The organism is Wenzhouxiangella psychrophila, assembly GCF_042310375.1.
GTDB lineage: Bacteria > Pseudomonadota > Gammaproteobacteria > Xanthomonadales > Wenzhouxiangellaceae > Wenzhouxiangella.
In genome coordinates this window covers 53,081-110,147 of the sequence record NZ_JBHJMQ010000006.1, presented here as the reverse complement: position 1 = coordinate 110,147, position 57,067 = coordinate 53,081, and the positions used below count along the sequence as shown (strand labels likewise).

Below are 57,067 nucleotides of genomic sequence, written 5' to 3'. Positions count from 1 at the left end.
CGCTTCCAGAGCGCTTGTACTGGTCGACCGCGTCGGCCAGCTCGGCGTCATCCTTGGCCCGAATCGACAGGGTCAGGTTGCGAGTCTTGCGATCCAGGGCGACGAACTTGGCTTCGATCTTGTCTCCTTCAGAGACCATCTTGGTCGCGTCGTCGACGCGTTCTTCGGACAGGTCGGAGGCCCTGATGTAGCCGTCCACGCCGTCGGCCAGCTCAACCACAGCGCCCTTCGGATCAACCGACTTGACCGTACCGTTGACGACGGAACCACGCGGATGCTCGGCCATGTAGGTGGCAAACGGATCCTGCTCGAGCTGCTTGATACCCAGCGAGATGCGCTCGCGCTCCGGATCGACGGCCAGCACGGTCGCTTCGACTTCCTCACCTTTCCGGAAGTTGCGGATGGCGTCCTCGCCCGGGGTCATCCAGGAGATGTCGGACAAGTGAACCAGGCCGTCGATACCGCCTTCCAGGCCAATGAAGATACCGAAGTCGGTAATCGACTTGATCGCCCCGGAGACCTTGTCGCCCTTGTTGTGGGTCGCGGCGAAGGCTTCCCAGGGGTTCGGAGTGCACTGCTTCATGCCAAGCGAGATACGGCGACGCTCTTCGTCGACATCCAGCACCATGACCTCGACTTCCTGGCCGACGTGAACCATCTTGGCCGGGTTGACGTTCTTGTTGGTCCAGTCCATTTCGGAGACGTGAACCAGGCCTTCGACACCGTCCTCGATCTCGACGAAGCAGCCGTAGTCGGTGATATTGGTGACCTTGCCGAACAGGCGGGTCGTCGGCGGATAGCGGCGATCGATATTTTCCCAGGGATCGTCACCCAGCTGCTTGAGACCGAGCGAGACGCGCATGCGCTCGCGATCGAAACGCAGCACGCGCACTTCCAGCTCATCGCCGACTTCCACAACCTCGGACGGATGGCGCACGCGCTTCCAGGCCATGTCGGTGATGTGCAACAAGCCGTCGATACCACCCAGATCCAGGAAGGCACCGTAGTCGGTGAGGTTCTTGACCACACCCTTGACCACTGCGCCTTCGGTCAGGCGTTCGATCAGGTCTTCGCGCTCGGCGGCGTATTCGTGTTCCACCACCGCGCGGCGGCTGACAACGAGGTTGTTGCGGCGACGATCAAGCTTGATGATCTTGAACTCGAGATCCTTGCCCTCGAGATAAGCGGGGTCGCGAACAGGACGAACGTCGACCAGCGAACCGGGCAGGAATGCGCGGATTCCGTCGATGTTGACCGTAAAGCCACCCTTGACCTTGCCGGAGATCTGACCGATCACGTTGTCTTCGTTCTCGTGGGCCTGATCCAGTTTGGTCCAGACCCGGGCCCGCTTGGCCTTCTCGCGCGAGAGGCGGGTTTCGCCGAAACCGTCCTCGACGGTATCCAGCGCCACTTCCACTTCGTCGCCCACTTCCACTTCCAGTTCGCCGTCCGGCTTGCGGAACTGGTGGATGGGAACGATACCCTCGGACTTCAGCCCGGCATTGACGATGACGACGTCGTCGCGGATATCGACAATTCTGCCCATGACGATCGCACCGGGGCGAAGGTCCTTCTCGGCAATACTCTGTTCAAATAGTTCGGCAAATGATTCGGTCATTACGCTTGGTTCTTCCTGCAAGATCTGCGCTGCGTTGGCATTCAAGGTGCGCTTTTCTCTCTGGTTTCCGCGTCCAGTCGACAGACGCTCGTGAAAAAATCCGACCTCCGCGAACCGCGGGGCCGGGACTTCGCTTCAGATTTTCCTTTCACCATCCAGTCGCTCGGCGACCAGATCGAGGAGCCGTTCGACCACCTGTTCCAGCGCCAGTTCGGTCGAATCGATGACCGTCGCGTCCGGTGCCGGAACCGTCGGCGAGACGGCTCGTTCACGATCCCTGCGGTCGCGCTCGGCAAGGTCATGAAAAAGACGGGAGAATTTAACACTTTCTCCTTTTTCTTTCAACTGTTTATGCCGGCGGCGTGCGCGTTCGTCCACGCTGGCGTCCAGGAAGACCTTCACCGGCGCGTTGGAGAACACCACCGTTCCCATGTCCCGGCCGTCGGCCACCAGGCCCGGTGACCGGCGGAATTCACGCTGCAAGCCCAGCAGTGCGCGGCGCACGGCTGGCTTGGAGGCCACCCTCGACGCCATGATCGATACCGCCTCGCTTCGCAGCCGCTCGTCGACGGCGCGGCCGTCGAGCAGAACGACAATGCCGTCCTCGCCCGCGCGAAACTCTAGATCCAGCGTCTCGCACACTGCCACCAGGGCCGCTTCATCCTCCGGATCTACGCCGCGATCGATCGCGGCCAGCGCCACCGCGCGATAAACCGCGCCGGAATCGAGCAGGTGCCAGCCCAGGCGCTCGGCCACGATCGCCGAAACCGCCCCCTTGCCGGCGCCGGAGGGGCCGTCGATGGTGAGCACCGGCGGCTCGCCGGTTGTTGGCTGGTTGGCTGGTTGGCTGGTTGGCTTGTTCACGTCAATTGCTTGGCTTATTGGCTTGTTGGCACGGCATTATAGGTCGACTCCACTACAGGCTACTGCCGAACCAGCGAACGAGCCAACCAGCAAACAAGCGAACCTTTATTTCCACTCCATCTCCGCCCCCAACGCTCTCATGTCATCGACAAACCCCGGATAACTCGTTTCGATCCACTCGGCATTGTCGATAGCGACCGGACCCTCGGCGACGAGGCCCAGCACCGCCAGGCTCATGGCCACGCGGTGGTCGCCGTGGCTGTCCACTTCCCCGCCGCGGATCCGGCCACCAGTGATGATGGCGCCGTCGTCGAGTTCTTCCAGCTCAACGCCCAGCCGGGCCAGTTCACGGCACATCACGGCGATCCGGTCGGATTCCTTGACGCGCAGTTCGCTGGCACCGCGAACCCGGGTCCGGCCGCCGGCCGCGGCGGCAAGCGCCATGATCAGGGGAAACTCGTCGATGGCCAGCGGCACCAGATCGGGCGCGATATCGACGCCGGACAGGGAACTGGCCGAAACGGTCAAACGGCCAAGCGGCTCCCCGCCTTCGGTCTGGTCACCCTCCATTACCAGGCCGGCGCCCATGGCCTGGACGATCTCGATGACGCCGCTGCGGGTCGGGTTGAGACCGACGCCATCCAGCTTGATTTCCGAACCTTCCACCAGCAAGCCTGCCGCCAGGATAAAGGCAGCCGAGGACAGGTCCCCAGGCACGTCGATACGGCATCCCGACAGCGACTGTCCACCATGGATGGCCACGCCCGGATCGCCGTCGTGCAGTGACGCCCCGAATGCCGGCAGCATGCGCTCGGTATGGTCGCGGCTCACCCCCGGCTCGACCACCACGGTTTCTCCCTTGGCAAACAGACCCGCCAGGAGAACGGCCGACTTGACCTGGGCACTGGCGACATTCAGCGCATGCCTTCTCCCAATCAGCGGAACCGGTTTGATGACCAGCGGTGCCCTGCCCTCCCGGCTGTCGATTCGCGCGCCCATCAACGCCAGCGGGTCAATGATGCGACTCATCGGCCGACGCGACAACGATGCATCTCCGATCAATTCGATCCGGGCCTTCTGCAGGCTCGGATGCCCGGCGAGTGCGCCGGCCAGCAGGCGAATGCCTGTTCCTGAATTGCCGAGATCGAGCGGTGCCTCCGGCGCCCGCAGCCCCCCACCATGCATGCGAATAATGCCGTCGGATTCGTCGATCCCGGCGCCCAGCCGCTGCATCGCGCCGAGGGTGGCGCGCGTGTCGGCGCTTTCAAGAAAACCGCGGATTTCGGTTTCGCCGGTGGCCAATCCACCCAGGATGGCGGCACGGTGCGACACCGACTTGTCACCCGGCGGCCGGTATCGACCATTCAGCGCCCGAGCTGCGGGAGCGACGATCAACCTCATCGGCTATAGCACTTCCGACAAGGCTGAAAGCAGCCGTTCATTCTGCTCGGGTGTACCGATGGTGATGCGCAGATAGTTGTCCAGGCCGTAGTTGCCCACCGGTCGTACGATCACGCCGCGCTGGAGCAGTGCCTCATTGAGTTCGGCCCCGGACCGGTCGAAGCCGACCAGCAGGAAATTGGCCGCCGAGGGAATCACCGAAAGCCCGAGCTGATCCAGGCCGGCGGACAGCTGCGCCATACCCTCGGCGTTCATCCTGCGCGTGCGCTCGATGAAATCGTGGTCGTCTAGCGCGGCCCGCGCCGCCGCCAGGGCCGGCGCGTTGACGTTGAAGGCCGGTCGCACGCGGTTGAGCAGGTCGGCGATGCCGGGATTCGACAGCGCATAGCCCACGCGCAGGCCGGCCAGACCATACGCCTTGGAAAAGGTCCGGGTGACGACCAGGTTGGGAAACTCCTCGAGCCAGGTCGAGGCATCGCCCAGCGTGTCGGACTCGGCGTACTCGGTGTAGGCCTCGTCGACCACGCAGATGACGTGTGGCGGCAGCGAGCCGACGAAATCCTTCAAACGCTCGCCGTCCAGCCAGGTGCCGGTCGGATTGTTGGGATTGGCGACGAAGACCAGCCGCGTCTGGTCACCAACTCGCTCGAACAATCCCCGCAGGTCGTGCCCGAGCGGCATGGCCGGATGATCGACCGGCAGCGCCGGGGCAATGTTGGCCTTGGCACCCACCATCTGCGTAGCGATCGGGTAGACGGCGAAGGCGTACTGCGAAAACACCGATTCCAGCCCCGGCTGCAGGAAAGCCTGTGCGAGGAACACGAGTACATCATTGGAGCCATTCCCCAGGGTGATCGTCTCCATTGGTACGCCGTGCTTCTCGGCCAGGGCCTGTTTGAGATGAAAACCGTTGGCGTCAGGGTATAACCAGACATCGTCGAGCTCGGCCCGCGCGGCCTCGAGCGCTTTCGGGCTGGAACCGAGGGGGTTCTCGTTGGAGGCGAGCTTGATCGAGTCGCTCACACCGTACTCGCGTTCGAGCTCGTCGATCGGCTTGCCCGGCGTGTAAGGCGTCAAATCCCGCACACCCGGTGCGGCCAGATCAGAGTAATCGCGTTGCTTCATTCAACTTCCTTCAAAAACATCAAAAACCTTAAATCCTATATGTCCACAGATGAACACAGATAAACACAGATATAAGAAAAAGACTTAAAAAACAAAAAACAATCATTTGAACAGGACAGCCTGTTCCAGCGTGAGCTAGCTCTTGTCACTCGAATTGATTTTGTTTTTATCCGTGTTCATCTGTGTTCATCTGTGGACAATATTTTTTCTTTTTCAAGAATCACCACTTAGGCACCATCCTCGCCCGGCAGGCGGCCGACGACGGCGCGGGGGTAGCAGCCGAGGATGCGGACCTGGGCTGCGCGGGTCTCGATCTCGGCCAGGGCTTCCTTGAGCCCCGGATCGTCGACGTGCCCTTCGACGTCGATGAAGAACGTGTAGTCCCAGCGGCGCTCGCGCGAAGGGCGCGACTCGATTCGCGTCATATTGACGCCGTGTTTCGACAGCGGTTCGATCAGGCCGAAGAGCGCGCCCGGGCCGTCCAGACCGGCGACCATCAGCGTGGTCTTGTCCACGCCCGAGGGCGGCAGTAATTCACGACCCAGCACGAGAAAGCGCGTCGTATTGTCAGCGTGATCCTCGATATTGGCGAACAACACGGGAATGCCGTAGATCTCGGCTGCGTTACGCCCGGCGATCGCCGCCGCATCCGGCGCGTGGCGAACCCGGCGTGCAGCCTCGGCGTTACTGGAAACCGCGATCAACTCGGCGTGCTCCAGGTGCCCGGCCAGCCACATCCGGCACTGCGACAACGACTGCTGATGGGCATAGACTCGTTCGATCTCCCCGAGCGATCGAGCCCGTGTCAGAAGATGCTGGTGAATCCGTAACTCGACTTCGGCGGCGATGCGGACATCCGAATGCATGAACATGTCGAGCGTGTGGGTGACGATGCCCTGCGAGGAGTTTTCGACCGGCACGACACCGAAGTCGACCTCGCCACCCTGCACGCGCCGGAACACTTCGTCGATACCGGTCTCGGAGCTGGCGCTGACCGAGTGCCCGAACTGGGCAAACACCGCCTGCTGGGTAAAGGTGCCTTCCGGACCGAGGTAGGCGACGCGCAGCGGCTCCTGCTGGGCCAGGCAGGCCGACATGATTTCGCGAAACAGTCGCAGCATGACCGAGTCGGCCAGCGGACCTGTATTGCGTTCGATCACGCGGCGAAGCACCTGGGCTTCGCGATCGGGCCGGTAATACTCGGCCGGCGTGGCCGCCTCGCCCTTGGCCGAGCGCACGGTCTGGGCCAGTTTGGCGCGTTCGGCGATCAGACCCTGGATCTGCTCATCGAGCCCGTCGATCTGTCTACGGATCTCGTTGAGGTCGATCTTATCCGTGCCGCCGTTCGAATTCCCGCATGAAGTCAACGAGGGTCTCCACCGCATCAAGGGTCTGGGCATTGTACAGGCTGGCCCGCAGGCCGCCGAGGGCGCGGTGCCCTTTCAGTCCCTGCAGACCGATTTGCTCGGCTTGCTCGACGAACTTCGGCACCAGCGCCTCCTCGGCCGGCCAGAACGGCACATTCATGACCGAACGACAGTGCTCGGCTACCGGATTGGACCAGAAGCCGGATTCGTCGATGGCGTGATAAAGCAGCCCGGCCTTGGCGCGATTGCGATCGGCCACGGCTTCCAGCCCACCACGGCGCTCGATCCAGCGAAGCGTCTCGAGCGCGGCATACCAGGCCAGGCCGGCGGGCGTGTTGTAGAGGCTCAGTTCCTTCGCCCAGCTGCGATAGTCCAGAAAACGCGGCAGATTCTCCGGGACACGTTCCAGGAGATCGCGCCGAATGAGTACCACCGTCAACCCGGCAATCCCCAGGTTCTTCTGCGCCCCCGCATAAGTGACCGCGATATCGCTGTAAGGATAGGGCCGGGACAGGAATTCCGAGGACAGATCGGCGGCCAGAGGCACCGCCACCGTCGGCGGCCGTTCGTACTGGATGCCATGAATGGTTTCATTGCCGGTGTAGTGCAGGTAGGCGCAGTCGGTCGGCAAGTGACCCATTTCGGGTAAATCGGTGAAGTCGACATTCTCGCTGCTGCCAACCACTTCCACGTTCGTAATGCGCTCGGCCTCGGCCAGGGCCTTCTTCCCCCAATGGCCGGATATCAGGTAGGCGGCCGTGCGATCAGCGACCAGGTTCATCGGCAGTTGGGCAAACTGGCAGTTGGCGCCGCCGTGCAGCAGCAGCACGGCGTGCTCCTCGCCAATACCGGTCAGCTCGCGCAGGCGCTGGTGCAACTCCTCGGCCACCGCCATGAAACGCGGACCGCGATGCGAGACCTCGGCAATGGAGGGCGATCCGTCGGCCGACACCGCCAGGGCCTCGCTCAACCGCTCGCGCACTTCCAGCGGCAGCATCGAGGGACCGGCGGAGAAGTTGTGGATCGTCATCTAGGTTTCAGGTTTCAGGGGTTCGGGGTTCGGGGTTCGGGGTTCGGGGTTCGGGGTTCGGGGTTCGGGGTTCGGGGTTCGGGATAGCCCCGGTGTCTTCCATGCGCACGGCGAGTAAGGCACCAAGCTCATCGGCAACCATCCTGCGGCTTCTGCAAGCGATCCTGAACCCTGAACCCTGAACACCTGAGTCATTTATGCCGGAATTTCGAGCCGCTGGAGGCCACCCATATACGATCGCAGCGACTCGGGCACGACGACCGAGCCGTCGCGCTGCTGATAGTTTTCGAGCACGGCGACCAGGGCGCGGCCGACGGCGAGGCCCGAGCCGTTCAGGCTGTGGACCAGTTCGGGTTTGCCGCTGTCCGGATTGCGCCAGCGCGCCTGCATGCGTCGGGCCTGGAAATCCCCGAAGTTGGAGCATGATGAAATCTCGCGGTAGGCCTGCTGGCCGGGCAACCAGACCTCGAGGTCATAGGTCTTGCGCGCCGAAAAACCCATATCGCCGGCACACAGTGTCATGACCCGGTAAGGCAATTCCAGCGCCTGAAGGACCCGCTCCGCGTGGCCGGTCAGCGCTTCCAGCTGATCATCGGAATCCTCGGGACGGACGATCTGTACCAGCTCGACTTTGTCGAACTGGTGCTGACGAATCATGCCGCGCGTGTCTTTGCCGTAGGCGCCGGCCTCGCGCCGGAAGCAAGGGGTATGGGCAACGAACTTGAGCGGCAGCGCATCGGCATCGACAATCTCGTCGGCAACCAGGTTGGTCAACGGCACCTCGGCGGTCGGAATCAGGTAACGCGCCGGATCGTCGTCGATGGTGAAGGCGTCGTCGCCGAACTTGGGCAACTGGCCGGTACCCTGCATGGCCTTGTCCAGCACGAGATAGGGCACGTACATCTCGCGATAACCGTGCTCCTGTGTATGCAGGTCGAGCATCAATTGGGCGAGCGCGCGATGCATCCGGGCCACCTGACCACCCAGCACCGCAAAACGACTGCCCGAAAGTTTGGCGGCTCGTTCAAAGTCCATGCCGGCGAGCAACTCACCGAGCTCGACGTGATCGCGTGGCTCGAATTCCAGTTCGGTCGGCTCGCCGAAGCGGCGCACTTCGGTGTTGTCGGACTCGTCGTCGCCGTCGGGGACAGCATCGTCCGGCAGGTTGGGCATATCGAGCTGAACGCGCTCGAGCTCGTGGCGCACCTGCTCGAGCTCCTCGCTCGCTGCCTTGAGGTCATCACCCAGCTGGCCGACCTTCGCCAGCAAGGGTTCGATGTCCTCGCCAGCGGCCTTGGCCTGGCCAATCGACTTCGAGCGCCGGTTGCGCTCGGCCTGCAGCTCTTCGGTCTTCGTCTGAAGTTCCTTGCGCCGCGCCTCCAGCGAGGCATAGCTCTCGATATCGAGGTGATAACCACGACGCGCCAGCTTGGTGGCGACGCCTTCGAGGTCGTGTCTGAGTAGTTGCGGGTCAAGCATGAGTGCCGTTCTCGAGTCCAGTTACGGAAGTTTCTCGCAATGGCGCAAAGGCGCAAAGGACGAAATGAAATTAAAAATCAATGAATCGCCAACAATTAATGGCGATCCGTGCACTTCACTGTTTTCTTAAATATTAAACAACTTTGCGACCCTTGCGCCTTTGCGCCTTTGCGCCTTTGCGAGAGGCTTTTGATATTCAATCCTTGAATGGGTGCCGCAGGATGACGTTGGCGTCGCGTTCCGGCCCTGTCGAGAGCATGTGGACCGGAGCTTCTATCAACTCCTCGAGGCGATCGAGATAGGCGCGCGCTTCCGGGGGCAGTTTGTCCTGCTCGGTCAGGCCCTGTGTCGATCCGTCCCAGCCCGGCATGTCCTCGTAGACCGGCGTGGCGCGTTCCCATTCCTCGGCGCCCACCGGAAAGCCCTCGACGCCATCGTAATCGACGCAGATTCGAACGCGCTCGAAGGCGTCGAGCACGTCGAGCTTGGTGATGCACAGTCCGGTCACGCCGTTGATACGCACCATGCGCTTCAGTGCCACGGCATCCAGCCAGCCGCAGCGGCGCGGCCTCCCCGTCGTGGCGCCGAACTCGACGCCGCGCTCGGCCATCATCTTGCCATCGTCGTCATGCAATTCCGTCGGGAAGGGGCCGGATCCAACCCGGGTGGTGTAGGCCTTGGTGATGCCAAGCACATAATCGATATCGCCCGGACCGACACCCGTGCCGGTCATGACGCCGCCGACAGTGGTATTCGACGAGGTCACGAAAGGATAAGTGCCGTGATCGATATCGAGCAGGCTGCCCTGGGCACCCTCGAACAGAACGGCACGCCCCTCGCGGCGCAACTCGTGCAGCTCGCCGGTGACATCGGCGAACATCGGCTTGAGTTCTTCGCCCATGGCCGCGGCCTCTTCGGCAATCTGGTGGCCATCGACAGGATCGGCGTCGTAATAGTTGGTCAGCAGGAAGTTGTAGTAGTCGACCAACCCGCCAAGTTTCTCTTCGAGCCGTACGGGATCGGCCAGATCGGCCAGGCGCAGGCCCATTCTTGACGCCTTGTCCTCGTAAGCCGGCCCGATGCCCCGGCCGGTCGTGCCGATGGCTTTCTTGCCGCGCGCAAGTTCCTTGGCCCGATCGAGCGCCTCATGAAAGCCAAGGATAGCCGGACAGGCAGGGGAAATCCCCAGGCGCGAGCGCACGTCGATGCCTTTGTCTTCCAGGCCGTGAATCTCTGACATCAGGGCGTGGGGTGCAACGACCACGCCATTGCCGATCAGGCAGCGCGCGCGGTCGGTCAGCACGCCGGAGGGAATGACATGGAGGACGGTCTTTTTGCCACCGACCACCAGCGTGTGACCGGCGTTGTGGCCGCCCTGGAAACGCACCACCGCATCGGCGTCGTGGGCGAGCAGATCGACGATCTTGCCCTTGCCCTCGTCGCCCCACTGGGTACCGAGAATCACGACGGATCGAGACATTAGTTTTTCCCCGGAGTGAAAGTCAGCCGACAAGGTGAAACATCACCGCGCCGATGAGAATCAGCACTACGCCGCCCGCCCGCAGGTGGCGATCGGGCAGCTCGGAAGCCTGGCTGACCATGTTGCGCCAGCCGCGGGGGCTGATGGCCGGCATCAGCCCCTCGATAATGAGCACCAGGCTGCCCGCCAGCACTAGGTCGCCCCACATGGCGTCGAATCAGTCCTGCTGATTGTCGAGATACCGGAAGAAGTCCGACTCGGCATCCAGCAGCATTACGTCGTTCTCGGTGCCGATACTGGAATTGTAGGCCTCGAGGCTGCGCCAGAACGAGTAGAAATCACGATTCTGGTTGAACGCTTCGGCATAGATGGTGGTTGCCTGGGCGTCACCTTCACCACGCAGGCGCTGCGCGTCACGCTGGGCTTCAGCCAGCAGGATGCGGACCCGGCGATCGGCATCGGCGCGTATCCGCTCGGCTTCCTCGCGACCGAGGGACCGCAGCTCGTTGGCGTACTCGGTCCGCTGCGTTTCCATGCGGTCGAAGACCGATCCGAGCACTTCGTCGGTCAGCTCGATCTTCTTGATCCGCACGTCGACGACGTCGATGCCGAAATCCTCGAACCGGCGGTCGGCACGCACCAGCAGCTCTTCCATCATTTCGCGGCGCTGCTCGGACACGACTTCGCTGAGCGTGCGCTGGGCGAACTCGTCGCGCAGGTCGTTGCGGATCAACTCGGACAAACGCGCGCGGGTGAATACCTGGTCGCCGCGAGTTGCAACGTAGTAATCACGCGGATCAACGATGCGCCACTTGACGTAGTAGTCCACCTCGACGAACTTCTGCTCGGCGGTATTCATCTGTTCCGGGCGCATGTCCATGGTCATGAGCCGGTTGTCGAACTTGCGGATGTTGTTGATGAACGGCACTTTCAGGTGCAGCCCGGGCTCATAGTCCGCATTCACCACTTCACCGAGCCGGAACCGGATCGCGTATTCGGTTTCCTTGACGATGAAAAGGCTGCTGATGCCGACGACCAGCGCCACGATCACGAGAATGGGTAGTAGAAGTCTCATCTCAGCGCCCCTCCCTGCCGGTACGGCTACGCGGGTCGTCCTGGGCCTGGCTGCGGCCCGACCCTCTCTGGTCTTCCTGCGGGATCATCGGCGGCGGGGGAGACGCCCCCGAGGCGCCGCTTCGAAGGCGATCGATCGGCAGGTAGAGCATGTTGTTGCTCGACGACGCATCCATGAGAATCTTGGCCGAACGCCCGAAGACTGCCTCGAGCGTCTCGATATAGAGACGCTCGCGCGTCACTTCCGGTGCCAGCTCGTATTCCGTCAGTAACGCGACGAAACGATCGGCCTCACCGGTCGCCTCGGCGATCTTGGCGTCACGGTAACCTTCCGCCTCCTCGAGTACGCGGGCGGCTCGACCGCGCGCCTCGGGCACTTCCTGGTTGGCATAGGCCTGCGCCTCGTTGGCGAAGCGGATCTGATCCTCGCGCGCCCTTACGACATCGTCGAAGGCCTGGCGGACCTGCGACGGCGGCCGAACTTCCTGCAGGTTGAACGAGGTAATCTCGATACCAACCTCGTAACGGCCGATGATTTCCTCCAGCAGCGCCTGGGTGTCCAGGGCGATCTGGCCGCGGCCGATTTCGAGGATGAAATCCATGTTGTTGGTGCCCACGATTTCGCGAATGGCGCTGTCGGCGGCATGAGACAGCGACACTTCCGGTTGGGAAACATTGAACAGGAAGTCTTCCGGTACCAGTACGCGGTACTGGACGGCATAGGCCAGATCGATGAGATTCTCATCGCCGGTCAGCATTCGGCTGGAATTCTCCAGCGAGCGCACCCGGCTGACATTGACCGTCTGCAACTCTTCTACGGGCCTGGGGAAGGTGAACTTCAGGCCGGGGTTGAGCGTGCGGTTGTATTCGCCGAACCGCAGGACGACGCCGCGCTCGGATTCGTCGACGATATGGATCGAGCTCCAGGCTACCCAGATGACCAGCAGCAGCGCGATCAGCCCGATGATCGGCGCGAATGAACCGCCGCCCGAGCCGCCCTTGCCGCCACCGCCGTCGTCGCCACCGCCCATGATTTTCTTCAGGCGTCGCTGTACATTGGCAAACACTTCGTCCAGGTCGGGCGGCTGTTGACCGTTGCCCCCTTTCCAGGGGTCGCGATCACCGCCGCCGCCACTGCCGCGTCCGGGTTCATTCCAGGGCATTGATCTCTCCGTGATGTCGTCCTGCCAGCGGGCATACGGTGCGCGAAATGTCACCGTGATCCAGTCGTCGAAAATGGCCCGACGACGCCCGAAGCTCGGAAGGGATTAGTTTAACAGGAGTTGCTCGGCCAGTTGACCATCCGCACCTTTCAATCGGGCCAGTTTCCGGGCATCGCGCTGATCGAGATCGACATCCAGGCAACACGAGCCGTCGTCTTCGACTTGTTCGTCCAGTACAACTCCGAGATCGAACAGGCGCGAACGCAGCCGCTGCCCCTCGACCGGGACGTGAATCCGCCGACGGATCCGGCCCTCGGTGAGGCGCTCGGTCAATGCCATGCTCAGTTCATCGAGCCCTTCGCCGGTCTCGGCGGACAACCACACCGCAGTGATCCGGCCGGCCGCGTCGCGCTCGAGACCGGCCGCGCGCTCGGTCAGGTCTACCTTGTTGAACACTTTCAGCATGGGCAGCTCGCCGGCGCCGATATCCTCGAGCACTTCCTCGACGACCGACTGCTGCTGCAGGCGGTCCGGGTCGGCGGCGTCGATCACGTGCACGACAAGGCTGGCCGACAGCGTTTCCTCCAGCGTCGACCGGAATGCAGCGACCAGCTCGTGGGGTAGCTCCCGGATGAAGCCGACCGTATCCGACATCAACACCGACGAGCCGGCCAGACCCTCGATACGGCGAACCGTCGGGTCGAGCGTGGCGAATAGCTGGTTGCGCGCCATCACCTCGCCGGCGGTCAGGCGGTTAAAAAGTGTCGATTTGCCGGCATTGGTATAGCCGACCAGGGCCACCAGCGGCACCTCGCTGCGATTGCGCGCGCGCCGACCCTGATCGCGCCTTTGCTGGACCTTCTCCAGCCGGGCGGTGAGCTGCCGGATGCGGGTTCCGAGCAGGCGCCGGTCGGTTTCGAGCTGGGTCTCGCCCGGACCGCGCATACCGATCCCGCCGCGCTGTCGTTCGAGGTGAGTCCAGCCGCGCACGAGTCGCGTCGACAGGTGGCGAAGCTGGGCCAGTTCGACTTGCAGCTTGCCTTCATGAGAGCGCGCGCGCTGCGCGAAGATGTCGAGAATCAGCGTAGTTCGATCGAGTACGCCGCGCTCGAGGCTTCGGGCGAGGTTTCGCTCCTGAACGGGGCTCAGCCGGGCGTTGACCAGGACCAGTTCAGCTCCGCTGGCTTCAGCGCGTTCACGCACCTCGTCGACCTTTCCGCTGCCGACCAGGTACTTGGGATCGGGCGTGTCGCGCGGCGCGAGCACCTCATCAACCACCTCCAGGCCGGCCGACCGGGCCAATAGGCGAAATTCGGTGCGCGATTCCTCGCCCTGTTCGGGACCCAGAAGCGGATGCAGCAGCAGCGTTCGGGAAGCGCCGGCGGCAACCGATGGCGCGAAATCTTCAATCAGGGTGTTCATCCTCCGCCAGCTCACCCATGTGCACGTTGCGCGCGGGCACGATGGTGGAAATGGCATGCTTGTAGATCATCTGGCTGACCGAATTCTTTAGCAGCACCACGAAGTTGTCGAACGACTCGATCTGCCCCTGCAGCTTTATGCCGTTGACCAGGAAGATCGACACGGGTACACGTTCACGACGCAGCGCATTGAGAAACGGATCCTGCAACGACTGACCCTTTGACATCTTGACTCTCCTTGGAAGTTCTTATTTGGCTTAGTAATTTTTATGGGGTCGACGCCAGGTCGGAACCCGGCCGCGGGCCGGAGCACATTCAATCGGACGATTGCCGAGTCTGCAATTGTGCGAAAAAGCCACCTACCTGCCTGAAAATCAACTCAATTGTACGTTCTTGCAGCGAATCGTGCCACAACGTGCCAGGCAGTCTGCGCAGCGCGGTCAACTGCCGCTTGGCCAGTTGGCGGGTTGCGGCGATCGCCTTGCCTCGGCATTCGGCCGCATCCAGACCGCTGTCGAGCGCCTCCCAGACCTGACGATAGCCGACACTCTTCATCGAAGCGTGATCGCCACTCAGGCCTGGCCTCGCTCGCAAGCGCTCGACTTCGCCAACAAAGCCGAGCCCGAACATCTCGTCGAAACGCCTTTCTATGCGCTCATGAAGAATATGGCGATCACGCGGCGTCAGGACAAGGCGCAGGGCATTCAGCCGGGGAAAGCGATTGTGGCCGTGGTGGGCGCTCGGGCCGCATCCGGTCAGGCGCAGGATTTCGATTGCACGCTGGATGCGCTGGGTATCCCCGGGCCTTATGACGGCCGCAGCGGCCGGATCCTCGCGCGCCAGATCGGCATGCAGGGCCGGCCAGCCTCGTGTTGCCGCCTCGGCGGCGATTTCGCGCCGAAGCGCCGGATCGGCCGGCGGCATCGGATCCAGGCCATAGAGCAATGCGCGGTAATAGAGCATGGTGCCGCCAACCAGAACGGGCCAGCGCCCGGCGGCATGGATACGCCGGATCTCTGTTTCGGCATCGGTGGCGAATTGCGCCGCCGAGTAGGTGTCCTCCGGGTCAAGGATATCGATCAGCGCGTGCGGGTAGCGACCCAGGGTAGCGGCATCGGGTTTGGCCGAACCGATATCCAGCCCGCGATAGACTTGCGCGGAATCGACGCTGATCAGCTCGACGGGAAAACGATCGTGCAGCGCGAAGGCGGCCGCCGTCTTGCCGGCCGCCGTGGGCCCCATCAGGAAAACCGCCGGCGGCAATTCACGCTCGACTGAAATCCTACTGGCCACGCAGGAAGAGGCGATCCAGGGCCTTCATGTCGAGCTGCACCCAGGTGGGTCGGCCGTGGTTGCACTGATCCGAACGCTCGGTGCGTTCCATGTCGCGCAGCAGGGCATTCATCTCGTCGATATTCAGACGTCGATTGGCGCGCACCGACCCGTGGCAGGCGATGGTCGAGAGCAGCTCGTCGAGCACCGTCTCGATGCGACGGCTCTCACCCAGCTCGACCAGATCCGCCAGCACATCGCGCACCAGGCCCTGGCCGTCGGCACGCGCCAGCAACGCCGGAACCGCCCGGATGACGACCGCTTCGGGACCGGCCAGGCCCAGCTCGAAGCCGAGCCGCTGGAGATCGTCGACATGCGCTTCCAGCGCCTGCGCCTCGCGCTCGGAAACGGCGATCTTCTCCGGCACCAGCAGTTGTTGCGAACGCACCCGTTCCTCGCGCCAGGCCTGCTTGAGCTGCTCGTAGACGATGCGCTCGTGGGCGGCATGCATGTCGACGACCACCATACCGTCGGCATTTTCGGCCAGCACGAACACGCCGTGGATCTGGGCCACGGCGAACCCCAGGGGCGGAATGTCTTCCCTGCTCTGATCATTCAACGGCAGCGGCGCCCTTGCCAGCTCGGCGTATCGCGATACCGTCTCGGCCACGCCCAGGCCCAGGCCGGCCTGGTTGGCGCCCTGTTGCTGGCCGAATGCTGCCGAAGCAGCGGCGTGTGCGCGGGAGGCGGCTGCGGTCTGTGCCGCCTCTCCTCCCGGATGCGTGCCGGACAGGGCATGGTGAATGGTTTTGAACAGGAAATCGTGCACCAGCCTGCCGTCGCGGAAGCGGACCTCGTGTTTTTGCGGGTGTACGTTGACGTCAACGCGCTGGGGGTCGAGTTCGAGCACCAGCGCGAAGGCCGGTTGACGGCCGTGGAAGAGTACGTCGCGGTAGGCCTGTCGCACGGCGTGCGCCACCAGGCGGTCGCGCACCAGGCGGCCGTTGACGAAGAAGAACTGCAGGTCGGCCTGGCTGCGCGAAAAGCCGGGGCGCGCGATCCAGCCGGTGAGCCGCAGGCCCGCATGGGCTTCATCGATCATGATGGCCTGCTCCATGAAAGCCTCGCCGCACACGGCCGCCACCCGCCGGTTACGCGACGCTTCGTCAGCAGCCGGCCCGAGGCTGCGCACCACTCGGCCGTCATGCGCCAGATCCAGGGCCACGTCCATGCGGGCCAGAGCCAGCCGCTTGAGCAGGTCGTCGATATGACCGAACTCGGTGCGCTCGGTACGCATGAACTTCCGGCGCGCCGGGGTGTTATAGAACAAGTCGCGAACTTCGATCACGGTGCCTTCGGGCATGCCGGCGGGCCTGACCTCGCTGACCACTCCACCCTCGGCTTCGACCTCATAGCCGCTGTCGGCGCCGGCCACGCGGGAAGCCAGGCGCAAACGGGAAACCGAGGCGATCGACGGCAGGGCCTCGCCCCGGAAGCCCAGGGTGGCCACGCCCTCGAGGTCCTCGAGCGACTCGATCTTGCTGGTGGCGTGGGCGCTCAGCGCCAGCGCCAGTTCGTCGCGACCGATGCCGCAGCCATCGTCGGACACCCGGATACGCCGCGCTCCGCCGCGCTCGGCCTCCACACGAATTCGCCTGCTATTGGCATCCAGGCTGTTCTCGACCAGCTCCTTGACAATCGAGGCGGGCCGCTCGATGACTTCACCGGCGGCAATCTGGTTGACGAGATGAGCGGGGAGCTTGCGGATCGGCATGGGGCACAGTTTACCGACTGCGACCGCTTCAATGGCATTGCTTCGTTCGGAAAACCCAAAAAAAGCGTAACCACGGAAATCACGGAAGTGCACGGAATATACCGACTTGAATTTTCAAGACAGGCCGGCGTGTATGGCAGGAGGCAGGTGCTCCAGCCGCCAGGCTGATTTAACTCCGTGTATTCCGTGCTTTCCGTGGTTCCAGATTTTCTTGGGGCTGACTCAGGAACCGGCGGGGATGACCAGCACCGCGCCCGGATGGATGACGTCGCCGTCGATGTTGTTGGCCTGGCGAATCCGGGTCACGCTGGTGCGGTATTTCTGCGCGATCACGCCCAGGGTGTCGCCACGCTCGACGATATGCCGGTTGCCGTCACGGTTGGCCGCAATCCAGGTTCCCTGCGGTGCGGTTTCGAAAAAGTGCCTGCGCACACCGTTGACGATGGCTTCGGACACTCGACGACGATGCGAGCCGTTGTTGAGGTTGGCCTCGTCGTGCGGATTACTGATGAAACCGACTTCCACCAGCACGCTCGGGACATCGGGCGAGCGCAACACGACGAAATTGGCGCGCTCGACCCGATCTCGATGCTGCTTGCCGACCCGGGCGAGCTGACCGAGGATGGCTTCGGCCGCCTCGGCGCTGTATTCCATGGCCACGTTCTGCGACAGGTCCAGCAGTACCGAACTGAGCACATCGTCACCGCGATCAAGCTTGACCCCGCCGACGAGGTCCGAACGGTTTTCACTCCTGGCGAGCAGGCGCGCCGCTTCGCTGGATGCACCGCGGCGCGAGAGCACGTAAACCGAGCTGCCGCGCACGCGGCGATCCCGGAAGGCGTCGGCGTGGATCGACAGGAACAGGTCCGCTCGCGCCTCACGCGCCCGGGCATAGCGCTCTTCGAGAGGAATGTAGTAGTCGCCGGTGCGGACCAGCACACCGCGCATACCCGGCTCATCATCGATCCGCTGCTTGAGTTCACGCGCCAGGGCCAGGGCGATATTCTTTTCGTGGGTGCCCGACGGGCCGATGGCACCCGGATCCTCGCCGCCGTGACCGGCATCGACGGCCACGATCATGTCGCGCTCGCCGTCCATGGCCGACTGAACGGCCTCGCGAACCCGCTCACCGGATGACTGGCCGTCTTCGGGATACAGGTCGACGACCAGCCGATGACCGTACTCGCCAGCCGGTGCGAGAAGGAAACTCTTCGGGCGCGCTTTGCCCTCCAGGTCGAGCACCACGCGCAGGTCGTTGCCCTCACGCACGCCGTGACGAACGCTCCGGATAACGCCGCTGTGCTCCTCATCGAGATCCAGCGCCCGCTCGAGATCGACGCCGTCGATGTCGATGACCACTCGCGACGGATCTTCAAGGGTAAAAAGCCGATAGTCCACGCGCTGATCCAGATCGAGGACCGCTCGCGTGCTTTCCGGGCCGGCCCAGACGCGCATATTGCGCAGCTCTCCCGCCACAGCGGAAACAGAAACCGCCACCAGCAGAAATCCGATCAGCCCCGTCAGCTTGCGCATATGAATTCGACCCTCGGCCGCAAGTTCCCTTCAATCATGCACCTATGGCCGTGTTTTTTCAAGTCAAATCGGAGGCTTGCAAGTACTTTCCAGAACTGGCCTCGGAAAAGCTCGCCAACTCGCATGGCGAGAGCCCGTTAGCTTCCGCACGGCAATTCGCTAAAGCCAGAATCGGTAATCGTGTCTTGAATAAGGGCGCTGCACGATGGATGGGACACCGCAAGATGCCCGCCCGCTGGCCTCAGACCGATTCGACCCGGATATCAAGCAGGCGCGAGAGCTCCCGGCGACGAGGCGGTGCCAGGATATCGCCCAGGGTGTAGGCGTCGAGGACGTCGAGAAAGGCCGTGCGCGCTTCGACCAGCATGCCGGTCAACTCGCATGCGGGCGTAATCACACACTCATTGCCCGGGCGCAGGCATTCGACCAGGCCCAGATCCGGCTCCATGGCCCGGACGATCCGGCCCACGCTCAGTGAGCCGGCCTTCGCCGACAGGGTCAGACCGCCGCCGACACCGCGAACCGAATCGATGAACCCCTCGGCGGCCAGCTGCTGCACGACCTTCATCAGGTGATTGCGCGAAATCCCGTAAGCCTCGGAAATCTCCCGGATCGTGCAACGCCGGTCGTCATGCAGGCCCAGGTAGATGAGCACGCGCAGAGAATAATCAGTGTATTGGGTCAGGCGCATCGCGTGATTTTAACCTGCCGGGTACCGGCTTTTGTATAGTGAACATTCACATATTTCGACGAAACCATCGCTCGGGGCCCTCATGAAACGAGATTTTTCCGACACCCGAGTGTCCGAACTGGACACCCACGAGGTCTTCAACCAGCCCGCGGCTCTGACCAATTACGATCCTTACGGCTGCCATCCCGCCCTGCAGGAAACCCTGTTGCGTGAAGGAGCGGGCGCTTTCGAAGGTCAAGTCCGCGACTTCGGGCGCCTGGCCGCATCGGAAATCGGGCCTCTGGGTTTCGACGCCAACGAGTTCACACCAAGACTCAGAACGCACGACCGGTTCGGCCATCGCATTGACCGGGTGGATTACCACCCGGCCTACCACCGCATCATGGAGATCGGTCTGGGCCACGGACTGGCCAGCCTGACCTGGTCGAACGAACCCGGCGGACGCGTCGCCCGCTCGGCCATGATGTTTCTCCATAATCAGTTCGAAGCCGGTACGATGTGCCCGATCACCATGACCCACGCGGTCGTTCCCGCGCTGCGCGCACAACCCGAAATCGCGGCCGAATGGGAACCGCGTGTACTTTCCTCCACCTATGATCGGCGCTTCCTGCCGCCCGAGGAAAAATGGGGCGTGACCCTGGGCATGGCGATGACCGAGAAGCAGGGCGGCTCGGACGTACGCGCCAACACGACCCGCGCGAGGCCGCTGGGTTCGGGCGGCCCGGGCGCTGAATACGAACTCACCGGTCACAAGTGGTTCTGCTCGGCCCCGATGTGCGATGCCTTCCTGACCCTGGCGCAGGCCGAGGCGGGCCTGAGCTGTTTTCTGGTGCCCCGCTTCCGGCCCGACGGCTCGATCAATCCCTTCCGAATCATGCGACTCAAGGACAAGCTCGGCAATCGCTCCAACGCATCGTCGGAAATCGAGTACCCGGGCACCTGGGCGCAAATGGTGGGTGAACCCGGACGCGGCGTGGCCACCATCATCCGCATGGTGGCCGAGACGCGCCTGGACTGCGTGATCGGGTCAGCCTCGCTGATCCACAAGGCCACAGTCGAAGCCATCCACCACTGCCGCGGCCGTGACGCCTTCGGCGCCAGCCTGGTCGATCAACCGCTGATGAGCAACGTGCTCGCTGACCTGTCGGTCGAATCGGAAGCCTCGATGACCCTGGCGATGTTCCTGGCCGGCCAGTTCGAGCGGGCCAGCGGCGGCGACGAAGAAGCCGAATCACTGGCACGTATCGCCACGCCGCTGGCCAAGTACTGGGTCTGCAAGCGCGCCGTGGGGGCGATCAACGAGGCCCAGGAATGCCTCGGTGGTGCCGGCTACGTCGAAGAAAGCATCCTGCCCCGGCTCTACCGCGAGGCGCCGGTGAACGCCATCTGGGAGGGTTCGGGCAATATCCAGTGCCTGGACGTGCTGCGCGCGGCCACTCGCGACCCGGCTTCGATCAAGGCTCTGCTGGATCGCCTCGAGGCCCAGCGCAGCGCACACGCGGGGATGGCGAGTCGCCTCGACGAAGTAAAGCAGCTGCTGCAGCATCCCGAGCAAGCCGTCCCGCGGGCCCGGAAGCTGAGCGAAAACCTCGTCTTGTGCCTGCAGGCCGCAATTCTGATCGAGGCCGACAGCCCGCTGGCCGAAACATTCTGCAACGCGCGCCTCGCGCCGAGCGGCTCCGGCCTTTACGGCGCGCTCGGGCAAGGCACCGATTCGGCGCAAATCGTGGAACGCACATTTGCTGTCTGAACAGTCTCGAATTGAGCGGTTGAAAGCGCCGCAGGCCCGCTCCATGTTAGGTTGTTCATCAATCTACAAAGCAGGATCATCATGGAAATTGCCAACAACACCGTCGTCAGCATCGACTACACCCTGACCGGAGACGACGGCCAGGTCATCGACACCTCGGAAGGTCGCGAGCCGCTCGAATACCTCCACGGCCACCAGAACATCATTCCGGGGCTCGAGAAAGCCATCGAGGGCAAGGCCGAGGGCGATGAACTGGAAGTGGCGGTCGAGCCCGAAGAAGGCTACGGTCCCTATCGCGACGAGTTGGTGCAGGACGTACCCAGGGAAGCGTTCGACGGCGTCGACAAGGTCGAGCCGGGAATGACTTTCCGCGCCGAGTCCAACGCCGGCCCGATGACGGTCACCGTCAAGGAAGTGGGCGACGATACCGTAAAAGTCGACGGCAACCACATGCTGGCCGGCCAGACGCTCAACTTCCAGGTCGCCATCAAGGGCGTGCGCGAAGCCACCGAGGAAGAAGTCGCCCAGGGCACCGTGGCAGCCTGACCGGCCGGCTTCACGAACAGTTCATTAACTGAAGGGCTTCCCGCGGGAAGCCCTTTTTCGTTGTGCCCGAGCGAATGGGCCTGACCGGATTAGGTATCATCGATCGGACCTGCCTTCCGGAACATTCGTCATCGAGCGCCCATGAAATCCTGGCATGCCCTGTCCGCGGCCCAGTCCCTCGACAAGCTGCAATCCGCTGCTGGCGGGCTGGACACCGCTGAAGCCGTCCGCCGGCAGGCCGAGTACGGCCCCAATGCACTGCCGAGCAGTCCACCCAGGCCCTGGTGGCGGCGCCTGCTGGCCCAGTTCCACAACGTCCTGATCTATGTGCTGATCGCAGCCGCCACGCTGGCCGCGGCGCTCGCCCACTGGGTCGATGCCGGCGTGATCGCCGCGGTAGTGATCGCCAATGCACTCATCGGACTCGTTCAGGAAGGCAAGGCCGAACGTGCAATGGAAGCCATCGGCCGCATGCTGGCAATGAAGGCCCAGGCCCGGCGTGACAACCGCTGGCAGAATATCCCTGCCGAGGAGCTGGTGCCCGGCGACATCGTGCGCCTGCGGGCGGGCGACCGGGTGCCGGCCGACCTGCGCCTGCTCGAGGCCCACGGCCTGCGCATCGATCAGGCTGCCCTGACCGGCGAGTCGGTGCCAGTCGAAAAAACCGCTGAACCCGTCGACGAGGACACGCCCCTGGGAGATCGGCGCTGCCTGGCACACTCCGGCACCCTGGTCGGCGGCGGACAGGCCACCGGCGTTGTCGTCGGCATCGGCAGTGACACGGAACTCGGCCGCATCAGCAGCATGATCGAGACTGTCGAGACCGTAACCACCCCGCTGCTGCGGCAAGTCAACCGATTCGGCAGGATGCTTTCGGCCGTTCTGGTGATTTTTACCCTCGCGGTGATCAGCCTCGGGTTGCTACTGCATGACATGCCGGTGGACGAGGGCTTCCTCGCCGGCGTGGCGCTGATCGTCGCCGCCATTCCCGAAGGGCTGCCGGCGATCATCACCATTACCCTGGCCATTGGCGTTCAACGCATGGCCGCGCGCCAGTCCATCATACGAAGGCTGCCGGCCGTCGAAACCCTCGGCTCGGTCACGACCATCTGTTCGGACAAGACCGGCACGCTGACCCGCAACGAGCTCAGGGTGCGAAGAGTTCTGGGCACCGCCGGTGATTTCACGCTCGCCGACCTGCCCGGCGAGGATTCGTCGATTCGGGCCCTGGCAGAGGCGGCGTTGCTGTGCAATGAAGCGGAACCGGGCTCGAGCAGCAACGACCCGATCGAGTTCGCCCTGCTCGCACTGGCCGAACCGGCAAGACTGGATATCGAGGACTTGCGTCATTCATCCCCGCGCACAGCGGTGCTGCCGTTTTCCTCCCATCGCAAGTTCATGGCCACCGCCCACGGTCGTAGACTGATCATCAAGGGTGCTCCGGAAACCATCCTCGACCGCTGCACGCACATCCTTGGGACTGACGGGCGCGAGCCTATCGATGTCGAGGACTGGAGGGCGCGCCTCGACAGTCTGGCCAGGGATGGCCTGCGCATGCTCGCACTGGCACAACGCCAGGCCGATGCGCCGATCGAGACGCTTGACGATGAAGCTGCGCTCGGCGAGGAATTCGACCTGCTCGGCCTGGTCGGTTTCGCCGACCCGCCACGCGCGGAAGTGCCCGCTTCGATTCGAACCTGCCGCGAAGCGGGTATCCGCGTGAAGATGATCACCGGTGACCATGCCGCCACCGCCGGGGCGATCGCCCGTGAACTCGGCCTGTCCGCCGACGGCACCGTGCTCACCGGCCCCGAGATCGACCGGCTCGACGATGCCGCACTGGCCGAGCGTTCGACAATGGTGGATGTCTACGCCCGCACCAGCCCGGAGCACAAGCTCAGGCTCGTTACCGCCCTGCAGGCCCGCAACGAGGTCGTGGCCATGACCGGCGACGGCGCCAACGACGCGCCGGCGCTCAAGCGGGCCGACATCGGCGTGGCCATGGGCATCAAGGGCACCGAGGCCGCGCGCCAGGCGGCAGAGATGGTGCTGGCCGACGACAACTTCAGCACCATTGCCGCGGGCATCGAGGAAGGTCGCGGCGTCTACGACAACATCCGCAAGGCGGTGCTGTTCATTCTGCCGACCAATGGCGCCGAAGCACTGGTCATCGCGCTCGCGGTCCTGGCCGGACTTGCGCTGCCCATCACGCCGGTACAGATCCTGTGGATCAACATGGCCACCGCCGTAACCCTGGCCCTGGCGCTGGCCTTCGAGCCCACAGAGGGGGACGTGATGCGCCGACCCCCGCGTCCCCCATCGGAGGGCCTGATCACCGGCTTTGTTGCCGCCCGCATCGTCTGGGTCGGACTGGTGCTGACCGGTGCCACCTTTGCCCTGTTTCAATGGAGCATGGCCGGCAGTGGCGACGAAGCGCTCGCACGCACGCTGGCGGTCAACCTGCTGGTCGCCGGCGAAATCGTCTACCTGTTCAATTGCCGACGCCTGTTTGCGCCAAGCCTGACTCTTGAAGCCCTGACCGCCAACCGCTGGGCCTGGGTGATGGTCGCCGTCCTTGTTGTTCTGCAACTCGGCTTCACCTACCTGCCATTCGCACAGTGGGTTTTCGGCACCACCGGCTTGTCGCTGTGGCACTGGCTGCTGATTCTCGCGCTCGTCCTGCCCCTGATGCTGCTGGTTGAACTGGAGAAGTGGTGGTGGCGGAACCGCCGCCCCGCCGCAAGCTGATCATTTCTGCGCCGATGCCGTTGTCGGACGCAGACCCGAGGCAATCAGGGGCGGCACCAGCAACACGTAAGCCAGGCAGGCCAAGCCGATCGTCCGCAACTCGACCGCGAGATCGAACAACAAGCCCAACAGCACGGGTCCGGCCGCCGTGGACAACACCATCAGGGCCGCATACACGCCGCGAATCATGCCCAGCCGGGCAGTGCCGAACAATTCGACCCAGACGGCGCCGCTGACCACGCCGTTGATGCCCGCGCTCAGGCCAAGTCCGGCAAACATCACCCACATGGCGATCATGGGCGGCAACAGGCCGAGTGATAGGACGCCGAGCCCGAGTGGCAGCAGGTAGACACGAAGGAGTGCGCAGGCGCTGAAGCGGTCAACCAGTCGTCCCCCGGCAAATGCCGCCAGGCCCTGCATGGCGGCGAACAGAATGAAACCGGAGGCAACCTGCGACAGTGACCATCCCAGGCGCTCGGCCAGCGATCCCTGGTGCAGGAAAAGCGCCGTAACCACCAGCGGCGAGACCAGCACCACCGAAAGTGCGCGCAGGAAATGCCCGTGGACGAAAAGCTTGCGGCGCGACGTGATGGCCGTGAACCCGCCGGCATCGGACGGCGCGGCGTCACCACCCTGCCCGACCAACGGCCGCGCCAGCCACCACAGCAACGGCAGTGCGCTGAAAACGACTGCAGCGGCAGCCAGCATCCAGACACTTCGCCACTCCAGCCAACCCAGCAGCCCGGCAACCAGGGGTGGCAGCAAGGCTTCACCGGCAATGAACCCGTAGCTTGCCATCGCCACTGCCCGACCCCGTCGATGAACGGTATAACGGGCCGCAGCGACCACCGCCAGGTGCCCGGCCAGTCCCTGGCCGGCCAGTCGCACCATGAAAAGGCCGGCAAATAGCATGGTCGCGTACGGCGACCAGGCAATCGTCGCCGCACCGATCGCCAACAGGATCATGACCAGCGCGATTGACCGGCGCAGCGTCAGGTGATCGGCGATCGCGCCAAGCCAGAACATGCTCAGGCCGCTGAGGAGCGTGGCCGAACCGTAGAGCGTGCCCAGCGCCGATTCGCTCAGGCCGAACTCGGCGCGGAAATCCGCGCCGAACAGGCCGATGTAGAAGGTCTGGCCGAATGAGGAACACAGCGCGGCCAGGAAGGCGAAGCGGCCCGCCGGGGGCAGGCCGCCGCGGCGGTCGTCAGGCATGCCTCTTCCCCGGCCGGCGCGAGGCCGGCGCTGTTCGCGAACCGGAAGTCATGCCAGCAGTCTAGCGGCTGCGCGTCTCACGCATGACAATTTTCACCCGAAGTTGCCCTTGAGCTGAAGCCAGGCCGTGCGCCCCGGCTCGGGGATGCGACCGGCCAGCGCGCCCAGTTCGGCGGCACCGCGCTGGAGATGCTCGGTGTAGCGGCGGTCGAACAGGTTGTCCACACCCGCGGTCAGCGTCCAGCGCCGCGACAGTCGGCGACCGGCGTAGAGCGAGACGACAGCGAAGCCCGGCGTCGGCGTGGTATCCAGGGAGTAGATCGTTCCGTAACCGGGATGGATGCGGTCCTGTCGATCGACGGCCCGCAAGAGCGCGCCGCCGAACCACTGCGCGTCGTCGTAATCCAGGCTGATCGTCGCTTCGAGCGGCGGCGTCTGGGCGAGCGGCACGTCGTCGCTGTCGTTGTCGGAGCGCACCCAGGCCAGGCTGCCTCCCAGGGCCAGGGTCTCGCCGAGCGCATAGCGCCAATCGGCCTCGGCCCCGAACGTGGCGGCGTCCACGTTGCGCGCTTCCACGGGTTCCAGACCGGGCGCCACGATCAGAATGTAATCGTCGATCCGGCCGTAGAAGAGCGACAGTGTCGTGCTGAGCCGCTGCCCGCGGTAGCGGGCCCCGAGGTCGAGCTGCGTCAGGGACTCGTTGTCCAGGCCGAACACGCGTTCGCGCTCCCAGTAGTCGGGCGCTCGCTCGGCGCGCCCCAGTCCCGCATAGAAGCCCAGCGGCCGATCGGCCAGGCGGTGCTCATAGCGCGCGAAGGCGCTGACCTGCTCACGACGATCGCTTCGGCCGGCCGAAGCCCCGCCGAAACCGTCGACCAGGGCCCGGCCGCGGCCATGGTCGACGCGAAGCCCCCAGACCGTCTTGCTGCGCTCGGACAATGGCCGCTCCAGTTCGACGAAGCCGCCGGCATCGGTAAATCGCGCGGTGTCGATGCGGGAGGTCTCGTCGAGCCGGGCCACCGCCGGTCCGCGAAGCATACCGTCGCGGTGCCGGTTTTCGATCCAGTCGAGGCCGGCATGAATGACGAGTTCATCGCCCGGACGAATTTCACCGGTAAGCCGTCCACCCTGCGTACGCCGTTCCGGAAAGCGGACCATCGGCATCATCGGCGGTTCGCGCAGGGTGTAGTTATCCATGACGTGATCCACGTCGTTCTGGAACAGAAGCAGCTCCAGTTCGCTGAGCCAGGGCGTGATGTCGTCGCGAACGACGCGCAGACTGTAGCCGCTGCGGTCGAAACGCGTACCGTCCATCATGCGATCGTCGTAGGCCGCCTCGCCGTCGCTCCTCTCGATGCCCAGCTCGATGCGGGTGCGTTCATCCGGCGTCCAGCCGGCCAGCAGGCTGCCGCTCCAGCGGTCGTAGCTCGAATGAATGCGCTCGCCTGATCCGTCGCGATAGTCGTCTCGACTCGACCAGGTGCCGATGAAGCGTGCGTAACCGCGTTCACTGCCGAACAGGACCTCACCGGTACCGTCGCGGCGATCGAAACGGCCCAGCGTCGCGCCGAAGTAACCCTCGCGGGCCGGACCGTCGAAGACGGGATCCTCGCGGTCGAAGCGCACGACCCCCGCCGCGGATGCTCCATAACGGACCGACTGCGGCCCCTTGATCACCTCGATGCGATCAAAGGCCTCGGGGTAGACGTAGGCCGTCGGGGGATCCATGCGCGAGCCACAGCCGCCCAGCACGGTGGTGTCGTCGAGCAGGATGTTCAGTCGCGACCCGCCCAGGCCGCGCAGCGCCGGATCGCCGCTCGTTCCGCCCTTGCGGGAGAGCGCGAAGCCCGGAATGGACTTCAGGTAGGAACCGCCGTCATGGGCCGGCAGGGGCAGACGCGGCTGGCGCGGGTCGGTGGTGACACGAAAGGGATCGCTCATCACCGCAGCGGTGACGACCATTGGACTCAGTGCGAGCCGGTCTTCGAGCATTTCGGCGATCGTGCGACCGCCCGACTGGTCGTCTTTCCGGATGGTTTCTTCCGGGACGGATACTTCCGCTGCCCAGGCGGGCAGGCAAAACAGGACGGCAAGCAAGCCGCCCGATACAAACAGTTTCATTGCATTGTTCCTCTTGCTGATTGGGCGCAAGCGCGGCTGTCAGGGCCTCGTCGCTCGCGCGCTCAGGTTCGGTTGGATTCGTTCAGCAAGGGGAAATGGGAGGCGCTCTCGCCGGAGGCAGTCCGACCGGATCGAGCAGTTCGGGAGTTCGGGCCGGATCGGCAGCAGAAAGCGTGACTGCATATCGAGCCGGCAGCGAAGGCAGCGCCGACAGCAATCCGCCCGGGAAGAAGGCATACGCCCAGGGGCATTCCGCCGAGAGCGATTCCTCGACCTCGACCGCCTCGCCGGTATCCGGGTCGATGACCACGGCCACCATGCCTTCGGGGGTACACAGGCGAACAACGCCGTCCTCGTCGGGCATGTAGCCGTCGGCAACCAGCGAACGCAGCAGGACCGCCGCCAGCAGCAGCGCCGTCAGCCAGGTTCGATGGTGAAATTGCAAGTTCGCGCTCCGACTGGCCCGAGACGGGCAATTGAAGCCTTGAATATTAGATTATAAGCAATTACGGAAACGCCGGGTTCGGAATTCATCGACCGGCCCGACGGCTGAATCGGGCGAAACCCGGTTATCAGTCGCCGCGGTGGAAGCGGCGCAAACGACGCCGTTCGCGCTTGTCCGGCCGGCGCGCCGGGGCAGTACCCGCGGCCTGCTCGAACCGGCGTTCCTCCATCCGGCGCTCACGCGCCTTTCGGCCGGCCTCGGTTTCGGTATACATCGCCTGAGCCATCGGCGCGGAGACGCGCTTCTCGCCCACCTGGTCGACAACGACCTCGAACCGCATCTCGCCCTTGGTGATCTCGAGTCGATCGCCGCAGCGCACCAGACGCGAAGCCTTCGGAGCGGCGCCGTTGATATCGACCTTGCCGCCCTTGATGGCCTGCTGGGCCTTGCCGCGCGTCTTGAAAAAACGCGTGGCCCAGAGCCACTTGTCGAGTCTGACCGATTCGGCCATGGATATCAGCCTCCAGCGAAGATCATAGAGTTCCAACGCCTGGAAAAATCAAAACCCTCAAACCACTGAATACACGGAAATCACTGAATGAAATAAATTTGCTCTTTCCGTGCATTCCGTGTCTTTCCGTGATTACGAGGTTTTTCCTTTCCGTTCGTTTATGGGGGACTGCTCCAGCTCCGAGAGTCTCTGGTTGATCGAGCGCAGCTCGGCCAGAAGCTGGCGGCGTTCCAGGTCTTCCTCGTCCTGGTGAATGGACTGGGTGGCGGTCACGATGATCGCGATGAACAGGTTGAGCACCATGAAGCTCGAGACCAGGATGAACGGCACGAAGAAGGCCCAGGCCCAGGGGATGGCTGCCATCATCGGCCGCGCGATGCCCGAGGACCACGATTCGAGGGTCATGATCTGGAACAACGAAAACAGGCTGGCCCCCAGGCTGCCCCAGTACTCTGGGAACTGCTCGCCGAAAAGCATCGTGCCCATCACGGCGAAGACGTAGAAGACCAGCAGCAGCAGCAGCGCCGTCCAGCCCATGCCCGGCAGGGCGCGCAGAAGCGACTCGATAATCACCCTGAGCTTGGGCACCTGAGAAAGCAGGCGCAGCACCCGCAGTACGCGAAGCGCGCGCAGGATTTCCAGCGGGCCGGCCGTGGGCACAAGCGAGACACCGACAACCAGGAAATCGAAAACGTTCCAGCCGGAACGGAAGAAACGCGGGCCGAAAGCGACGAGCTTGAGCGTGATCTCGACGATGAACACGCCCAGAATGGCGGTGTTGGCCGTGATCAGCAACTCGCCGAAGCGATCCATCACCGCCGACGAGGTTTCCAGGCCGAGGATGATCGCGTTGACGACGATCAGCGCGATAATGAAGCGGCTGAACGCCCGGCCTTCGACCCAGCGGCCCAGCCGCTCGCGCCAGCCATTGGCGGGAGCCGGCGCCAGCGCCTCCCCGTCAGGCCGAGGCGGCATGATCGTCGTCGTTCTGGCCGTTCTTGCCCAGGGCGTCGACCAGCAGGCTGTTGACGCGCTTGACGTAGGCGGCCGGGTCAGCCAGTTCGCCGCCTTCAGCCAGCAGCGCCTGGTCGAACAGGAGTTGCGAGAGTTCGCTGAAACGCGACTCGTCGTCTGCGGCGGCCATGGTCTCGAGCAGCGGGTGAGCGGCGTTGATTTCGAGGTCCGGCTTGGTCTCGGGCACTTCCTGGCCGGCCTGGCGCAGCATTTTCTGCATCTGCAGGCTCATGGCGTCGTCGTCGCTGACGATGCAGCCGGGCGAGTCGGTCAGTCGTGACCCGGCGGTCACGTTGCCGACCTGCTCGCCCAGGGCCTTCTTGATGCGGCCGGCCAGCTGCTTCGCGGATTCGTCCGGCTCGGCCTGGTCTTCTTCGAGGTCGAGCTTGCCGCTGGCCGCGGACTTGAGCTGCTTGCCCTTGTACTCGTGCAGGTGGGCGACCAGCCACTCGTCGATGCGGTCGGTCAGCAACAGCACCTCGATGCCGCGCTTGCGGAAAGCTTCCAGGTGGGGCGAGTTCTTCGCCACCTTCAAGCTGTCGGCGGTCAGGTACCAGATGGTGTCCCGATTGTCATTACCATCGTCGGACATGTTTTCGATATAGCTGTCCAGGCCGACCGATTCATCGTCGGACTTGCTCGAGGCGAATCGAAGCAGCGAGGCGATGCGCTCGCGCTGCTCGAAATCCTCGATCACGCCCTCCTTGAGAACGCCGCCGAAAGCCTTGTGGAACTTGTTCCAGGCCTCGCCGCCCTCGCCGGCCAGCTTCTCGATCAGATCGAGCGAGCGCTTGATCACCGCGGCGCGAATCTTCCGGACCAGCGGGTTGTCCTGCAGGATCTCGCGCGAGATATTCAACGGCAGGTCGGCCGAGTCGATCACGCCGCGCATGAAACGCAGGTAGCGCGGTACGACCTGCTCGGCGGCATCCATGATGAATACCCGCTGGATGTAGAGCTTGACGCCCTCGCGCTCGTCGCGGTTGATCAGCATGTCGAACGGCGCCTGCGACGGCAGGTACAGCAGCATGCTGTAGCGCTGGCTGCCCTCGACATGATGGTGGGCCCAGCTCAGCGGCTTTTCCTCGTCGCCAGTCAGGCTGGTATAGAACTCCTGGTATTCCTCGTCGGAGACTTCCGACTTCGCCCGCGCCCAGAGCGCCTTGGAATCATTGACCGTTTCCGACTCGTCGTCCTTGCCGGCCTCGGCCAGGCGGATCGGAAAGGCGATGTGGTTGGAGTAATGGCGGATGATGCGCTTGAGCTGCCAGTCCGAGAGCAGGTCCTTGTGATCGTCGCGCAGCGTAAGCTCGATCGTGGTGCCCTGCTCCTCGCGCTCGATCGCTTCGATCTGATACTCGCCCTCGCCCGTGGAGATCCAGCGCACGCCGTTGTCGGCCGACTCGTCGGCGCGGCGGGTTTCGACCGTGACCTCGGAGGCGACGATGAAAGCGGAGTAGAAACCGACCCCGAATTGGCCGATCAGCGCGGCATCCTTCTGCTTGTCGCCCGACAGCGACTCGAGGAAATGCTTCGTGCCCGAACGGGCGATGGTGCCGAGGTTGTCGATCACCTCTTCGCGGTTCATGCCGATGCCGCGGTCGGAAACCGTCAGTGTGCCCGCCTCGCTGTCGAAGCGGATATCGATAGCCAGGTCCTGGTCGGCCCCCTTGAGGGCATCGTTGGTCAATGCCTCGAAGCGCAGCTTGTCGCTGGCGTCCGAGGCATTGGAAATCAACTCGCGCAGGAAAATCTCGCGATTGGAGTAGAGCGCATTGACCATCAGCTTGAGCAGCTGATGGACCTCCGTGTCAAAACGGCGGGTTTCCGGGGCGTTTGCTTCACTCATGGCAGCGTCATTACGGTTGTCGGCACTGCTGACGAGGTGGGCGCAAACACCCCCACTTTCAAGTCGCTTCCTATCCTATTCAAGGCCGATGCCGAGAACGTCCTTGCCTTGCCGGAATTTCACGTCCACCGGGATACCGGCGGTGTCGATGCGGTCGAGGTCGGACTGCAGTTCCTCGCCGATCACGCCGAGTTCGTCGAGCATGCGGCCGGCCTTGTCGTAATCGCCGTCACCCTGCATCACCAGGATTTCGCGCGAGAGCGCGTCGATGGCCTCGCTGAAGCGGTCCTTCACGACGCGGAAGTGACCGTTCTCGTCCCGCTCGAAGGCACCGAAATCTGCGAAATAGTTGAAGCGCATCATGTTGGCGCGGCCGTGGGCGCTCGAGGCGCCGAATCGGACCGAGCGGAAAATGCCGGCCAGGAAGGTGACGTAGTAATCCATGATGTCGCCCTCGAGTTCGCCGGCCTCGCTGAGCTCGCGCACCATGTAGAGACCCAGCACATCGGCCTTGCCCTCCTCGTGCGGGCTGGCGTGCTCCTTGAGTGCGGCGCGTACCGTGCCCTCGCCTTCCACCAGGTTCTTGATGCCCAGGCCGTGGGCCACCTCGTGAAACATGGTGTTGCCGAAGAAGGCGTCGAAGCTGATGTGCTCGCGCTGGTCCTCGGCGATGACCACATCGGCGATCGGCAAGAGGATTCGGTCGAACTTGGCGCGCATGGCGTTCTTCAGCTGCGAGCGGCGCGTGCCCTTGGCCAGCTGCACTTCCTCGTCGTTGGGCAGGTTGACGGCGATCGTCTTCGAGCCGGCGTTGGAGTCGCCGGCGTAGTAGACCACGTCGTAGGCGTTGAGCTCGGCGTCGCCGCCCGGCTCCTCGGCCTTGTAGGCTTCGGGTACGGGCAGGTTGCGCTGCAGCTCGGGCAGGAACTCGGCAAAGCGCGCCAGGCGCTCGCTCCACTCGAGATCCTTGATCAGCACGTAAGCCTCGAAGGCCGCTTTGTAACCGTAGCGCTGGTCCTCATAAGTCTCGATCGGGCCGTAGATCAGGTCGACCTTGTTGTCCTCGACGTCCATCCAGGCCAGGTCGGAAGGCTGGTAGCGGTTGGTCACCAGCGCGTCGGCCCGCAGCTGGAGGTAGCGGGCAAAGCTCTCGTTCTCGGCCAGTTCGGCGGCGCGTTCGAGCATTTCGGCCGCGTCGGCCAGCCGCTCGGCGTAGAACTCGTTGTAGGGCTCGACCGTCAGCTCGCCGGCGTCATCGCGGCGGATCAGCGTGTAGAGATCATCCTTGCGGCTGTCCTCGAGGGCCTCGAACTCCTCGTCGCTCATGTCGGCCGGATAGAAATTGGCGCCGGGCGGCTTGGGCCCGTACCCCGGCACGAAGGGCCCGTTGCCGGCCAGGCGGTCCCAGGGACCGTAATTGATGCGGGCGAACTCGCGCGCGGCCCCGTCGTTGATCTGCCCGAGCAGGGCATCGCGGTCGCCGAAAGCCTGGTGCCAGAACAGGTCGTCCATGATCCGGCTGGCGTCGATCAAAACCGCGACCATTCTGCGCTGATCGTCGCTGAGGTGGCCCAGGTCCGTCTCGAGGGTGAATTCCGAGTAAATCTCCGGCCGTGGTTCGGCGACGGCTTCTTCCGCGCGCTCGGTCGCTTCGGACTCAGATGCGGCAGAAGGCTGTCCGGCCGCCTGTTCCTCACTTGATCCGCTCTCGGAAGCGGTCGAATCGCCCTCGTCGCCAACACCACCGCAAGCTGCCAGGTAAATACAAAGGAAAAGCACTGAGATTGTCTTGTTCATGACCGGAACTCCGTCGACATGATGGGCAGGAATGCCCGGAATTCTAACCCGCAACCCTGTCCGCGTTTGCAACCGAGCGGCAGCCCTCGCATAATTGGCGCCCCGCTCGGTCACAAATTCGGCCCGAATCGGGACCTTACGACAACAAGAAGCCAAAACCAGCACATGCGGCAAAGCTATTACATCACCGTCACGGACTACCGGGGCTCGCGCCACTTCACCCTCGACCAGCTGGTTCGACGCGTCATTGCCGGAGCGGCCATCGGCCTTGCCGTTGTCATGGTCGTCGGTGCGGCCAGCATTCTGCTGCTGTCGAACAAGGTCGGCTCGCTCAACGGCCAGGTCGCCGAACTGGCTGCCGAAAAGGAAAGCATTCGGGCCGACAAGGATCGCCTGGCCGGTCAGCGACGGGAGCTGGAGCGGGAAGTCCGGCAACGCAGCCGCGAACTGGCCGTTCTCGGCACCGAGGTGCAGCGCATCGAAACCCTGGTGGGCCTGGAGTCCTCAGACGAGCGTCCGCTGGCCCGGAGAATCGACACCGCCGCGCAGACTGCTTTCGAAAAGCGGCTGATGCTGCGCTCGATCCCCAGCGGCTTCCCGGTGCAGTCCGGGCGCGTGACCAGCAACTTCGGCATGCGCCAGCATCCCATCCACGACCGCGAGGCCCTGCACGGCGGCGTGGACCTGCGCGCCAAGCGCGGAACCCCCATCTATGCCACCGCCGACGGCGTGGTCGAATGGGCCGCCGTTCACCAGAGTTCCGGCCTGGGCAAGATGGTCAAGCTGGTCCACAACTACGGTTTCTCTACCATCTACGGCCATCTCGACGACATCGAGATCGACTCGGGCAGCTACGTCAAGCGCGGCGACCTGCTCGGTTATTCCGGCAACACCGGCCAGTCGGCCGCGCCGCACCTGCACTATGAGGTTCGCTACCTGCAGCGCCGCCTCGACCCTTCACCCTTCCTGCGCTGGTCGCTGGAGGAATACGATGTGCTTTTCAGCGAAGAGGATCGCGTTCAATGGGAATCATTAACCGAGGTCGTCCGGACGGCAGCCAACACGCCGGAACGACCGTCATTGCAGCAGGTTCAAAGCTTGTCGGCGACCTCGCCCTGAGCGACAACCTGCACGTTGACGGACAAATCCAGGGAAACGTTCAGTCCGAGGCGGAAGTTGCCATCGGACAGGAAGGCCAGTTCAAAGGCGAGCTACAGGCCGAGCACGTCCTCATCAGCGGACGCTTTGAGGGCAACATCGATGCCAGAAGGCTGGAAATCGTGGCCGGCGGCCGGGTCGAGGGCGATGTCACGGTGGCCGAGCTGGTAATCGAACCGGGCGCCCTGTTCAACGGCAATAGCCGAGTCCGCGAAACACAGGCCCGAGCCACGCCACACCCCGGGGACAATCCCAAGAAGACAGCAAAGCCCGAGCCAGTAGAAGAAAAGAAGGTACAGCCAACTTCCGAGGCCAAGGCCGGCTAGCCCCCGAACGGCAAAAGTTGCGACGTTTGGAACATTCGAATTTCGGTCATTCGAATTTGTTTGGTACTTGGTGCTTCGGATTTGGAATTTTCAGTGTCGAGCTAGTGCCAGAAAGCAGCCTGCCTTGCGACCATCCTTAACCGAAGCTCCCACCCGTCAGCCCCAGCCACAAAAAAGGCCAGCCGCCCGGCTGGCCTTTTTTCTGTTCGAAGCGTTGTCCGCTTCAGGCGCTGGCGCGCCTGCGACCCGAGCTCGAAAGCTTTTCCTTGATCCGGGCAGCCTTGCCTTCCAGATCGCGCAGATAAAACAGCTTGGCGCGGCGCACCTTGCCCTTGCGCTTGACCTTGATCGATTCGATCAGCGGGCTGTAGGTCTGGAAAACACGCTCCACGCCGGTGCCGTGAGACACCTTGCGCACTGTGAAAGCGGAATTGACACCGCGGTTGCGCTTGGCAATGCACACGCCTTCGAAGGCCTGCACGCGCTCGCGGTCGCCTTCACGAACCCAGAGATTGACCACGATCGTGTCGCCGGCGGCGAAATCGGGGATCTCGCGCTCGGTCTGTTCGTTGTTGATTTCGTCGATGATATTGCTCATGACTGCCTGTTCCTAAATTTTACGCGTTGACTGAGGGCGCGTTGATGCCCCGACCCTGGGGCAGACAAGCCGGTAATTGTAACCGGTTTCTCAGGCTTTGTCTCGCCCAGCGCCGGAAAATTCCGCCAGGATTTTCTCGTCGTCGGCGTCGATTTCACGCTTGCCGAGCAGATCCGGCCGGCGGCGGCGCGTCCGCTCGATGGCCCGGGCACGCCGCCAGCGCTCGATGCGGGCATGATCGCCGCTGAGCAGAATCTCGGGAACGGCATGCCCTCGCCACGTCTCGGGACGCGTGTAGTGCGGGCAGTCCAGCAGCCCGTCGGAAAACGAATCCTGCTCGGCCGAGAGCTCGTGACCGAGCACCCCCGGGAGCAGGCGCACGACCGCGTCGATCATCACCGCCGCGGCCGGCTCACCGCCGGAGAGCACGAAATCGCCGATCGACCACTCCTCGTCGACCATTGCTTCCATCACGCGCTCGTCAATCCCTTCGTAGCGCCCGCAAACCAGAATCAGGCGCTCTCGCTCGGCCAGTTCCTGCACGGCCGCCTGATCCAGGGGCCGGCCCTGCGGGCTGAGGCAGCCGACGCGCACGTCGGCATCATCGCCCCGCGCCGCCTCGATGGACTGTGCCAACGGCTCAGGCCGCATCACCATGCCGGGCCCGCCGCCGTAGGGCCGATCGTCGACGCTGCGGTGAACCCCTTCGGCGTAATCACGCGGATTCCAGCAGCGCAGCTCGACCCTGCCGTCGGCAATCGCCCGCCCGGTCAGGCCGAGCTGCTTGAGCGAGTCGATCCAGTCGGGAAACAGCGTGATGACATCGATACGCGAAAGCATATACTCACTCGGGCTCGAGCCAGTCGAGCGGCCAGTCGACCGTGATCCGGCCGCCTTCGATGTCGACCTCGCGCACGAATTCGTCCGTCACGAAGGGAATCAGGACAGTGCCGTCCTCGCCGTGGATCTCGAGGACGTCGTGGGCGCCCGTTTCCTGCATTTTTGCCACCCGCCCGTAGACGTGGCCCTCGAGGTTGATGACCTCGAGGCCGATCAGATCATGCCAGTAGTATTCGCCGGGCTCCGGCTCGGGCAGCGTCGAGCGGGCGACACGGATGACCTGCCGACCGAGCGCCTCCGCCTGCTCAGGCGTGTCGACACCGCCCAGCTTGACCACCAGCCGGGGACCCGACTGTCGCCATTGCTCAACTTCGATGGATTCGCCGCAGTCGCCAACCTGCCACGGCTGATATTCAAAGATGGCGATCGGCGGGCGGGTTTCGGACCACACCTTGACCCAGCCGCGAACGCCCCATGCGCCGTTGAATCGGCCGACGACGACCGATTCTTCCGACCGCATCGGTTCAGGCCGCCGACTGGGCCCGGCGTGCTTCGTTGGCCAGATCGCGAACGCGCTCGGAAATCTGCGCACCCTGGCCCAGCCAGTAGTCGACACGCTCGACATCGAGACGCAGACGCTCGTTCTGACCGCGCGCGACCGGGTTGAAGAACCCGAGCCGCTCGATATTGCGGCCGTCGCGGGCGTTACGACTGTCGGTGACGACGATATGGTAGAAGGGCGTCTTCTTGGCGCCGCCCCGGCTCATGCGAATCTTGACCATGTTCTCTCCTGGATCGCCCCGGAACCCGATCCGGTTCCGGCGCTTGCAATTGCTGAATTCGGCAAACCCGCAATTTTAGCGGATTCGTCTCCGGTTGGGAAGGGCCAATGTCGCCCGCCTAAAACGGCATCCCGCCCCCACCACCGGGCATTCCGCCCGGCAGGCGCTTCATCATCTTGGCCATCGCGCCCTTGCTGCCGACCTTCTTCATCATCTTCTGCATTTGCTTGTGCTGCTTGAGCAGGCGATTGACGTCCTGGATCTGCAGCCCCGACCCCGTGGCAATGCGGCGCTTGCGCGAGCCCTTGATGATGTCGGGGAAGCGTCGTTCCTTGGGCGTCATCGAGTTGATGATGGCCACCATGCGCCGTGTCTGCTTGTCGTCGACCTGCGACTTGACGGCGTCGGGCAGGTTGCCCATGCCGGGCAGCTTGTCCATGAGCGCGCCCATGCCACCGAGCTGGTCCATCTGCAGCAACTGGTCGCGGAAATCGTCCAGGCCGAATCGCCGGCTGCCCTTGCCGACCTTGCCGGCCAGCCTTTTCGCCTGTTTCTGGTCGACCTTGCGCTCGACTTCCTCGACCAGGCTGAGCACGTCACCCATCCCCAGAATGCGCGAGGCCAGGCGGTCGGGATGGAACGGCTCGAGCCCGTCGATCTTCTCACCCGTGCCGAGGAACTTGATCGGCGCACCGGTGATATGGCGTACCGACAGCGCCGCACCGCCGCGGGCGTCGCCGTCGGTCTTGGTCAGCACCACGCCCGATAGCGGCAGCGCCTCGTGAAACGCTTTCGCTGTGTTGGCCGCGTCCTGACCGGTCATGGCGTCCACCACGAACAGCACTTCGGCCGGATCGACGGCAGCATGCACGCGGCGAATCTCGTCCATCATCGCCCCGTCGACCGCCAGGCGGCCGGCGGTATCGAGAATCAGTACGTCGGCGAACTGCCTGCGCGCCTGGCCGACGGCGTCTTCGGCGATACGTACGGGGTCGGCGGCCTCCTCGGAACGGAAGAAGCCGGCTTCGACCTGGCCGGCCAGGGTTTCGAGCTGGTCGATGGCCGCCGGACGGTAGACGTCACAACTGGCCAGCATGACCTTCTTCTTTTCGCGGTCCTGGATGTGCTTGGCGAGCTTGCCCGCGGTCGTGGTCTTGCCCGCGCCCTGCAGCCCGGCCAGCAGGATGACCACCGGCGCCTGTCGATCCAGGTCCAGCCGAGCCTGTTCGTCGCCCAGGACATGCTTGAGCTCCTCGTGCACGACCTTGATCAGCGCCTGGCCGGGTTTGAGGCTCTTGGTCACCTCCTGCCCCACCGCCCGGTCGCTGACACGGGCGATGAAGTCCTTGACCACGGGCAGCGCGACGTCGGCCTCTAGCAGGGCGACGCGAACTTCGCGCAGGGATTCGCGAATATTGTCCTCGGTCAACCTTCCGCGGCTCCTGAGCCGCTCCAGTGAACCGGAAAGTCGATTGCTGAGCTGGTCGAACATGAGAATGCGTCTTACGAATCGGTATCAAGACATTATACTGGGCCCAAGTCTTCCGCAGTCGCTCATCACTTGGACAAGAACATTCTGTTTCACCTGATGCCGATCGCCATCTATCTGGGCGCCCTGGGCGACCTGGTATGGGCCGAACTGCGCGACAGGCGGCCATTCCGGAACTCCGGACTGTTTTTCTCGGCGCTCGGGATCATACTGCACGGCCTTGCCCTGTCGCATGCCATGGATGCGCCAGCCGGCTGGGACGCGAATTTCATCAACATGCTGTCGCTTTCCGCGTTGCTCGTCATGAGCACGCTGGTCATCGCGGCGGCCGCGACCCGTTCGAGCGAAGCCTGCATCATCGCCCTGCCCGGCGCGGCGCTGTGCGTCGCACTGCAGTGGCTGGTGCCGATCGAGCCGCTGATTCTGGGCGATCTGTCCGCCACCGCCCGAATGCACATCGTCAGTTCCCTGATGGCCTACAGTCTTTTGAGCATCGCCGCAATCAACGCGCTGATGCTCGCCGCCCAGGACTATGCGCTGCGCCATCCGCGGCTGGTCCGTCGCCTGGAATTCCTGCCGCCGCTGGCCGTCATCGAAACCATCATGTTCCGGCTGATTCTGGGAGGCTGGGTCCTGCTCACGCTCAGCCTCGCCTCCGGCACGCTCTTCATCGATAATCTGTTCGCCCAGCATCTGGTTCACAAGAGTGCCCTGTCGATCATTTCCTGGCTGCTGTTCGGCTTTCTGCTGCTCGGTCGCTGGCGCCTGGGCTGGCGAGGGCGCCGCGCAGTGCGCTGGACCCTGATCGCCATGGCGGTCCTGGCCCTGGCCTACTTCGGCAGCAAGCTGGTGCTCGAAGTGTTGCTCGACCGTAGCTGGCAACCGGCTACGGATGCCTGAGGTGACATGAGCGACGCTCCTCTTTACGGACTCTTCATCCTGCTGGCTGTCCTGATCGTGCTGTCGGCCTTTTTCTCCAGCTCCGAGACGGGATTGGTGGCGCTCAACCGCTACCGCATGCGCCACCACGCCAACAGCGGCCACCGCGGGGCACGCCTGGCGCAGCGCCTGCTGGCCAAGCCCGACCGGATGTTCGGCATCATCCTGCTCGGCAACAACATGGTCAACATCTTCGCGGCTTCTGTGGCAACCGTCATCGCCATCCGGATGCTGGGCGAGTCGGGGATCTGGGTATCCACGCTGGTGCTGACCGCGGTGATCCTGGTCTTCGCGGAAGTCGCGCCCAAGACCCTGGCCGCCATCAAGCCCGAGCGCATCGCTTACCCGGCAAGCTACGTGCTGGTTCCATTGCTCAGGCTGCTCTACCCGGCGGTCTGGCTCGTCAACCTGCTGGCGGCCACCCTGCTGCGACCCTTCGGCGCTCACAAAATCAGCTCCCAGGACTCCATCAGCCGGGAGGAACTACGTACTCTGGTCAAGGAAGGCGGGCGACACATTTCCCTTGACCATCGTCAGATGCTGATCAATATCCTCGACCTCGAGCACGGCTCCGTCGACGACGTGATGGTGCCGCGCCAGGACATCGTCGGCATCGATCTACAGGCCGACTGGGACGAAATCCTGCAAACACTCGAGACCAGTATCTACACACGCCTGCCGGTGTGGCGCGGCGACCTCGAGAACACGATCGGCGTGCTCCACATCCGTTCCGTGCTGCCGGGGCTCACGCAGGGCCTCTTGAAGCGCGATACGCTCGAGAAGGCCATCCGGTCACCCTATTTCGTCCCCGAAGGCACGCCGCTGACGCAGCAATTGCTCGAATTCCAGACCCGCGAACGGCGTCTGGGCCTGGTGGTCGACGAGTACGGCGATATCCAGGGTCTGATCACGCTCGACGATATCCTCGAGGAAATCGTGGGCGAGTTCACCAGCGAGCGCCGCAATCGACGGCGCATGTTGCGCAAGCTCGAGAACGGTGACTGGATCATCGACGGCGGTGCCACCGTGCGCATGCTCAACCGGCGCTTCGACTGGGACCTGCCCCTCACCGGAGCCCGAACACTGAACGGCCTCATCCTCGAGCATCTTGAATCCCTTCCCGACGGCCGCACCAGCCTGCGCATCGGCCGCCACATCTTCACCATCGTCGACATGGTCGACAAACGCATCCGGAAGGTCCAGGTCAGGCAGGTTCGTTGAACTCGGACTTCCGCTGGGAGGTGCCCGCGGTGGGAAACCCGACATACCGGATCGATTGCTGGTTGGCTGGTTCGGCTGTGTCCGGGCGGTGAAGGGCGGCCAAGCCGCGCCAGGTGCGTAACAATCAGACAGCAGACGGCGTTCGATGCATGACGGCCGGTCTCGCAGCGAAGCCGCCCCGCAAAGTTCGCGGATGCCGAACCAGCCAACAAGCTAACGAGCCAACCAGCAAACCTTATCGACCGGCGTCACAAGCCATCCGCTGACACTCCCCCTTGGCTCCTCCTTCCAGCCTCAGCCGCTGGTGACCGCCACCAGTTGCGCGACCAGACGCGGCCAGTCGACCAGGCGGCGGTGACCGACCACGTCGAGATGCGGCAGGCCACGACCCTCGACGATGTAGAAACCGCCCGACTCGTGCGGGGCCACGCCGTCGATATGGCAGATATTGCGATCCAGTCGGCAGGCCAGTCCGGCGCGCCGATACGGAAACTCCTCGAACATGCGCAGCACGGTCGCGCCGATGGCCGCCGCGCCGCCGCCGATTCGGGAGAGATTCTCGACGGCACGCTGGCTGATGCGTCGGCTCGAGACGTCTTCATGCGTGTAAAGGCGTGCATCCATCGCCACCGGCTGCCAGTCGAGCAGTCGCAGGCCACGCATCCAGCCCGACACCTCGCCTTCCATATGGCCGAAGTTGAAGGCGCCGGTCAACTCTTCCAGGTCGAGCCGGTCAATTTCCACCTGGGCAGCGAGCGCAGGCAGCGTGCCGAAGGGGCGCTCGACGACCAGGTCGCTCATTCGGATGGCCCCTGAAAACGCCCTGACATCGATACCCCCGTCAAAAACGAGCGTCTCGCCGCTGACGCGCACACCGGGGAAGCTGCCGGACAATCGCCCGCCAAAGCTCGGCAGGCCGAGCATATCCGTCAGAGCCGCCAGATCAAGCGGCTCGATACTGGCATCCAGCGTGACCGAGCGTGCCCCCGCATCATCGACTCCCACATTCAACCGGTCGACAACGACGGCACCATCGAGCAGTGGCAGCCTCAGGGGCCGGGTCAGCCGCCAATCCCCGGGCGCGCCACCGGCCGTCAGCCGGGAGCCCCCGAACGCCAGGCGGAACAATTCGAATCCATTCCAGGCCAGATCGGCCTGCAGTCGTTCCGCCGAACGCTCCAGGCGGCCGTTCACGGAATCGACGGCGAACCGCCCCGCAGCATCGCGAGCGCTGAATCCGTCCAGCCGCACCTCCAATGATTCGACCCCCCCCGATCGCCACAGCAGCGACGCGCTCAACTCGCCTTCGGTAGCCAGGTCGGGCACGCCGCTGGTCGAAGCCGGCCCGTCTGCCCATCGTTGCCAGGCGCCGGGGAACTCGACCCGGGCCCGGTCGATACCGAGCTCGGCCAGTCGCCAGCCGCCCTCTGCGACTTCGAAAGCCAGCCGACCTTCGGCCTCGAGGAGACCACCGTCGTCGATCATGAGCGCATCGACGCTGAGTTTCTCTCCCGGTTTGAATGCGCCCGCCAAATCAAGCTTGAGCGGACGCTCGGGAGGCGGCAGGTAAATCGGGCCGGCCAGTAGCTCGCCAGCGCTTTGAGACAGCTGCGCGGAAAACGCGAGCGGTTCCCCGGCCGTCAGGCCGGTCAGCTCCCCGCTCAGGCCAAGCGAAAGTCCGGCGCCGGCAACGCGTCCGTCGGCGCGGTCAAAGCCTGCCTCGACGATATCGAGATCGAGTGTCACCCCCCGTCCAGAGAGTTCGGCAATCCCTTTCAGTCGCCCCTCCAGAACGCTCAGGCCAAGCGGCTGGAGCAGGCCCACCGGCAAGGTGGCCAGATCGAAACCGTCGAATCGAATCATTCCACGCGGCAGGCCGTCGTCCCCGTCAGACGGCCATTCGAACCGACCGGAAAGGCCGCCATCGTCGAGTTCGAATGCGATGCCTTTTCCGTTTTCCGGCCGGCTCAGGCGGCCGGAAAGCCGGGCACCTTCGCCAGCCTCCCGCCACTCGAGCCGACCCGATGCACACCATGGCCGCGCGCTCTGCAAACCGCCGCGGGAGCAATCCACGCTCAACGAGCCTTCCCGGCCCGCGATAGCCAGCCCATCGATATCCATGCGCCAGCTCGAGCCGGCCTCCGGATCTTCGGAGGGCATCATCGAAAGGGTCGCTGACTGCCAGCTGACCGGACCGGCGCGACCGGCCGCCGACTCCAGCAAGAGCCGGTTTTCAGCCTGAACGCCGGCAACCTGCAGCGTCAGACCGATGAGAATGATGGCGGTTTTTCCCGTCAAAAGGCTCGGGTAAGATGATGGCCATGAAGGAAGCATCACGCTACTCGATCGATTCGCTCAAGGTGCTGGTTGTCGACGACCACCGCATCAATCGCGAATTTCTCGGAACCGGGCTGAGCCGTGTGGCCTCACGCGTCGAACTGGCCGAGGACGGCCCCAGTGCGATCAAGCTGTGCGAGCGCGAGGATTTCGACGTGATTCTCATGGATTTGCACATGCCGCGCCTGGACGGACTGGCAACAGCCAACAGGATACGCCATCTCGACGGGCGCTCGGCGCACGCTCAGATGGTTGCCTTGACCGCCGACGCACGGCCCGAAGAGCGGCTCAGGCTGCTCGAAGCCGGCTTCGACGATTATCTCAACAAGCCGATCAGCATCCCCGACCTGATCGAAGCTGTCGAGGCGCTGTTCAATCCGGGAGCCCGCCGCAAGCCGCAGGAACAACCGACCGCGCCCACTCAGCTCATCGACCGCACCCGCGCCCTGGCTGCCGCCAACGGCGAAGAAGCGCTCGCCGGCCGGCTACAGGACATGCTATCGAGCGAACTCGACGAGAAACTGCCGGAACTCGACCGCATGATGGCCAACAGAAACTATGACGACGCCGCCGAACTGTTGCATCAATGGGCCGGTGCGGGCGGCTACGCCGGCGCCACGCGCATGACCCAGGCCTGCCGAATGCTTCGCCAGCGCCTGCTGTCCGGACTGGACAGCTCACCGGGCATCGCTTACCTCAATTTCCTGCGTATCGCCCACGCCACCCGGCAGGCATTGCGACACGTCTGATCTCATGCCTCGGCGATCAGCCGGCGCATTTCCCGAACCGCTTCATCCAGGCCGCTGAAAACAGCGCGGGAGACGATCGCGTGGCCGATGTTGAATTCGGCGATGCCGTCGACGGCCGCCACGGATCGGACATTGTGGTAATCGAGCCCGTGGCCGGCGTTGACCACCAGGCCCAGGCGGCGACCGATCTCAACAGCCTGGCGCAAGCGGGCCAGTTCTTCCGCCACCGCCCGCCCCCGGGCCTCGGCATAGGCACCGGTGTGGAGTTCGACCACCGGCGCACCGACGGACACGGCCAGCTCGAGCTGCTCCGGCTCGGGGTCGATGAACAGGCTGACGCGAATACCCGCCGCCGCCAGGCGCTCACAAGCCTGGGTGATGCGATCGCGACTGGCGCCGACGTCCAGGCCGCCCTCGGTAGTGAGCTCCTCGCGCCGTTCAGGCACGAAACAGACATCGCTCGGGCACAGGCGCTCGGCAATGCCGACCATCTCGTCGGTAACGGCCAGTTCCAGATTCATGCGCGTGCCGATCGTTTCCGAAAGCAGGCGGACATCCTCGTCCTGGATATGCCGGCGGTCCTCACGCAAGTGGATGGTGATGGCATCGGCGCCGGCCTGCTCGGCCACGAGCGCGGCCTGCACCACCGACGGATGGTGCCCGCGCCTTGCCTGCCGCAGGGTCGCGACATGGTCGATATTGACGCCCAACAATGTCTGACTCATGACTCCATTCCTCCTGTCCTTCCCTTCGCGGCACCGGTCAGCAGGCGCCTCGAGGCCAGCTCACGACCGGCCAGTTGATGATCGATCAGCTGGCGCATCAACTCGCGCATCTCGCGAGCGGTCTCGCGATCTTCCGTGGTGCCCGCCTCCAGCGCGTGGATGGCGGCACCGCTGAAAACGCCTGGCCCAGCCCGGTCGGCGGGCACGAAACCGGACTCGGGTTGCAGATGATACAACCCGTCGGTCGCGATGACTTCTCCCGCCGCATCCCAGCCAAAATCCGGCGCAACGCCCATCCCTCGCAGCAGGGCCAGTTCGAAGCGACGCAGCAGCAGGGACTGGGGCACTTCGCCGGACCCAAGCCCGGCAAGCACCGAACTACAGGCATCGAAAACCCGAGGATGCGGGTCATCGCGCTCGAGCAAACGCAACAGCAGTTCGTTGACATACAGGCCGCACCAAAGTGCCCGGCCCGTCAATCGGAAGCTCGGCCCGGTCGAATCCAGCGACGTCAGCGTCCCCATCTCGCCACGCCTCGACCATGAGGCCGCCAGTGGCACGAACGGTTCGGCCAGACCGCGCCAGACCGAGCGAGCCGAGCGAGCGCCCTTGGCGACCAGGCCGACACGCCCGTATTCTCGGGCGAAAAATTCGATCAAAAGGCTCGACTCGCGCCAGGGCCTGCGATGAATGACCCAGCCCGGTTGCTCCTCGATGCGGTTCATACCGGTGAACCTCTGATCAATTCAGAGCTTCCTCAGTTGCGGCTGTAGCCAAGCTCGTCGAGCGCAGCATCGTCATCCATCCAGTCTTCGCGGGTCTTGACGTGTAATTCGAGATGAACCCGCTCTTCGAACATCTCGGCAATGCGATGACGCGCGCGGGTGCCGACGCGCTTGAGCACCTGGCCCGCCTTGCCGATGACCATTCCCTTGTGGCGGTTACTGGCGACCAGAATCAATGCGTCGATCTCGATTCGCCTTGGCGTGCGCTCGAATCGTTCGACGACGACCGTCACGCCGTAGGGAATCTCCTGGTGCAGTTGCAGCATGAGCTGCTCACGGATGAGTTCGGCGGCCAGGAAACGTTCGGACTTGTCGGTAAACAGGTCAGGGTCGAATACGGGCTCGGCTTCGGGCAGGTGGCGGAAGACTTCGTCCAGCAGGTCGTCGAGACCCTTCGACTTCTCCGCCGAGAGGTAGACGACGGCGTCGAAATCGACTTCCGAGCTCAGTTCCGCGGTCTTCTCGAGCAGCTTCGTGCGGTCATCGAGCAGGTCGATCTTGTTGAAGGCGAGGATCCTGGGGGTATCGAGCTGCCCGATCATCTCCAGCACCAGCCGGTCCTCGTCGGTAAATCGTGTGGCATCCACCATCATGACCACCAGGTCAACGCCCTGGCGGGTATCGGCGGCAATCCGGTTGAGCCGGCGATTGAGTGCGTGATCGCGCCGGCGATGCAGGCCCGGCGTATCGACGAACACCGCCTGCCCCCGCTTACGGGTGACGATGCCCGTGATTCGATGCCGGGTCGTCTGAGGCTTGTGCGTGACAATGGCGACCCGTTCGCCCACCAGGGCATTGATCAGGGTCGACTTGCCGACATTGGGCCGGCCCAGCAGGGCAACGTAGCCACTGTGTAGTGAAGTCATGAGTTCTGGCTCCCGGCCCGGCTCGTGGAGGAATTGCTCCCACCCGACTCGAACAGGACCTGGAGCCTGTCATGCATCAAGCGGGCAGCGGCCTGCTCCGCCTTGCGACGACTGCCGGCCTCGGCGCGAACGGGCGCCACCAGTGAACCGGCCCGGCATTCCACCTCGAAACGCTTGGCGTGGTCGGCCCCGGACTCGGAAATCACGCTGTATTCCGGCAGTTCGTAACCCCTTCCCTGCAGCAGTTCCTGCAGCCGCGTCTTGGGATCCTTGAGGCTGTCGGCATCCGGCAGGGCGGCGAGCCGGGCGGAAAGCAACTCACGGATCACGCGTCTGGCCTCGGAGAATCCACCGTCAAGATAGATCGCCCCGATAATCGCCTCGACGACGTCGGCCAGGATTGACTCGCGCAGGAACCCGCCGCTTTTGAGCTCACCGGCACCCAAACGGAGGTAATCCCCCAGGTTCAGTTCGACGGCCAGCCGGGCCAGGGTGACGTCTCGCACCAGACGGGATCGAAGCCGGCTCAGGTCACCTTCGGCAGCATGGGGCCGCTCGTGGAACAGCTGTTCGGCGACCACCATGCTCAAAAGGCTGTCGCCGAGAAACTCCAGGCGTTCGTAGTGACGCGGGCCGAAACTGCGGTGGGTGAGCGCCTGTTCAAGCAGGCTCGCATCACCGAACCGGTAGTCGATACCGGGAATCCGATCACGGCGCTCAGTTCCGAAGGGCTTCGGCACTGTCGAAACGGATGATGGCATCAATGTTGCCGATGAGGTGCTGCTCGACATCGTACTTCACGACAAGCCGGATCTCATCACCGCGCTCGATGGCGATATGCTGCGGCTCTACGTGTTCCACATAGCTGACGTTCAACCGTCGGATCAGTTCGCGGCGAATCGTGTTGGGCGGCTTGTTGGCCGACCCCGGCTCGGAGGCCACGGCCTTGACTTCGCTCATCACCGAGAAGTGATTGAGATAGACGGGTACCAGCTTGATGCCGATATAGGTAAAAAACAGAACCAGGACGAGAATCATGATGAAGCCGAGAAGGCTCAGCCCACGCTGGTTTTGTATCGATTGCATTAGTTTTGTCCCTCTGGTTTCGACACCCCCCGGTTCATTCGATTTTATCACCGATTCGCCCGAAATCGACACAGCCGCGCGAGCAGTCCCAGTGCATCCAGATTCGAACCGCCTTTCCGACGAGATTCTCCTCCGGCACGAATCCCCAGGCGCGGCTGTCGAGCGACTGGTCGCGGTTGTCACCCATCACGAAATAGTGCCCCTCCGGCACCGTTACGGCCTCGACACGCCCGTTCGGGCGACTCGGATACACGACAATCGGATGCGCCTCGCCCGCCAGGTACTCCAGCCGCATGATCGGACGCGTCCCCGGAACATTACGGTTGAGCCCGACCCCCTCCCAGCGCCCGGCAGGTTCCTGCTCGACGGGATCGCCGTTGATGTAGAGCACCTTGTCGCGATAGGTGATGGTGTCGCCCGGCAGGCCGACCACGCGCTTGATGTAGTTGACTCGCTCGTCTTCGGGAAAGCGAAAAACGATGACGTCACCGCGCTCCGGCTCGCCGGTCTCGATGACCTTGCTGTTGAGCACGGGCAATCGCAGGCCGTAGGCGTACTTGTTGACGACGATGAAATCACCGATCCAGAGCGTGGGAATCATCGATCCGGACGGGATCTTGAAGGGTTCGAACAGGAAGGATCGAAAAACCAGCACCAGCAGGAGAACGGGAAAGAGCGAGCCAACGACCTCGACCGTCTTGTGGACGCCCTGCGGCTCTTCATCCCCGGGATGCTCCTGCCGATGGCGACGACGGAAATAATACCGCTCCGCCAGCCAGAATACGGCCGTGAGCAGCGTCAGGACCGTCAGGATGAGCGCGAAATCCAGATTCATGGTTCTACTTCTCCTGGTCGGTTCGCAGTACGGCCAGGAAGGCTTCCTGCGGAATATCGATCTTACCGACCGATTTCATGCGGCGCTTGCCGGCTTTCTGCTTTTCCAGCAGCTTGCGTTTACGACTGACGTCGCCGCCGTAGCACTTGGCGGTCACGTTCTTGCGGTAGGCCTTGACCGTCGAACGCGCGATGACGTGCGAGCCGACGGCCGCCTGTATGGCGACGTCGAACATCTGCCGCGGAATCAGCTCGCGCATGCGATCGGCCAGCTCACGCCCGCGCCGCTCGGCCTGGTCGCGGTGAACGATCGTCGACAGCGCGTCCACCTTCTCGCCGTTGATGAGCAGATCGAGGCGCACGAACTGTCCGGCTTCGTAACGCAGGAAATCGTATTCGAAGGAAGCGAAACCGCGGCTGACCGATTTGAGGCGATCGAAAAAGTCCATCACTACCTCGGACATCGGCAGGGCATAGGTCAGTTGCACCTGGCCGCCGAGAAAGCGCATGTCGCGCTGCTCACCGCGTTTTTCCTCGCACAGGCCAATGACCCCGCCGACATAGTCCTGCGGCACCAGGATATTGGCGAGAATGACCGGCTCGCGGACCTCGCTGATCTTGTTGGCGGGTGGCAGACCGGCTGGATTATCGAGCGAGACAATTTCGCCGTCAGTCATCTCCAACTCGTAGATCACCGTGGGCGCGGTGGAAATGAGATCGAGGTCGTATTCCCGCTCGAGGCGCTCCTGCACGATCTCCATGTGCAGCATGCCGAGAAAACCGCAGCGGAAACCGAAACCCAGTGCCATGGAGGTCTCGGGCTCGAACTGAAGGGCCGAGTCATTGAGCTGCAGCTTGTCCAGCGCCTCGCGCAGGTCGGGGTAATCGGAGGCGTCGATGGGAAAAATACCGGCGAATACGCGCGGCTTGAGCGGCTTGAACCCCGGCAGGGGCTTGTCGGCAGGATTACGCGCGCTCGTGATGGTGTCACCCACCGGCGCACCGTGAACCTCCTTGATCCCGGCGGAAATGAAACCGACCTGGCCGCAGCCCAATGCGTCGCGCGGGCTGCGCTTGGGTGTAAAGATGCCGATCTGATCGGCCTGGTGCTCATCGCCCAGGGACATCACCCGAATCTTCTCGCCCTTCTTGAGCCGACCTTCCTTGATGCGCACCAGGGAATTGACGCCGAGGTAGTTGTCGAACCAGGAGTCGATGATCAGCGCCTTCAGCGGCGCCTCGGACTTGTCTTCCGGCGGCGGGATCCGTTTGACCAGGGCCTCGAGTATCTCGCGCACGCCGTCGCCGGATTTGGCGCTGACCAGCAGGGCATCCGAGGCGTCGATGCCGATGATGTCCTCGATCTGGTGCTTGACGCGCTCCGGGTCGGCCGCCGGCAGGTCGATCTTGTTGATGACCGGGATGACTTCCAGCCCCTGCTCGACCGCCGTGTAGCAGTTGGCCACGCTCTGGGCCTCGACGCCCTGGGCGGCGTCGACAACGAGCAGCGCGCCCTCGCAGGCTGACAGCGAGCGCGATACTTCGTAGGAAAAATCGACGTGCCCCGGCGTGTCGATGAAGTTCAGCTGGTAGGTCTGCCCATCGTCCGACTCATAGTCGAGGCTGACGCTCTGGGCCTTGATGGTGATACCGCGCTCGCGCTCGAGATCCATCGAATCGAGCACCTGCTCGGCCATCTCCCGCTCGGTCAGCCCGCGGCATGCCTGGATGAACCGATCGGCCAGCGTCGACTTGCCGTGGTCGACGTGGGCGATGATCGAGAAATTGCGGATATGGCGGGTATCGGTCATGGATCCTTCAGCAGCGCGCAATCAGATCGCCCCCGCGGGTCGCGGGGGCGATCAAGGTTCAAGAAGGGTGGATTATACCGGCCCGGGGGCGCCGGCGACCAATTGCGTCATTCTTCGGCACCGGTTTCGGGGCGATAGGCCAGGAATGCAGTCACGCCGTTGGGCTGCTGAACCAGCAGGGCCACGTTCCGCCCGGGCTCGATCCCGGAGACGATGTTATTGAAATCGTCCATGCCGCCAACCGGCTGGTTGTTGATCATCAGGATCAACTGACCTTCCCGGATACCGGCGCGATAGGCGTTGTCGCTCTCGACATCGGCGATCAGCACGCCGCCGTCGGGATCGCCGTAGCGCTGGCGCAGTTCCCCGGTCAGCGGCTCGACGATCAGGCCCAGGGCGTTGGAGGGCTCGGCGTCGCTTTCACCGTCCGTCCCCTGCTCGTCCGCCTCGGCTTCGCGCTCGCCCAGGGTGACTTCCACCGTCCGGCGCTCGCCCCAGCGCCAGATGGTCATCTCGGACTCGGTTCCGGGCCGCTCCATGCCCACCAGCGGAGGCAGTTCGGAATGCTGGTCGATGGGCGTACCCTCGAACTCGAGAATCACGTCGCCGACCTCGATGCCGGCTTCTTCCGCCGGGCTGCCGGGCTCGATGCTGTTGATCAGCGCCCCCATGGGCCGCTCCAGGCCGAGCGCATCGGCCTGCTCACGGCTGACGGCCTGCAGCTGCACGCCAAGAAAGCCGCGCGCGACGCTGCCGGTCTCGAGCAACTGCTCGATGGAGTTCTGCGCCACCTCACTGGGAATCGAGAACGACAAGCCGATATTGCCGCCATGCGAACTCAGGATCCAGGAGTTGATCCCGACAACCTCGCCGTCGGTGCTGATCAGCGGCCCGCCCGAGTTGCCCCGATTGATCGCGACATCGGTCTGGATGAAAGGAACGTATTGCTGGCGCGCGCCCTGGCTACGGCCCTTGGCACTCACGATGCCGGCGGCCACCGACTGCTCGAACTGGAACGGCGAGCCGATGGCAATCACCCACTGGCCGGGCTTCAGGCCCTCGGTCGATCCGAACTCCAGTGTAGGCAGGTCTTGTGCGTCGATGCGCAACACCGCAATGTCGGTCTCGGCATCCGAACCGACCAGCTCCGCTTCGAACTCGCGCCGGTCCGCCAGGCGCACGATGATCTCGTCGGCACCATCGATGACATGATGATTGGTAATGACCAGGCCGTCGGACTCGACGATGAACCCGGAGCCGCCACCCATCCTGTCGGGCTGGCCGCCACGGCCGAAAGGCTCATCGAAGAAGCGACGAAAGAACTCCGGCATGTCTTCCGGCATCCGGTCGCCCTGTTCGGCAGTTTCGTCGGGCCGGGTTCCAAAACGGGTGGTCTCGATATTGACCACCGCGGGAATGGACTCCTCGACCAGGCCGGTGAAATCCGGCTGGCCCAGAACCGGCTGAACGGACAATGCCAGAAGCAGAATCGCGGTTGATTTGAGGAATCTGTGCATGATTGAGCGGTCCTTTTGCAGTTATTCGCTGGAAAAAGAATTGGTGTCATCCGGGCTGCATGACAAGTGTTCAACGACAGGGTTCAAAGTCGGCTGAAGCCGACGGGAGACGAACCTTGCCACCAGAATGAAACCGACGAACCCGAATGCAAGCGCTGCCGCGTCACGAAGCGGCGAGCCGGCCACCGCCGTATGCCCTGCTGCGGCACCGACCAGAAAGGCGGCCAGTGGAAGCCCGTAATGCAACCCCGCTGCCAGTGCCAGATGCCCGGGCTCGAGGCCCACGCGAACATGTTCGCCCGCGCTAACGGCCAGACGGGCCGGCACGACCAGCCGCGACTCGTGCCGGGTGAACATGCGATTTAACACACCTGCGCCGCAACCCGCACCGCGCGCGCAGCGCTCACAGGTCTCGGGCGCGGAAAACGCCAGCGTCAGCCGGTCAGCGTCACGGTCAACGACACGGGCCAGTTGCCAGATCATGCCGCCGAATCAGCGACGGGACGGCACATGGCTGTTGCGTCGAAGTTGCCGGCCGACGAACTCCACCGTGGCGGCGGGCACTTCGCCAACGACGGTAAACATCTGCCCACCGCTCTGGATGGTATAGACATGAACCGGCCCCATCGCCTCGACCCGGCCGGCCATGGTTTCACCGCCGGCGCGTTCGATGTAGATCGAAAAACTCGAAAGGCCGTCGCTGTAGAGCAAATGCTCGAACTCGCTGCCCCCGGTCCCGCTTCCCCGGCCGGCATTGACCAGGCGAAAGCCACGGGGCACCCGCGGCCGGACCGATATCTGGCGGACACTCGAGCCAACCGACCGCAGCGATTCATCCATGGTTTCGGTCGCGATCTGTCTCCCCACCAATTCAGGCTCGAGTTCCGAATCGGAAATATTGGCGCCCAAATCGAGTGAGGTAAACGAGAGTTGCTGCAATTGCCGGCCATCATGGTCAATCAGTGCGTACCGAAGCAACATGCCGGTGCGCTCCTCCAGCCACAGCCGCGACCCGTAGCGGTAGGCATCGCGCGGCTGGATATGGATGATCTGGGCCATCATGTCGGCCACGCGTTCACGCCCGCCAAGCGACATCAGGTAACCCGACTCCGGTCCGAGCAGCCGATTGACCGGAAGCGAAGGCAGAAGCCGCCCGCCGAGCTGGCTTTCCAGCATCGTCGGCTCATCGCCGGGCAGCACACAACGAACGCTGTCGCCCTCCCGAGTCACCTCGCGCGGGACACCGTCGATCGAATAGATGCGTTCGCGAACAAGGTCCTCGTCAGCACGGTGAATGATCCGAAGCGTATCGACTTTGCCGTTTCTCACCTGGACCAGGGTGCCCCGGTAGTCGAGCGTCTCGACCGCACGCGACATCCGATCGAGCCAGTCCTGCACGCTGTCTTCGGCCCGTGCGGGACCGATCGTTGCGAGCATCAGGCTGGCGAGAAGGGCTGCCAGCGTCAGGCGAGGCACGAGAGGCTGCATGGCGTTCAGGGTTCGCCGACCTGAGCTTCGGCCTCGGCCGGCGGCGCGTCGTCTTCACTCTGGTTTCCGTTCATGTCCGCGACGATCGGTACCCAGGACACGAACCCGGTACTGCCGGCCGCCTGGTGATGACGCATGACGTAACCGCTGATGCGCTGCCGCTGGGTGCGCCGGTTTTCGGAGAAGTTCACCGGGGTTGCCGACTGCGTGAACGGCCGATCGAGTTCGGTAGGACGGCTGACGAAACCGGGTTCGCTTTCATCGACGGGTTCGGCACCCTGCTGCTGCAGCATGCTGGAATTGATACCGACAATGGCCATGACCGCGACGCTGGCCGCGATTGCGCCGCCGGCCACGGGGCGCAGCAGGCGCGCCGGAAGGCTCCGGCTTGGGGCGGGCTCGGACTCGAGTGCAGAGGCCACCCGGTCAACCAGATCGTTACCGGCCAGCCGCTCCTGGTGCAAGCAGGCCCGCACGGTATGCATGCGGTTCCAATTGGCCTTCATGTCGGCGTCACGGGCGAGACGTCGCAAGAGAAACTTTCGCCCTTTTCGGTCCAGCTCGCCGTCCATCAGGCTCGACAGGTTTTCCCGGCTCGATTCAGTCATGTATCAGCACTTCCTATTGATTGTCCAGCAACGGTCGCAGCCGCGCATCGATGGCCTCGCGGGCCCTGAAGATTCTCGACCGGACCGTTCCGATGGGACAGTCCATGGTCTTGGCGATATCTTCGTAACTCATGCCGTCCAGTTCGCGCAGGGTAATGGCCACCCGCAGGTCGTCCGGCAAGTCGGCAATCGCCTCGTGGATCGTGCGCTCGATTTCACCGCGCAGCAGGTCATGTTCGGGCGAGTCCTGTTCCTTGAGACGCGAATCAACCTGAAATTGTTCCGCATCCTGTGCGTCGACGTCTGATTGCGGCGGCCGCCGGCTCTGGGCGACGAGATGATTCTTCGCCGTATTGATAGCGATCCGGTAGAGCCACGTATAGAAGGCGCTGTCGCCGCGAAAGCGGCCGATGGCCCGATAGGCCTTGATGAATGCTTCCTGGGCCACATCCATGGCTTCGGCATGGTCGCTCACGTAGCGGGAAATCAGACTGATGATCTTGTGCTGGTACTTGCCGACCAGCACATCGAAAGCCGATTTGTCACCGCTCTGTACACGCTCTACCAGTTCTTGATCGACTTCCCGCTCGCCCATTGGGGCATTTCCTGTCCTTGCAAAGGCGACCGGGCTCACGCTGTAACTAGACCGTGGCCCGGCCGGATAGTTTCATCGAATCAAAAGGGATACTTCGGCGGAGAGAATATCACGCCAAGCCTCTGAACTGCCCGGCGCGGGATGCGATAATGCCCGGTTAAACACGTGAACAAACTCCAGGAGTAATGCGGCAATGAGCGATCACAAGAAACTTCTCGAACGTCTGGGCCTCAACGATATCAACCCCGGCGCCTGCTTCGGCCCCGGCCAGTATGCGCCGGTGCGCGAGGACAACCTGGTCGAGTCGATCAACCCCACCGACGGCAGCATCATCGCTCGCGTCAGCGGCGCGACGAGCGACGACTACGAGAAAGTGATCAACACGGCTCGGGAAGCCGCGCTGGCCTGGCGCCAGGTGCCGGCACCGGAACGCGGCAATGCCGTGCGCCTGGTCAACGACGCGCTGCGTGACCACAAGGACGCCCTGGGCTCCCTGGTAGCGCTGGAAATGGGCAAAATCAAGCCCGAAGGTGACGGCGAAGTCCAGGAAATGATCGATATCGGGGATTTCGCGCTGGGACAGTCGCGCATGCTTTACGGCAACACCATGCACTCCGAGCGCCCGGGCCACCGCCTGTATGAGCAGTGGCATCCGCTCGGCGTCGTCGGCGTGATCACCGCCTTCAACTTCCCAGTCGCCGTCTACGCCTGGAACGCCTTCATTTCGGCGATCTGCGGCAACGCCACGGTGTGGAAGCCCTCGCCCAAGGGCGTGCTGTGCTGCGCGGCCGTGCAGAACATCATCAACGAGGCGCTGGCCGATACCGACTATCCGCCGGTGTTCACTTCGTTCATGGAGCCGACCAACGATCTGGCCGGCCGCTTCATCGACGACAAGCGCGTCGATCTGCTGTCTTTCACCGGCTCGAGCCAGGTCGGCCGCATGGTCGGTGAGCGCGTCGCGGCACGCATGGGCAAGAGCCTGCTCGAACTCGGCGGCAACAACGCCATCATCATGGACGAAACGGCCGACATCAAGCTGGCCATCCCGGCCGTCGTGTTCGGCGCCGTCGGCACCGCCGGCCAGCGCTGCACGACCACGCGCCGCCTGTTCGTGCATGAATCGATCTATGACCAGACGATCGAGGCCCTGGTCAACGCCTACGGCCAGGTCCGCATCGGCGACCCACTCGACGAGAACACGCTGATGGGCCCCCTGACCGACGACAGCGCCGTCGAGCGGTTCGAACAGGCAGTCAAGCGCGCCCGGGACGCCGGCGGCAAGGTGCTGACCGGTGGCAGTCGCATCGATCGCGATGGCTTTTTTGTCGAGCCCACCATCATCGAGGCCGAGAACGACTGGGACATCGTCCAGGAAGAGACCTTCGCACCGATTCTCTACGTGATGAAGTTCAGCAAGATCGAGGATGCCGTGGCAATGCAGAACGATGTCCGCCAGGGCCTGTCTTCGTCGATCTTCACCACCGACCTGCGTAACGCCGAGTACTACCTGTCGCACCAGGGCTCGGACTGCGGGATTTCCAACGTCAACATCGGCACCTCCGGTGCGGAGATCGGCGGCGCCTTCGGCGGCGAGAAGGAAACCGGCGGCGGTCGCGAATCCGGCTCGGACGCCTGGAAGGCCTACATGCGCCGGCAGACCAACACCATCAACTGGTCGACCGAAATGCCGCTGGCCCAGGGCATCAAGTTCGAGCTTTGATTGAAAGGGTTCAGTGTTCAGGTTTCAGGATTCAGGAGCAACTTCGGTTGCTCCTTTCTGAAACCTGAAACCTGAAACCTGATATCTCCGATGTATAGCTGGCTCCGTAACGGCCTGTTCCTGCTACCCCCGGAAACAGCCCACGATCTCGCGCTGAACGCGCTTTCAGCCGGCCGCCATGTCGGGCTAACAAAGTGCATGGGCGCGCGGGCCACCTCGAAGCCCGTCGAACTGATGGGGCTGACCTTTCCCAACCCGGTCGGCCTGGCCGCCGGTCTGGACAAGAACGGCGATCATATCGATGCGCTCGGCGATCTCGGCTTCGGCTTCATCGAAGTCGGCACGGTCACCCCGAAACCGCAGCCCGGCAACCCGAAACCGCGCATGTTCCGGCTGACCGAGCAGCAGGCCCTGATCAATCGCCTGGGCTTCAACAACAAGGGTGTCGACCACCTCGTCGATCGCCTGCGCGGGCGGCGCTTCAAGGGGATTGTCGGCGCCAATATCGGCAAGCAGAAGGAAACGCCGGTCGATCGCGCGGCCGGGGACTATCGCCACTGCCTGGAGAAGGTCTACCCGCACTGTGACTACGTCACGGTCAACATCTCATCACCCAACACCGCCAACCTGCGAGATCTCCAGGACACCGGTAATCTTCGTGAGCTTCTGACCGAGTTGACCCGAACGCGCGACCGACTGGCCCGGGAACACGGCACCCAGCGCCCCGTGTTGATCAAGATCGCGCCCGACTGGGAAGACGAGGCCCTCACCGCATCGCTGAACGTCGTGGGCGAGTCAGGCATCGACGGGCTGATCGCCACCAACACGACGCTCGAGCGCACGACGGTCGTCGGACACCGGCATGCCAACGAAGTCGGCGGCCTCAGCGGCGCGCCGCTGAAGACTCAGGCCGATCAGGTGCTCAGACGGGCGCGCAACATCCTCGGGCCGGGATTCCCCATCATCGGCCTGGGCGGCATCACCTGCGGTGCCGACGCGGCCGACAAGCATCGGGCGGGGGCCGACCTGGTCCAGCTCTATACCGGCTTCATCTATCATGGGCCGGCCCTGATCCGCGAATGCATCCGCGTCTGGAACGACGATGGCGTCAGATCGAGCGCCTGAGACCGTTCGCGACGCCGACCTGACGGACTTCAGCACGTTCCGCCTGCCGGCGCGCGCAGCGGAATTGGTCTGCATCGAATCCCCGCAGCAGCTCGCCGGGCTGGTGCCCGCCGAAGGTGCCGAACTGATTCTCGGCGGCGGCTCCAACACGATCTTCGTGGCCGACTTCCCCGGACG

Annotated in this window: 53 protein-coding genes (2 of these 53 cut by a window edge); 11 read left to right on the top strand and 42 right to left on the bottom strand. The window is 63.7% G+C overall.

Annotated features, from left to right (window positions below; all coding sequences use genetic code 11):
- The 17 genes from rpsA to ACDC66_RS09495 all read right to left on the bottom strand — a co-directional run.
- Positions 1-1,663, bottom strand: the 5' portion of a protein-coding gene (gene rpsA / locus ACDC66_RS09575) for a 30S ribosomal protein S1 (protein WP_376696484.1). Its footprint begins 59 nt before the window's first position; only the first 1,663 of its 1,722 coding nucleotides appear in the window; its start codon is at positions 1,661-1,663; its stop codon lies beyond the left edge, outside the window.
- Between the two features lie 90 nt (positions 1,664-1,753).
- Positions 1,754-2,482, bottom strand: a complete 729-nt coding sequence (cmk, locus tag ACDC66_RS09570; protein WP_376696483.1) for a (d)CMP kinase — start codon at positions 2,480-2,482, stop codon at positions 1,754-1,756.
- Positions 2,483-2,587: 105 nt separating this feature from the next.
- Entirely contained in the window at positions 2,588-3,883 is a 1,296-nt protein-coding gene (gene aroA / locus ACDC66_RS09565; RefSeq protein WP_376696482.1) for a 3-phosphoshikimate 1-carboxyvinyltransferase, read from the bottom strand.
- Between the two features lie 3 nt (positions 3,884-3,886).
- Positions 3,887-5,008, bottom strand: coding sequence for a histidinol-phosphate transaminase (hisC, locus tag ACDC66_RS09560; RefSeq protein WP_376696481.1), 1,122 nt, complete (start codon positions 5,006-5,008; stop codon positions 3,887-3,889).
- 227 nt (positions 5,009-5,235) lie between these two features.
- A complete protein-coding gene (gene pheA, locus ACDC66_RS09555; protein WP_376696480.1) occupies positions 5,236-6,375 on the bottom strand; it encodes a prephenate dehydratase in 1,140 nt (379 codons plus the stop codon).
- On the bottom strand, positions 6,338-7,405 hold the full coding sequence (serC, locus tag ACDC66_RS09550) for a 3-phosphoserine/phosphohydroxythreonine transaminase (RefSeq protein WP_376696479.1): 1,068 nt from the start codon (positions 7,403-7,405) through the stop codon (positions 6,338-6,340). Before serC ends, pheA begins: the two co-directional genes overlap by 38 nt.
- Positions 7,406-7,600: 195 nt before the next feature.
- On the bottom strand, positions 7,601-8,884 hold the full coding sequence (serS, locus tag ACDC66_RS09545) for a serine--tRNA ligase (RefSeq protein WP_376696478.1): 1,284 nt from the start codon (positions 8,882-8,884) through the stop codon (positions 7,601-7,603).
- Between the two features lie 196 nt (positions 8,885-9,080).
- The gene (locus ACDC66_RS09540) at positions 9,081-10,364 is read right to left on the bottom strand and encodes an adenylosuccinate synthase (protein ID WP_376696477.1); all 1,284 of its coding nucleotides are present in this window, start codon (positions 10,362-10,364) and stop codon (positions 9,081-9,083) included.
- Positions 10,365-10,386: 22 nt separating this feature from the next.
- Positions 10,387-10,572 carry a DUF2065 domain-containing protein gene (locus tag ACDC66_RS09535; RefSeq protein WP_376696476.1) on the bottom strand — a complete coding sequence of 62 codons (186 nt, stop codon included), beginning with the start codon at positions 10,570-10,572 and terminating at the stop codon, positions 10,387-10,389.
- 9 nt (positions 10,573-10,581) lie between these two features.
- Complete coding sequence (gene hflC, locus ACDC66_RS09530; protein WP_376696475.1) at positions 10,582-11,439, bottom strand: protease modulator HflC; 858 nt, start codon at positions 11,437-11,439, stop codon at positions 10,582-10,584.
- 1 nt (position 11,440) lies between these two features.
- Positions 11,441-12,601 (bottom strand): FtsH protease activity modulator HflK, encoded by a 1,161-nt coding sequence (hflK, locus tag ACDC66_RS09525; RefSeq protein ID WP_376696474.1) that lies wholly within the window; start codon positions 12,599-12,601, stop codon positions 11,441-11,443.
- Between the two features lie 105 nt (positions 12,602-12,706).
- Entirely contained in the window at positions 12,707-14,023 is a 1,317-nt protein-coding gene (gene hflX / locus ACDC66_RS09520; protein ID WP_376696473.1) for a ribosome rescue GTPase HflX, read from the bottom strand.
- Positions 14,007-14,249: an RNA chaperone Hfq gene (gene hfq, locus ACDC66_RS09515; RefSeq protein ID WP_376696472.1), complete on the bottom strand. Its 243-nt coding sequence runs from the start codon at positions 14,247-14,249 to the stop codon at positions 14,007-14,009. Before hfq ends, hflX begins: the two co-directional genes overlap by 17 nt.
- An 88-nt stretch (positions 14,250-14,337) precedes the next feature.
- A complete protein-coding gene (gene miaA / locus ACDC66_RS09510) occupies positions 14,338-15,264 on the bottom strand; it encodes a tRNA (adenosine(37)-N6)-dimethylallyltransferase MiaA (protein WP_376696586.1) in 927 nt (308 codons plus the stop codon).
- A 40-nt stretch (positions 15,265-15,304) separates the two neighbouring features.
- Positions 15,305-17,068 (bottom strand): DNA mismatch repair endonuclease MutL, encoded by a 1,764-nt coding sequence (gene mutL, locus ACDC66_RS09505; RefSeq protein ID WP_376696471.1) that lies wholly within the window; start codon positions 17,066-17,068, stop codon positions 15,305-15,307.
- Between the two features lie 222 nt (positions 17,069-17,290).
- Positions 17,291-18,601, bottom strand: a complete 1,311-nt coding sequence (locus ACDC66_RS09500) for an N-acetylmuramoyl-L-alanine amidase (protein ID WP_376696470.1) — start codon at positions 18,599-18,601, stop codon at positions 17,291-17,293.
- Between the two features lie 241 nt (positions 18,602-18,842).
- Positions 18,843-19,292 (bottom strand): RrF2 family transcriptional regulator, encoded by a 450-nt coding sequence (locus ACDC66_RS09495; RefSeq protein ID WP_376696469.1) that lies wholly within the window; start codon positions 19,290-19,292, stop codon positions 18,843-18,845.
- 82 nt (positions 19,293-19,374) lie between these two features.
- Between ACDC66_RS09495 and ACDC66_RS09490 the strand changes: the two genes are divergently transcribed.
- The 3 genes from ACDC66_RS09490 (at position 19,375) to ACDC66_RS09480 (ending at position 24,336) form a co-directional block, all read left to right on the top strand.
- The gene (locus ACDC66_RS09490; protein WP_376696468.1) at positions 19,375-21,042 is read left to right on the top strand and encodes an acyl-CoA dehydrogenase family protein; all 1,668 of its coding nucleotides are present in this window, start codon (positions 19,375-19,377) and stop codon (positions 21,040-21,042) included.
- A gap of 81 nt (positions 21,043-21,123) precedes the next feature.
- Positions 21,124-21,588 (top strand): FKBP-type peptidyl-prolyl cis-trans isomerase, encoded by a 465-nt coding sequence (locus ACDC66_RS09485; RefSeq protein ID WP_376696467.1) that lies wholly within the window; start codon positions 21,124-21,126, stop codon positions 21,586-21,588.
- Positions 21,589-21,711: 123 nt separating this feature from the next.
- Positions 21,712-24,336, top strand: a complete 2,625-nt coding sequence (locus ACDC66_RS09480; protein ID WP_376696585.1) for a cation-translocating P-type ATPase — start codon at positions 21,712-21,714, stop codon at positions 24,334-24,336.
- On the opposite strand, the gene ACDC66_RS09475 is transcribed toward ACDC66_RS09480, so the two are convergent.
- From ACDC66_RS09475 to ACDC66_RS09445, 7 genes are all read right to left on the bottom strand, one after another.
- A complete protein-coding gene (locus ACDC66_RS09475) occupies positions 24,337-25,551 on the bottom strand; it encodes an MFS transporter (protein WP_376696466.1) in 1,215 nt (404 codons plus the stop codon).
- A 93-nt stretch (positions 25,552-25,644) separates the two neighbouring features.
- The gene (locus tag ACDC66_RS09470) at positions 25,645-27,672 is read right to left on the bottom strand and encodes a TonB-dependent copper receptor (RefSeq protein ID WP_376696465.1); all 2,028 of its coding nucleotides are present in this window, start codon (positions 27,670-27,672) and stop codon (positions 25,645-25,647) included.
- Positions 27,673-27,754: 82 nt separating this feature from the next.
- The gene (locus ACDC66_RS09465; protein WP_376696464.1) at positions 27,755-28,117 is read right to left on the bottom strand and encodes a hypothetical protein; all 363 of its coding nucleotides are present in this window, start codon (positions 28,115-28,117) and stop codon (positions 27,755-27,757) included.
- Between the two features lie 127 nt (positions 28,118-28,244).
- Positions 28,245-28,628 (bottom strand): RNA-binding S4 domain-containing protein, encoded by a 384-nt coding sequence (locus ACDC66_RS09460; RefSeq protein ID WP_376696463.1) that lies wholly within the window; start codon positions 28,626-28,628, stop codon positions 28,245-28,247.
- Between the two features lie 132 nt (positions 28,629-28,760).
- On the bottom strand, positions 28,761-29,603 hold the full coding sequence (locus ACDC66_RS09455) for an ion transporter (protein ID WP_376696462.1): 843 nt from the start codon (positions 29,601-29,603) through the stop codon (positions 28,761-28,763).
- Complete coding sequence (gene htpG / locus ACDC66_RS09450; RefSeq protein WP_376696461.1) at positions 29,587-31,491, bottom strand: molecular chaperone HtpG; 1,905 nt, start codon at positions 31,489-31,491, stop codon at positions 29,587-29,589. The genes ACDC66_RS09455 and htpG overlap by 17 nt, the downstream gene beginning before the upstream one ends.
- Before the next feature lie 75 nt (positions 31,492-31,566).
- Positions 31,567-33,288: a dipeptidyl-peptidase 3 family protein gene (locus ACDC66_RS09445; RefSeq protein WP_376696460.1), complete on the bottom strand. Its 1,722-nt coding sequence runs from the start codon at positions 33,286-33,288 to the stop codon at positions 31,567-31,569.
- Positions 33,289-33,453: 165 nt separating this feature from the next.
- On the opposite strand from ACDC66_RS09445, the gene ACDC66_RS09440 reads away from it, so the two are divergent.
- Together ACDC66_RS09440 and ACDC66_RS09435 are read left to right on the top strand one after the other, a co-directional pair.
- On the top strand, positions 33,454-34,407 hold the full coding sequence (locus tag ACDC66_RS09440) for a M23 family metallopeptidase (protein WP_376696459.1): 954 nt from the start codon (positions 33,454-33,456) through the stop codon (positions 34,405-34,407).
- Positions 34,311-34,772 carry a bactofilin family protein gene (locus tag ACDC66_RS09435; RefSeq protein ID WP_376696458.1) on the top strand — a complete coding sequence of 154 codons (462 nt, stop codon included), beginning with the start codon at positions 34,311-34,313 and terminating at the stop codon, positions 34,770-34,772. The genes ACDC66_RS09440 and ACDC66_RS09435 overlap by 97 nt, the downstream gene beginning before the upstream one ends.
- 223 nt (positions 34,773-34,995) lie before the next feature.
- On the opposite strand, the gene rplS is transcribed toward ACDC66_RS09435, so the two are convergent.
- The 5 genes from rplS to ffh form a co-directional block, all read right to left on the bottom strand.
- Positions 34,996-35,370, bottom strand: coding sequence for a 50S ribosomal protein L19 (rplS, locus tag ACDC66_RS09430; protein WP_376696457.1), 375 nt, complete (start codon positions 35,368-35,370; stop codon positions 34,996-34,998).
- Positions 35,371-35,460: 90 nt separating this feature from the next.
- Complete coding sequence (gene trmD / locus ACDC66_RS09425) at positions 35,461-36,210, bottom strand: tRNA (guanosine(37)-N1)-methyltransferase TrmD (RefSeq protein ID WP_376696456.1); 750 nt, start codon at positions 36,208-36,210, stop codon at positions 35,461-35,463.
- Between the two features lie 4 nt (positions 36,211-36,214).
- Positions 36,215-36,730 (bottom strand): ribosome maturation factor RimM, encoded by a 516-nt coding sequence (gene rimM, locus ACDC66_RS09420; RefSeq protein ID WP_376696455.1) that lies wholly within the window; start codon positions 36,728-36,730, stop codon positions 36,215-36,217.
- 4 nt (positions 36,731-36,734) lie between these two features.
- Complete coding sequence (gene rpsP / locus ACDC66_RS09415) at positions 36,735-36,992, bottom strand: 30S ribosomal protein S16 (RefSeq protein WP_376696454.1); 258 nt, start codon at positions 36,990-36,992, stop codon at positions 36,735-36,737.
- Positions 36,993-37,110: 118 nt separating this feature from the next.
- Entirely contained in the window at positions 37,111-38,484 is a 1,374-nt protein-coding gene (gene ffh / locus ACDC66_RS09410; protein WP_376696453.1) for a signal recognition particle protein, read from the bottom strand.
- A gap of 69 nt (positions 38,485-38,553) precedes the next feature.
- Here ffh and ACDC66_RS09405 point away from each other — a divergent pair, with 69 nt between their 5' ends.
- Positions 38,554-39,381 (top strand): cytochrome C assembly family protein, encoded by an 828-nt coding sequence (locus ACDC66_RS09405; RefSeq protein WP_376696452.1) that lies wholly within the window; start codon positions 38,554-38,556, stop codon positions 39,379-39,381.
- Positions 39,382-39,387: 6 nt separating this feature from the next.
- Entirely contained in the window at positions 39,388-40,641 is a 1,254-nt protein-coding gene (locus tag ACDC66_RS09400) for an HlyC/CorC family transporter (protein WP_376696451.1), read from the top strand.
- A gap of 294 nt (positions 40,642-40,935) precedes the next feature.
- On the opposite strand, the gene ACDC66_RS09395 is transcribed toward ACDC66_RS09400, so the two are convergent.
- Positions 40,936-42,939, bottom strand: a complete 2,004-nt coding sequence (locus ACDC66_RS09395) for a translocation/assembly module TamB domain-containing protein (RefSeq protein WP_376696450.1) — start codon at positions 42,937-42,939, stop codon at positions 40,936-40,938.
- 23 nt (positions 42,940-42,962) lie between these two features.
- On the opposite strand from ACDC66_RS09395, the gene ACDC66_RS09390 reads away from it, so the two are divergent.
- Positions 42,963-43,727 (top strand): response regulator, encoded by a 765-nt coding sequence (locus ACDC66_RS09390; protein ID WP_376696449.1) that lies wholly within the window; start codon positions 42,963-42,965, stop codon positions 43,725-43,727.
- 2 nt (positions 43,728-43,729) lie between these two features.
- On the opposite strand, the gene pdxJ is transcribed toward ACDC66_RS09390, so the two are convergent.
- From pdxJ to rpoE, 12 genes are all read right to left on the bottom strand, one after another.
- The gene (pdxJ, locus tag ACDC66_RS09385) at positions 43,730-44,452 is read right to left on the bottom strand and encodes a pyridoxine 5'-phosphate synthase (RefSeq protein WP_376696448.1); all 723 of its coding nucleotides are present in this window, start codon (positions 44,450-44,452) and stop codon (positions 43,730-43,732) included.
- The gene (gene recO, locus ACDC66_RS09380) at positions 44,449-45,177 is read right to left on the bottom strand and encodes a DNA repair protein RecO (protein WP_376696447.1); all 729 of its coding nucleotides are present in this window, start codon (positions 45,175-45,177) and stop codon (positions 44,449-44,451) included. Before recO ends, pdxJ begins: the two co-directional genes overlap by 4 nt.
- A 32-nt stretch (positions 45,178-45,209) precedes the next feature.
- Complete coding sequence (era, locus tag ACDC66_RS09375; protein WP_376696446.1) at positions 45,210-46,103, bottom strand: GTPase Era; 894 nt, start codon at positions 46,101-46,103, stop codon at positions 45,210-45,212.
- Positions 46,100-46,864: a ribonuclease III gene (gene rnc / locus ACDC66_RS09370; protein WP_376696445.1), complete on the bottom strand. Its 765-nt coding sequence runs from the start codon at positions 46,862-46,864 to the stop codon at positions 46,100-46,102. The genes era and rnc overlap by 4 nt, the downstream gene beginning before the upstream one ends.
- Positions 46,821-47,189, bottom strand: coding sequence for a DUF4845 domain-containing protein (locus tag ACDC66_RS09365; protein ID WP_376696444.1), 369 nt, complete (start codon positions 47,187-47,189; stop codon positions 46,821-46,823). The genes rnc and ACDC66_RS09365 overlap by 44 nt, the downstream gene beginning before the upstream one ends.
- A 34-nt stretch (positions 47,190-47,223) precedes the next feature.
- The gene (gene lepB / locus ACDC66_RS09360; protein ID WP_376696443.1) at positions 47,224-48,024 is read right to left on the bottom strand and encodes a signal peptidase I; all 801 of its coding nucleotides are present in this window, start codon (positions 48,022-48,024) and stop codon (positions 47,224-47,226) included.
- Positions 48,025-48,028: 4 nt separating this feature from the next.
- Positions 48,029-49,834 (bottom strand): translation elongation factor 4, encoded by a 1,806-nt coding sequence (lepA, locus tag ACDC66_RS09355; RefSeq protein ID WP_376696442.1) that lies wholly within the window; start codon positions 49,832-49,834, stop codon positions 48,029-48,031.
- Between the two features lie 107 nt (positions 49,835-49,941).
- Positions 49,942-51,351 carry a DegQ family serine endoprotease gene (locus tag ACDC66_RS09350; RefSeq protein ID WP_376696441.1) on the bottom strand — a complete coding sequence of 470 codons (1,410 nt, stop codon included), beginning with the start codon at positions 51,349-51,351 and terminating at the stop codon, positions 49,942-49,944.
- A 21-nt stretch (positions 51,352-51,372) separates the two neighbouring features.
- Positions 51,373-51,834 carry a SoxR reducing system RseC family protein gene (locus ACDC66_RS09345; protein WP_376696440.1) on the bottom strand — a complete coding sequence of 154 codons (462 nt, stop codon included), beginning with the start codon at positions 51,832-51,834 and terminating at the stop codon, positions 51,373-51,375.
- A 9-nt stretch (positions 51,835-51,843) separates the two neighbouring features.
- A complete protein-coding gene (locus ACDC66_RS09340) occupies positions 51,844-52,839 on the bottom strand; it encodes a MucB/RseB C-terminal domain-containing protein (RefSeq protein ID WP_376696439.1) in 996 nt (331 codons plus the stop codon).
- 5 nt (positions 52,840-52,844) lie between these two features.
- Positions 52,845-53,447, bottom strand: a complete 603-nt coding sequence (locus ACDC66_RS09335; protein WP_376696438.1) for a sigma-E factor negative regulatory protein — start codon at positions 53,445-53,447, stop codon at positions 52,845-52,847.
- Positions 53,448-53,460: 13 nt separating this feature from the next.
- Positions 53,461-54,042, bottom strand: coding sequence for an RNA polymerase sigma factor RpoE (rpoE, locus tag ACDC66_RS09330; RefSeq protein WP_376696437.1), 582 nt, complete (start codon positions 54,040-54,042; stop codon positions 53,461-53,463).
- A 193-nt stretch (positions 54,043-54,235) separates the two neighbouring features.
- Here rpoE and amaB point away from each other — a divergent pair, with 193 nt between their 5' ends.
- The 3 genes from amaB to murB all read left to right on the top strand — a co-directional run.
- On the top strand, positions 54,236-55,765 hold the full coding sequence (gene amaB, locus ACDC66_RS09325; RefSeq protein WP_376696436.1) for an L-piperidine-6-carboxylate dehydrogenase: 1,530 nt from the start codon (positions 54,236-54,238) through the stop codon (positions 55,763-55,765).
- Between the two features lie 90 nt (positions 55,766-55,855).
- Positions 55,856-56,890 carry a quinone-dependent dihydroorotate dehydrogenase gene (locus ACDC66_RS09320; RefSeq protein WP_376696435.1) on the top strand — a complete coding sequence of 345 codons (1,035 nt, stop codon included), beginning with the start codon at positions 55,856-55,858 and terminating at the stop codon, positions 56,888-56,890.
- Positions 56,868-57,067, top strand: partial view of a UDP-N-acetylmuramate dehydrogenase gene (gene murB, locus ACDC66_RS09315; protein ID WP_376696434.1) — the 5' portion only. It continues 844 nt past the right edge of the window; only the first 200 of its 1,044 coding nucleotides appear in the window; it begins with the start codon at positions 56,868-56,870; the stop codon falls past the right edge of the window. The genes ACDC66_RS09320 and murB overlap by 23 nt, the downstream gene beginning before the upstream one ends.

Bases quoted from the DNA above. Each gene is read 5' to 3' on its own strand.
- aroA (WP_376696482.1), bottom strand. From the start codon at position 3,883: ATGAGGTTGATCGTCGCTCCCGCAGCTCGGGCGCTGAATGGTCGATAC.
- hisC (WP_376696481.1), bottom strand. From the start codon at position 5,008: ATGAAGCAACGCGATTACTCTGATCTGGCCGCACCGGGTGTGCGGGAT.
- serC (WP_376696479.1), bottom strand. From the start codon at position 7,405: ATGACGATCCACAACTTCTCCGCCGGTCCCTCGATGCTGCCGCTGGAA.
- serS (WP_376696478.1), bottom strand. From the start codon at position 8,884: ATGCTTGACCCGCAACTACTCAGACACGACCTCGAAGGCGTCGCCACC.
- ACDC66_RS09540 (WP_376696477.1), bottom strand. From the start codon at position 10,364: ATGTCTCGATCCGTCGTGATTCTCGGTACCCAGTGGGGCGACGAGGGC.
- ACDC66_RS09535 (WP_376696476.1), bottom strand. From the start codon at position 10,572: ATGTGGGGCGACCTAGTGCTGGCGGGCAGCCTGGTGCTCATTATCGAG.
- hflC (WP_376696475.1), bottom strand. From the start codon at position 11,439: ATGAGACTTCTACTACCCATTCTCGTGATCGTGGCGCTGGTCGTCGGC.
- hflK (WP_376696474.1), bottom strand. From the start codon at position 12,601: ATGCCCTGGAATGAACCCGGACGCGGCAGTGGCGGCGGCGGTGATCGC.
- hflX (WP_376696473.1), bottom strand. From the start codon at position 14,023: ATGAACACCCTGATTGAAGATTTCGCGCCATCGGTTGCCGCCGGCGCT.
- hfq (WP_376696472.1), bottom strand. From the start codon at position 14,249: ATGTCAAAGGGTCAGTCGTTGCAGGATCCGTTTCTCAATGCGCTGCGT.
- miaA (WP_376696586.1), bottom strand. From the start codon at position 15,264: ATGGGGCCCACGGCGGCCGGCAAGACGGCGGCCGCCTTCGCGCTGCAC.
- mutL (WP_376696471.1), bottom strand. From the start codon at position 17,068: ATGCCGATCCGCAAGCTCCCCGCTCATCTCGTCAACCAGATTGCCGCC.
- ACDC66_RS09500 (WP_376696470.1), bottom strand. From the start codon at position 18,601: ATGCGCAAGCTGACGGGGCTGATCGGATTTCTGCTGGTGGCGGTTTCT.
- ACDC66_RS09495 (WP_376696469.1), bottom strand. From the start codon at position 19,292: ATGCGCCTGACCCAATACACTGATTATTCTCTGCGCGTGCTCATCTAC.
- ACDC66_RS09490 (WP_376696468.1), top strand. From the start codon at position 19,375: ATGAAACGAGATTTTTCCGACACCCGAGTGTCCGAACTGGACACCCAC.
- ACDC66_RS09485 (WP_376696467.1), top strand. From the start codon at position 21,124: ATGGAAATTGCCAACAACACCGTCGTCAGCATCGACTACACCCTGACC.
- ACDC66_RS09475 (WP_376696466.1), bottom strand. From the start codon at position 25,551: ATGCCTGACGACCGCCGCGGCGGCCTGCCCCCGGCGGGCCGCTTCGCC.
- ACDC66_RS09470 (WP_376696465.1), bottom strand. From the start codon at position 27,672: ATGAAACTGTTTGTATCGGGCGGCTTGCTTGCCGTCCTGTTTTGCCTG.
- ACDC66_RS09460 (WP_376696463.1), bottom strand. From the start codon at position 28,628: ATGGCCGAATCGGTCAGACTCGACAAGTGGCTCTGGGCCACGCGTTTT.
- ACDC66_RS09455 (WP_376696462.1), bottom strand. From the start codon at position 29,603: ATGCCGCCTCGGCCTGACGGGGAGGCGCTGGCGCCGGCTCCCGCCAAT.
- htpG (WP_376696461.1), bottom strand. From the start codon at position 31,491: ATGAGTGAAGCAAACGCCCCGGAAACCCGCCGTTTTGACACGGAGGTC.
- ACDC66_RS09445 (WP_376696460.1), bottom strand. From the start codon at position 33,288: ATGAACAAGACAATCTCAGTGCTTTTCCTTTGTATTTACCTGGCAGCT.
- ACDC66_RS09440 (WP_376696459.1), top strand. From the start codon at position 33,454: ATGCGGCAAAGCTATTACATCACCGTCACGGACTACCGGGGCTCGCGC.
- ACDC66_RS09435 (WP_376696458.1), top strand. From the start codon at position 34,311: ATGGGAATCATTAACCGAGGTCGTCCGGACGGCAGCCAACACGCCGGA.
- rplS (WP_376696457.1), bottom strand. From the start codon at position 35,370: ATGAGCAATATCATCGACGAAATCAACAACGAACAGACCGAGCGCGAG.
- trmD (WP_376696456.1), bottom strand. From the start codon at position 36,210: ATGCTTTCGCGTATCGATGTCATCACGCTGTTTCCCGACTGGATCGAC.
- rimM (WP_376696455.1), bottom strand. From the start codon at position 36,730: ATGCGGTCGGAAGAATCGGTCGTCGTCGGCCGATTCAACGGCGCATGG.
- rpsP (WP_376696454.1), bottom strand. From the start codon at position 36,992: ATGGTCAAGATTCGCATGAGCCGGGGCGGCGCCAAGAAGACGCCCTTC.
- ffh (WP_376696453.1), bottom strand. From the start codon at position 38,484: ATGTTCGACCAGCTCAGCAATCGACTTTCCGGTTCACTGGAGCGGCTC.
- ACDC66_RS09400 (WP_376696451.1), top strand. From the start codon at position 39,388: ATGAGCGACGCTCCTCTTTACGGACTCTTCATCCTGCTGGCTGTCCTG.
- ACDC66_RS09390 (WP_376696449.1), top strand. From the start codon at position 42,963: ATGAAGGAAGCATCACGCTACTCGATCGATTCGCTCAAGGTGCTGGTT.
- pdxJ (WP_376696448.1), bottom strand. From the start codon at position 44,452: ATGAGTCAGACATTGTTGGGCGTCAATATCGACCATGTCGCGACCCTG.
- recO (WP_376696447.1), bottom strand. From the start codon at position 45,177: ATGAACCGCATCGAGGAGCAACCGGGCTGGGTCATTCATCGCAGGCCC.
- era (WP_376696446.1), bottom strand. From the start codon at position 46,103: ATGACTTCACTACACAGTGGCTACGTTGCCCTGCTGGGCCGGCCCAAT.
- rnc (WP_376696445.1), bottom strand. From the start codon at position 46,864: ATGCCATCATCCGTTTCGACAGTGCCGAAGCCCTTCGGAACTGAGCGC.
- ACDC66_RS09365 (WP_376696444.1), bottom strand. From the start codon at position 47,189: ATGCAATCGATACAAAACCAGCGTGGGCTGAGCCTTCTCGGCTTCATC.
- lepB (WP_376696443.1), bottom strand. From the start codon at position 48,024: ATGAATCTGGATTTCGCGCTCATCCTGACGGTCCTGACGCTGCTCACG.
- lepA (WP_376696442.1), bottom strand. From the start codon at position 49,834: ATGACCGATACCCGCCATATCCGCAATTTCTCGATCATCGCCCACGTC.
- ACDC66_RS09350 (WP_376696441.1), bottom strand. From the start codon at position 51,351: ATGCACAGATTCCTCAAATCAACCGCGATTCTGCTTCTGGCATTGTCC.
- ACDC66_RS09345 (WP_376696440.1), bottom strand. From the start codon at position 51,834: ATGATCTGGCAACTGGCCCGTGTCGTTGACCGTGACGCTGACCGGCTG.
- ACDC66_RS09340 (WP_376696439.1), bottom strand. From the start codon at position 52,839: ATGCAGCCTCTCGTGCCTCGCCTGACGCTGGCAGCCCTTCTCGCCAGC.
- ACDC66_RS09335 (WP_376696438.1), bottom strand. From the start codon at position 53,447: ATGACTGAATCGAGCCGGGAAAACCTGTCGAGCCTGATGGACGGCGAG.
- rpoE (WP_376696437.1), bottom strand. From the start codon at position 54,042: ATGGGCGAGCGGGAAGTCGATCAAGAACTGGTAGAGCGTGTACAGAGC.
- amaB (WP_376696436.1), top strand. From the start codon at position 54,236: ATGAGCGATCACAAGAAACTTCTCGAACGTCTGGGCCTCAACGATATC.
- ACDC66_RS09320 (WP_376696435.1), top strand. From the start codon at position 55,856: ATGTATAGCTGGCTCCGTAACGGCCTGTTCCTGCTACCCCCGGAAACA.